Origin of the sequence: Bacillus sp. B2-WWTP-C-10-Post-4, assembly GCF_009183805.1 — a bacterium.
GTDB classification, from domain to species: domain Bacteria; phylum Bacillota; class Bacilli; order Bacillales; family Bacillaceae_G; genus Bacillus_A; species Bacillus_A cereus.
Genome location: NZ_WEII01000001.1, coordinates 115,344 through 172,832, shown reverse-complemented (window position 1 = coordinate 172,832; position 57,489 = coordinate 115,344). Strand labels below are relative to the sequence as shown.

Here is a 57,489-nt window from a genome sequence, read left to right as displayed (position 1 = left end):
GGACTCCCTTAAGAAATTAAGGGAGTTTTTATTATTTAAAATAAAAATAGTCTTGGAAATTATTTTTGTAAATAGATTAAGAAGAGGCTTATTTATTATGAAAAAGACGGTTTGTAGGCGGTGAAAGTGTGAAGAATCGTGATAATAATCGGAAGCAAAATTCGTTAAGCTCTAATTTTAGAATTCCACCCGAACTTATTGGGCCTACTTTCCCCCCTGTTCCAACTGGGTTTACAGGTATAGGGATTACTGGTCCAACCGGTCCACAAGGCCCAACAGGACCTCAAGGACCAAGAGGATTACAAGGTCCGATGGGGGAGATGGGCCCGACAGGACCTCAAGGTGTGCAAGGGATACAAGGATCAGTTGGGCCAATAGGTGCAACTGGACCAGAAGGACAGCAGGGCCCACAAGGATTGAGAGGACCACAAGGAGAAACTGGAGCGACAGGACCTCAAGGGGTGCAAGGGTTACAAGGTCCGATTGGTCCAACGGGAGCGACTGGGGCACAAGGTATACAAGGGATACAGGGATTACAGGGGCCAATTGGAGCGACGGGACCTGAGGGACCTCAAGGAATTCAAGGTGTCCAAGGGTTGCCGGGTGCAACTGGTCCACAAGGAATACAAGGAGCACAAGGGATACAAGGAACACAAGGACCGAGTGGAAATACAGGTGCAACCGGAGCAACTGGTCAGGGGATAACAGGCCCGACTGGAATAACAGGTCCAACTGGGATAACTGGACCATCTGGAGGACCTCCTGGTCCGACGGGGCCGACTGGTGCGACAGGTCCGGGCGGTGGACCGAGTGGAAGTACAGGTGCGACTGGAGCAACTGGGAATACTGGAGCTACAGGAAGTACAGGGGTAACAGGAGCAACGGGTCCAGAGGGCCCCCAAGGAGTGCAAGGTATACAAGGGGCGATTGGTCCAACCGGTCCGATGGGCGCACAAGGAGTGCAAGGAATACAAGGGATTCAAGGAGCAACAGGTGCACAAGGAGTGCAAGGCCCACAAGGGATTCAAGGGATACAAGGTCCGACGGGAGCAACAGGAGATACGGGGGCAACCGGAGCGACGGGAGAAGGAACTACCGGTCCAACAGGAGTAACCGGTCCAACAGGGGTGACTGGCCCGTCAGGAGGACCAGCAGGACCGACCGGCCCAACGGGGCCATCAGGTCCGGCAGGAGTGACAGGTCCATCAGGTGGACCACCTGGTCCGACAGGAGCAACAGGTGCGACAGGAGTAACAGGAGATACCGGGGCGACAGGCTCAACTGGAGTGACAGGAGCGACAGGAGCAACGGGAGCAACCGGAGTGACGGGTTTACAGGGCCCGCAAGGAATCCAAGGTGTTCAAGGAGAGATAGGTCCAACCGGTCCACAGGGTATTCAAGGTCCCCAAGGAATCCAAGGAGTAACGGGGGCAACCGGAGCACAAGGTCCCCAAGGAATTCAAGGCCCACAAGGCGACATAGGTCCAACCGGCCCGCAAGGAATTCAAGGTCCACAAGGTCCTCAAGGAATCCAAGGAGCGACAGGGGCAACAGGAGCACAAGGCCCACAAGGAATCCAAGGTCCACAAGGTGACATAGGTCCGACCGGCCCACAAGGCCCGCAAGGAATTCAAGGCCCGCAAGGAATTCAAGGTCCAACGGGAGCTACAGGAGCAACCGGAGCGACAGGTCTCCAAGGAATTCAAGGCCCACAAGGAATTCAAGGCCCGCAAGGAATCCAAGGTCCAACGGGGGCTACAGGAGCAACCGGTTCACAAGGCCCAACTGGAGATACAGGTCCAACCGGAGCTGGAGCCACTGGAGCGACCGGGGCGACTGGAGTTAGTACAACTGCAACATATGCATTTGCGAATAATACATCAGGAACCGCTATTTCTGTTTTATTAGGTGGCACGAATGTACCATTACCGAACAATCAAAATATTGGTCCAGGAATTACTGTTAGTGGAGGAAATACTGTATTTACAGTTGCGAATGCAGGGAATTATTATATAGCTTATACAATTAATCTAACGGCAGGATTACTTGTAAGTTCTCGTATAACTGTAAATGGCAGTCCGCTTGCGGGAACGATAAATGCTCCGACAGTTGCTACTGGTTCATTTAGTGCAACAATAATTGCTAACTTGCCTGCTGGAGCTGCTGTTAGCTTACAGTTATTTGGAGTAGTTGCAATAGCTACATTATCTACAGCAACGCCAGGGGCTACCCTGACTATTATTAGATTAAGTTAATAAGCAGAGAACCTTGAAGCTTTTATGTTTCAAGGTTTTTTTATCTTTGTATTTGTAAGTAAACCTCGTTAACCAGGGGGAGTGAATCCCCTCTAATTATTTAAAGTTTCACTTTATTCACTTGAGCAAAAACATCGCAGTTCGAAAATATATTATAATAGAATGAAAAGAAAGAAATTTGGCAGAAAGGGAGGGTGGCGATGCAGGAGATGGTTAAAGATTTTTTTGGACGCCCACTTCAAGATTTACGTATATCTGTCATTGATCGTTGCAATTTTAGATGTACATATTGTATGCCAGCGGAAATATTTGGGCCAGAATATGCTTTTTTGAAAGACGAGTTTTTACTAACTTTTGATGAAATTGAGCGTTTGGCAAAATTATTTGTTAGCATCGGTGTACGGAAAATTAGACTTACTGGCGGTGAGCCACTGCTTCGTAAAGATTTAACAAAACTTATTGCACGTCTTGTGAAAATTGATGGGCTAATAGATATAGGGTTAACGACAAATGCTATTCATTTAACGAAACAAGCGAAGGCATTAAAAGAAGCTGGATTACATAGAGTGAATGTTAGTTTAGATGCGATAGATGATGACATATTTAAGAATATTAATGGTCGAAATATTAATACGAAACCGGTAATTAAGGGAATTATAGCAGCTAAAGAGGCGGGCTTGGAAGTAAAGGTAAATATGGTTGTGAAAAAAGGGATGAACGATCATCAAGTACTACCGATGGCTGCGTATTTTAAAGAGCAAGGAATCACGCTTCGGTTTATTGAGTTTATGGATGTTGGTAGTACAAATGGGTGGAATTTTGATCAAGTCGTTACAAAACGAGAATTGATTGAGATGATTCATAAGGTGTATCCGCTTGAGCCAGCTGAAGCGCATTACTTTGGTGAAGTTGCGAAGCGATATCGGTACGTTGGAACAAATGTTGAAGTTGGTTTTATTACATCTGTTTCTGAGTCATTTTGTGTCTCTTGTACGAGGGCGAGAATTTCGGCAGATGGAAAGTTTTATACGTGCTTATTTGCGACAGAGGGTTTGGATGTAAGAGAACTTCTTAGAGGAAATCTTTCGGATGAGGAGTTATTAAGTGTTATACAAGATGTATGGATGAATAGAAAAGATAGGTATTCGGATGAACGAACAGAAGAAAGTGCAAAAAATCGTCCGAAAATCGAAATGTCTTATATAGGAGGATAAGAAAGGGGGCTATCGCATGCAGGAGCGATATTCAAGACAAATATTATTTTCTGGTGTTGGAGAAGAAGGGCAGAGAAAAATAAGAGAGAAGCATGTGCTTATTATTGGTGCTGGTGCTCTCGGTGCGGCAAATGCAGAAGCGATTGTTAGAGCGGGTGTTGGAAAAGTAACGATTGCTGATCGTGATTATGTAGAATGGAGTAATTTACAAAGACAACAACTATATACAGAAGAAGATGCAAAGCAGTATAAACCGAAGGCGGTAGCGGCAGCAGAGCATTTAAGAGCGATTAATTCTGAGGTGGAAATAACTCCGGTTGTGACAGATGTAACGGTGCAAGAAATGGAAGAATTAGTGAATGGTGTAGATTTAATATTAGATGCGACAGATAATTTTGAAACGCGTCTTCTCATTAATGATATTTCACAAAAGTATAATATTCCGTGGATATATGGTGGGTGCGTTGGAAGCTACGGAGTAACGTATACAATTTTACCAGGGAAAACACCGTGTTTTCGCTGTTTAATGGAGCATCCGGCGAGCGGAGCAACATGTGACACAGCTGGTATTATACAACCGGCAGTACAATTAGTAGTTGCGCATCAAACTACGGAAGCGCTGAAAATATTAGTAGAAGACTACGGAGCGCTTCGTGAAACGATGTTATCATTTGATCTTTGGAATAATCAACAGATGGCATTTAAAGTGAATAGGCAGAAAAAAGATACTTGTTTATCTTGCGGAAGGTTACGTACATATCCGAGTTTAACATTTGAAGCACAAACGAAAACAGAAGTGTTATGTGGGCGAAATACAGTGCAAATTCGTCCAGGTGTGCGGAAGAATTTTAATTTGGAAGAAATTAAAAAGCGCTTACAAAGAAGCGTAGAGATAAAGGCGACACCTTATTTATTGTCGTTTCCGGTAGAAGAATATCGTTTTGTTTTATTTACAGATGGCAGAGCTTTCATTCATGGGACGAATGATATAAATGTAGCGAAAAGTTTATATGCAAGATATATAGGTTGAACCTAAAGGGAATCCTTTAGGTTCAACGGAGAAAGGATTATGAATTTCTCGTATAATCTCCACTTTTTCCGCCTGTTTTTTCAAGTAAGTACGTTTCGCCGATAATCATACCTTTATCGACAGCTTTACACATATCATACACAGTAAGAGCGGTAGCCGAAGCAGCTGTTAAAGCTTCCATTTCAACACCGGTGCTACCTTCTGTTTTAACTTTTACTTCAATGAGTAAACGATATTGTTCTTCTGATTGTTTCCAATCGAAAGAAACGTCAACACCTTTTAATAGTAAAGGATGGCACATTGGGATAATATCAGAAGTTCGTTTCGCAGCCATAATGCCTGCGATTTGCGCAACTGCTAATACGTCACCTTTCCCAATTTCATTGTGAGAGATTTTATCGTAAATTTCTTTCGTAACGACAATGCTAGAGCACGCAATTGCTGTTCGAACGGTTGCTTTTTTGTCACTTATATCAACCATCTTCGCGCGTCCTTGGTCATTAAAGTGTGTAAATGAAGACATGGAATTCCTCCTTGAAGTAATTTCTATTGAATATATAAAGTTTAATCGAGATAAAAAAAATTGCAAATATGAGGTGAGAAACGATGGTAGAAAAACGAATTCCAATTCAAGTTGCTGAGGCAGTAGAACGGGTAATGAAATATGCAAAGCATGGTGAAGTAGAAGAAATTTCTATTACGGAAAGTTACGGGAGAATTCTCGGGGAAGATGTTGTCTCAGATCATGACGTTCCTCATTTTGATCGTTCCCCTTACGATGGTTTCGCCATTCGAGCAGAAGATACGAAAGAAGCAACTCAAGAGAATCCAGTTGAATTTGAAGTAATAGGAGAAATCGGGGCAGGTTCTGTTTTTACAGAAGAAGTAGGATCTTTTCAGGTGGTTCGTATTATGACAGGAGCAGCTATTCCACAAGATTGCAATGCAGTCGTAATGCTAGAGCTGACAGAAGGGTTTGAGAAGAACGGGAAAACATATATGAAGTTAAAACGCCCTTTTAATAACGGTGACAATGTGTCGTTTAAAGGAGAAGATATAAAACAAAATCAAGTTCTCGTTCAGAAAGGCGTTGCAATTAATCCAGGTGTTGCCGCCTTATTAGCAACGTTTGGATATAGCACTGTGAAAGTTGTAAAACAGCCTGTTGTCGGTATTGTAACGACAGGAAGTGAATTATTAGAAGTACATGAGCCGTTAGAACCGGGGAAAATTAGAAATAGTAACTCGTATATGATCGCAGCTCAAATTATGAAAGCTGGCGGGAAAGTTCGTTATTATGGTCAACTCGCGGATGAGTTAGATGCATGTTTTACAGCTGTTCAATCAGCGGTGGATGAGGTCGACATTTTAATTACAACAGGCGGTGTATCAGTAGGAGATTATGACTACTTACCAGCTATTTATGAAAGGTTACAGGCAAATGTACTCTTTAATAAGATAGCCATGAGGCCCGGAAGTGTAACGACAGTAGCTGAAGTTGATGGAAAGTTACTCTTTGGTTTATCAGGAAATCCGTCTGCTTGTTATGTAGGCTTTGAATTATTTGTGCATCCAATTATAAAAACGTATTTGTATGCGAAGGAACCTCACGTATATAGAGCGGATGCTATTTTACAAAAAGATTTTCCAAAGCCAAATCCATTTACTCGTTTCGTAAGAGCGAACGTAACAATTGTGGACGGGGCGTTACAAGCGATGCCAGTTGGTTTAGATAAATCGAGTGCGGTATCTTCACTTGCAGGTGCGAATGCTTTTATCGTGTTACCTGGAGGAACGAGAGGATTTGAGACCGGAATGAAAGTATCCGTATTATTGTTAGAGCACTCTGAGGGATGTGATTGGCCATGGGCAAAGCCCCTTCAATCTTACAAATAGTAGGATATCAAAATAGCGGGAAAACAACACTTGTTGTGAAAGTGGTGCATGCATTAGCTGAACGAAAAATGAAAGTTGCTACAATTAAACATCACGGGCACGGAGGCTTTCCAGAAGTAGCGCAAAAAGATAGCGAAAGACACCGTAAAGCTGGTGCTGTCGTAAGTAGTGTAGAAGGTGCTGGATTGCTTTCACTTTCTTCACTAAGAAAGAAATGGTCCTTGCAAGAAATTATTCGCTTATATGAGTTTTTTGAAGTGGATACAATTTTAATAGAAGGCTATAAAAAAGAGAATTACTCGAAAGTAGTGTTACTTCGTTCTGCGGAAGACATTGAGCTTTTACATAAAGTAGAAAATATAGTGGCGGTTATTACGTGGTATGATGTTCCGGCAAATATACGAGAAGAATATAAAGTATTTCATATAACAGAAGAAGAGTTGTACATAGACTGGTTTTTACAAACGGTTAGGAGTGCGAAATGATAAATACATATTATGAAGTAATTGATACAGAAATCTCAATTGAAGAAGTAACGAAGAAAGTAATTCGACGTGAATGCGGTGCTGTTACAACATTTATTGGAACGGTTAGAGAGTTTACGAAAGGGCGTCGTACATTATACTTAGAGTATGTTGCTTATAAGACGATGGCAGAAAAGATGCTAGAGAAAATTGGCTTGGAAGTGAAAGAGAAATGGCCAGGTACATATGTTGCGATTACACATCGCATCGGTACGTTGCAAATTTCTGATATAGCGGTTGTTGTTGCTGTTTCAACACCACACCGTAAAGCGGCTTATGAAGCGAACGAATATATTATGGAACGCATAAAACAAATTGTTCCGATTTGGAAAAAGGAGTTTTGGGAAGATGGTGACTCATGGATTGGTGATCAATTAGAAAAAACACCATATCCGGCGGGAGAGCCTGGGAAGGAGCTATAAGTATGATTAGAGTATTGTTATTTGCGCACTTGCAAGAAGAAGCAGGGACAAGTGAATTACAAATAGAGAAAGAAAATATTACGGTTGCACAGTTAAAAGATGTTGTTGCGAACGAATATAATGTACCAGTTTCAGAGCCAATTATGGTTGCGATTAATGAAGAATACGCAAATGAAGATGACAGGGTCCAATCTGGTGATGTTGTTGCACTAATTCCACCAGTGAGCGGTGGTTAATATTGGATTCATTAAAACGACTTTCCTACATAGGGAAAGTCGTTTTTTTATGGCAGTTTTGAGAACACTAATCTATAGAACAAGGAGGGAACTATGAAAAAAATATGTGTAGTTATCACAATGCTATGTGTGGCCTTTTTCTCTTCTCCAAGCGATTCTTTCGCGAAAGAATCAAGAGAACAGCTTTTAGAGAGTGCATTATCAAATAGGTACTATTCAGTTATTAGACAAGTGACAGAAGATCAATATGAATGTGCTTCAGTTATAGATATAAAGCGTCTCGGCAAGAAAGATGAATTTGTTCCTAGATACGAAGTGAAGCTACAATTTCTTACATTTCAAGGAGCGCATAATCCGCCGAACGATAAAGTTACGCTTACTTTGGAAGATCATTTAGATCACGTAAAGATAAAGAAAGTGGAGCGAGAAAAGAATGTTTCTGACGTTATTGCAGAAAAAGTTTGTGAACGGGAAAAAGAAAAAATAAAAGCTCACTCTAACGACTTAGAGTGATAATCTATGGCATTTAGTAAAGAAAGGTAATGAGTGATGGATATATTTTTAGCGATTTTACCAGCTATATTTTGGGGAAGTATTGTGCTATTTAACGTAAAACTGGGCGGGGGCCCGTATAGTCAAACGCTCGGAACAACGTTTGGAGCACTTATTTTCTCAATTGTTGTTTATATTTTTATGAAGCCAGTATTAACACCTACCGTTATCGGAGTTGGAGTTGTGTCAGGTTTATTTTGGGCGCTTGGTCAGGCAAATCAATTGAAAAGTATTGATTTAATGGGTGTTTCGAGGACGATGCCAATTTCAACAGGACTTCAATTAGTCGCGACGACTTTATTTGGCGTTATCGTATTTCATGAATGGTCCACGACAATATCGGTCGTCCTTGGGATTTTAGCGCTCGTTTGTATTATTATCGGTGTTATTTTAACATCGCTTCAAAGTGAAGAAGAAAAGAATGCAGAGCAAGCAGCAAACTTTAAAAGAGGTATCGTAATTTTATTAATTTCAACAGTCGGTTATTTAGTTTACGTAGTAGTAATTAGGTTATTTAACGTGGATGGCTGGTCGGCTTTGTTGCCACAAGCAGTTGGTATGGTGTTAGGTGGGATTTTGCTTACCTTTAAACATCATCCATTTAATAAATATGCAATTCGAAATATTATTCCAGGCTTAATTTGGGCAGCTGGAAATATGTTTTTATTCATTTCACAGCCGCGTGTTGGAGTCGCAACAAGTTTCTCGCTATCGCAAATGGGAATTATTATTTCCACGCTTGGTGGGATCCTTATATTAGGTGAAAAGAAAACGAAACGTCAATTAACGGGTATCGTTGTCGGTATCGTTTTTATTATCGCAGCCGGAATTATGTTAGGTATAGCCAAAAGTTAAAGGAGGTATGGAAATGTATAGTGATTTAGCAGGGAAAGTTGTCGTTATTACAGGATCAGCAACTGGTCTCGGAAGAGCGATGGGAGTAAGGTTTGCTAAGGAAAAAGCGAAAGTGGTTATTAATTATCGTTCACGAGAATCAGAAGCGAATGATGTGTTAGAAGAAATTAAAAAGGTAGGCGGCGAAGCGATTGCTGTAAAAGGTGATGTAACCGTCGAATCAGATGTTGTGAATCTTATTCAATCTGCTGTGAAAGAGTTTGGTACGCTTGACGTTATGATTAATAATGCAGGGATAGAAAACGCGGTACCGTCGCATGAAATGCCGCTTGAAGATTGGAATAGGGTAATTAATACAAATTTAACAGGTGCTTTTTTAGGAAGTCGTGAAGCGATTAAATATTTTGTAGAACATGATATTAAAGGGTCTGTCATTAATATGTCTAGTGTTCATGAGAAAATTCCGTGGCCACTATTTGTGCACTATGCAGCAAGTAAGGGTGGCATTAAACTGATGACAGAAACGTTAGCGCTAGAATATGCGCCAAAAGGTATTCGAGTAAATAATATAGGACCAGGTGCAATTAATACGCCAATCAATGCAGAAAAGTTTGCTGATCCTAAAAAACGTGCTGACGTAGAAAGTATGATACCTATGGGCTATATTGGAAAACCTGAAGAAATCGCAGCAGTAGCAACTTGGCTTGCTTCATCAGAGGCGAGTTACGTAACGGGAATTACGCTATTTGCAGATGGTGGAATGACGTTATATCCATCGTTTCAAGCTGGGCGTGGGTAATATAAAAGGACGAAGAGATAAAACTCTTCGTCCTTTTTTTACAAAAAAAATAGCGGCCAGCTATTTTAAATTTAGTGATTAATTGTATCTTGAAGAAATTCTGTTGCTTGATGTTCAGTAACATTTTGTACGAGCGCGACTTCGCTGATCATCATTTTTCGTGCATTATCTAGCATTTGTTTTTCGCTCGCATTTAATGTTCTCTCTTTATTACGGCGAAGTAAATCCCGAACCACTTCTGCGCTATCTTGTAAATTGCCATTTTTCATTTTTTCCATATTCATTGTATATCTTTGTTTCCATGAGAGTGATGGGTCTGACTCCCCGTTTTGAAATTCAAGAAGTATATCATCTAACGTACCTCGATCAACGATATAACGAATACCTGATTTTTTTAATTGATCCATCGGAAGCATTACTTGCATATCTTTACTAATGATGCGTATCACACAATATTGACGTGAAGTACCTAATATTTCTTTCTCTTCAATTGCTTCGATGATTCCTGCACCGTGCATTGGATAAACGATTTTATCACCAATTTGAAACAAATCATCCACCTCCATATGTGGTAACCACTTTTAATGATAGCATACGTATATAAAAATGTCAAATTTTATATAATAACATAACATTTATATTCGAGTCAATAAGGTGAAGTGCTTTTTTTATTTTTTTTTGAACATATTTATCCCGCATTAACGGGCAATAAGGCCCCCACTTCAAAATTCAGCGAAAGCAAAGAAGTTAGGTGGGTGGTCGGGCTGATTAAAGTTTCACTTTATAGTGATTTTTTTAGAAAAATAGTACAGGTGAGAAAGAGGGCATATCCACTTATTTTTAAGCATAAAATGTAAAAGCGCTAATACAATATACCTAAATCCGTTCTTTGCAAAGGAGGGAGAGAAGGTGGGGCGCACAATAAAAATTGATATTACAAATAAAGTTGTAGCTAAATTTAGACCAAATTATTTGGAATTATATACGAGTAAATTTATGATAGGTAAGTTTTATGTCTATACTGAAGATAAAAAATATGTGTTAGAAGACGGATATATATATGAGAATGGAAAGTTTTATCGCATCATAGATACGCACCGTGGCAATAATCAAGCGGCGGAGGGCTGCGATCTAGGATGGTGTTAACATGATTCGTGTGAAAGTTTTTGATGAAAGTCACGAAAAAGACTTAGAAGACGCTGTGAATGTGTTTTTGAAAAAGATTGATGATAGCAACTTTGTAGATATTAAGTATCAAGTTGGTGTTTCCATTAACGACGATGAAAACCAAATTTATTGTTTTTCAGCAATGATCGTTTATAAAGCATAAAAAAGAGCTGGCTCACCCAGCTCTTTTTTATGTTTTATGTTGGGACAACATGTGTCGGTAATACGTTCATAATAGATTGGGGTGTGCCTAATTTTTTTGTCGTTAAAAGAGGCTCCCCTGTTTCATGATTTTGCGCATCTTTACACATACCAAGGTGATAACGATCACCTAAAAATGGATCAATATAAAAGCCGTTTTTGAATACTTTATCATTCGGATGTTTTTCATGATGAATATCAGAGCAGTTAATGCAATAGAACATAGCTTTCATCCCCTTTTTATTTTTGTTTGAAAAAAGTGAGTCGGTAGTCATTTCGCTCCTGAGGAAATGTTGAGGAGAAGAGAAATAACTACCTACTCAAATGGTGGGCATATTCCTTCTGATTTGTCATATCTCGCGTATTGTCCCTTGAGGGAAGGAGGAGAGACGAAGTACGCATGATATAAGTAAGGCGCTTCTCTCAAGATGAATGATGGAGTTTCATGTTGAGAGAAGTTTTTATTTTGTATTGCCTTTGTGAGTATATTATGAGGAAATGCTAAGAGGGTGTTTGTCCTGTTGAAAAAATGTTGAGAATTTCTCAACAGTAAAAGAATTAGCGTTGACATGAAACTAAAAGGTGTTATATTATCGAAGTATAACCAAAAGGTGTTATGTTATAACGCCGAGTAAAGGAGAATGAAGATGGAACAACAAAATACATTAAATGATATTAAACAAACAATCGTTTTTAACGCGTCTATTCAAAAGGTATGGAGTGTAGTATCAACTGCAGAAGGGATTGCGTCATGGTTTATGCCAAATGATTTTGTATTAGAGGTAGGACATGAATTTCATGTGCAATCACCATTTGGGCCATCACCATGTAAAGTGTTAGAAATTGATGAGCCAAACCATTTATCTTTCTCATGGGATACAGATGGCTGGGTTGTTTCATTTGATTTGAAAGACTTAGGAGATAACAAAACAGAATTTACGTTAATTCACGGCGGCTGGAAACATCCTGATGAAATTCTTCCGAAAGCAAATGCGAAGAGCTCTATTATTCGCGATAGAATGAGCGGTGGTTGGGTAGCGATTGTAAATGAAAAACTGAAAAAGGTTGTCGAAGGCTAAGTGTCCTCGTCAGCAGCGAAATATGATGTATTTCAAGCAATTGCTGATCCAACCCGCCGAGAAGTAATACGGTTATTAAGTGACAAAGAGTTACCGATTTCCAAAATAACGGATCATTTTCCGATGAGTCGTACTGCGGTTGTAAAGCACCTTCATATTCTTTCGGAAGCGAATTTAGTAAGTGGAAGAAAGAGCGGAAGAGAGAAGATATATCGTTTGCATCCAGAACCATTAGAAGAATTACAACAATGGCTCTCATATTATGAACGTTTTTGGGATAATAAATTATCCATGCTGAAACATATTGTGGAGAATGAAGAATAAAAAAAGGATGACCAAAATGGTCATCCTTTTTATTGTTGCTCACTTGTTTGTGTAGCTGGCTTTAATAAAAGCCAACCGATAATTAATGTACATACTGCTAATACGAAAGTGCTCATATAAATAACGTGTACACTTGCAGCTAATGCGGATTGTGATTCAGTGGCTACACTTGCTGTAGTCCCGCCGTGTCCACCAGATACAAGATCAAGGTTTTTAATGCCGCGTGCATGAATCATCGTATTAAAGATTGTTCCAAAGATTGCAGCACCTAACGTTTGACTGAATGTATTAATAAATGTGTTTAAACCAACGGCTGTTCCGCGTGTATGAGCTGGTACGGCTGCTTGAATTGTTACCATGTAAATCGGTGTCACAAGCCCCATTCCTAAGCCGAATAATCCGACTGCTACATAAATAAGGAACGATGGTGAATTTGTTGATAGTGTAAATAATAAGAACGTAGCGACTGATAAAATGCTAGCTCCAAGTAAAATGATTTGTTTCGTTTTTAATTTGCCTACTAAGTTACCAGAGAAAATAGCGCCAAATGTCCACATAACAGGGATTGGCATTAAAATAAGTCCAGCTTCTGTAGCATTTTTCCCTAATACACCTTGGCTCCAAATTGGAAGGTACATTGTAATACTAATAATCATTGCGCCAGCAATAAGAGTTAATATATTTATCGTAGATAATGTACGGTTAGAGAAAAGTGCTAGCGGAATTAATGGTTCTGGAGATTTTTTCTCGATGAATAAGAAAATAATAAATGAAATAGCGGCAAAGATTAATAGGCCGATAATTGTCATGTCTCCCCAGTTTTGCTTACTGCTACCTGTTAATAATGCATATAGTAGAGCGATTGTACTTAATGAGAAGACTGTTGCACCAAGATAATCGATATGATGCTTAGCAGGTTTAATAGATTCTTTGTAGTAAATTGCAATCATTAAGCAAGCGATAATTCCGAATGGAACGTTTAGGAAGAAAATATAGCGCCAAGAAAGGGAATCAACTAAAAATCCACCTACTAACGGTCCGATAACACCGGATACACCCCAAACGGCACTCATCCAACCTTGTGCTTTCGCGCGGTCTTTCGCTTCGCTATATAAGTCTCCAATAATCGTCATTGTGATTGGCATAACAGCACCAGCACCGATACCTTGAAGCGCGCGGAAGAAGATTAATTGTTCCATCGATGTAACGATTCCGCAAAGTGCAGAACCGACTAAAAAGATTGTAGCTCCGATTAGTAAAACTTTTTTACGGCCAAATAAATCAGCGAGCTTTCCGTATATTGGAGTCGAAACAGCTGTTGCAAGCATATAAATTGCATATACCCAACTAACAAGTTCGACGCCTGACAAATCACTCGTTATACGAGGGATTGCTGTACTAACAATCGTTCCTTCTACCGCAGAAAGAAACGTCATTAACATTAAAGACATCATGACTTTTTTTCTCATTTGTTTTCCCCTTACCCTTTTTTAAATATTCAACAATATAAAATATAAAGGTACTAAGGTAAATAAAGCAACAAAAAAGCAATGGAAAGTTACATGGAGCAGATATTTGTCGCTTCTTGTCGGTAAGTCGATAAATTTGGGAAATCGCCGATATAAGTTGCAAAATCGCTGATAAATTTGGAAAATCGCCGATATAAGTTGCGGAATCGCTGATATATTTGTGGAATCGCTCATATAATTTCATGTACCTATAAAAAAAGAAACAGGAATCCCTGTTTCTTTTTTTAATACTGCATTTTCGCGTTTTCTCCAGCTGTCGTTCCGGCAATTCTACCAGTAACAAGGGCTGATGTAATATTATAGCCACCAGTATAACCATGAATATCAAGAACTTCTCCGCAGAAATATAAGCCGTTCGTAAATTTAGAAGACATTTCTTTCGGGTTAATTTCTTTCACGGATACACCGCCGCCAGTAACGAATGCTTTTTCAATTGACTGCGTACCATTTACATTCACAGTAAACTCTTTAAAGTCTTTCACAAGTGCACGAATCTTTTCGTGAGAAACTTGTCCAGCTTGTTCGCTGCCGTCAATTTCATTTTTTTCTAATAAGAATAGGAAGTAACGTTCAGGAACATAACCTTTTAAAACGTTTTTAATTCCTTTTTTCGGATCTTCTTTCATTTGTTTCAGCATGCGCTGAAATAGTTGCTCACTATTTTCCTCTGGCAATGCATCAATACTCATTTGTATTGTATTCGTTTTAAACTTTTTCAGTGCTTTCACGACGAATTGACTACAGCGAAGAGCAGCAGGACCAGATAGGCCAAAATGAGTGAAGAGCATGTCCATTTTGTGAGAAATGATAGCTTTTCCTTTCGGGTTTAATACGCTTAAGTTTATATCACGTAAAGCAAGACCTTGTAATGAGCGGTCACGTATAAACGGCTCGTTTGAAAGGATAGGTACTTCTGTTGGGAATAATTCTGTAATTGTATGACCCGCTTTTTCAGCCCAAGCATATCCGTCTCCAGTAGATCCGGTTTGAGGAACTGATTTTCCGCCAACAGCGATAACGACGTGATTTGTTTCTAACACTTCACCTGTTTGCAGTATAACTGCTTTCGTTTGACCATTTTCATATTCAATCGTTTCAACAGGCGTATTTGTACGAATTTTTACACCTAAGTCTTTTAATCGTGTTAAAAGTGCGTCTACAACAGATTGTGCTTTGTTTGACACAGGGAACATGCGACCGTGGTCTTCTTCTTTCAATTTAACACCAAGATTTTCGAAGAATGTAATAATATCTTCATTATTAAAAATAGAAAAAGCGCTGTATAAGAAGCGACCGTTTCCTGGTATATGTTTAACAATTTCATCAAGTGGTAGACGGTTTGTTACGTTACAGCGTCCGCCACCAGAAATTGCAAGTTTACGCCCAAGTTTATTTCCTTTATCAAGAAGTAAGACATTTGCGCCTTCTTCTGCAGCACCAATTGCAGCCATTAGCCCAGAAGGACCGCCGCCGATGACAATAACATCATAATGCATAATATATCGACCTCATTTTCTACATTTCCTGCCTAAAAGAATAGCATGTTTTCCCTTAAAAGAAAAATAGAGTGAAGTACTGCTTAATGAGAGAATTGTGGTACAATACAAAAGTTAGAGTTCAGCACTATCCTGCCATTTGTAGGCGATAAGACTAAAATCTCAAGATTTAGGAGAAGTAAATAGGGAGTCTGTTAGCCTGTAAATGCTCGAATGGTTCAACTAATAAGGAGTAGGAGAGAAGTCTCCAACTAATTATAGTTTCACTTTATGTAGATGTAGGAGGATTTTTGTATGTCCGATTCGAAATTTCTGCGCGGAACGCTTATTGTTACGCTAGGGACATTTTTAGTAAAGTTCTTAGGCATGATTTACGTCTTTCCGTTTCATGCATTAGTAGGAACAGAAGGCGGAACGCTCTATACATATGGATACATTCCATATACGATCTTTTTAAGTATCGCAACGGCAGGTGTGCCACTTGCTGTTTCAAAATTTGTTTCCAAATATAATGCGCTTGGCGATTATAAAACGAGCCGGAGAATGTTCCGCTCGGGAATGGTTATGATGATAGTAACAGGAGTTCTTTCGTTCCTAGTACTGTACATGACGGCGCCATTGTTTGCAGAAGCGATGCTTGGTAAACAAAGTATACACAATAATGTAGGAGAAGTTACGACGATTATTCGTCTTGTAAGTTTCGCACTTATTGTTGTACCAGCAGCGAGTTTAATTCGTGGTTATTTCCAAGGTCACCAGTCTATGGGACCAACTACCGTTTCACAAATTATTGAACAAATTATTCGTATCGTCTTTTTATTAGCAGGTAGTTTTATCGTTATTAAAGTACTTGGCGGTACAGTTGCAACAGCAGTTGGAGTAGCGACATTTGCTGCGTTCGTTTCAGCGGTTGGAGCACTCGGTGTGTTAATTTGGTACTGGTTAAAACGTAAAAAATATTTGGATCAATATCTAATTGAACAAACTGTACCAGAATCAACAGTAAGCACCGTTCAATTGTTTAAAGAGTTATTTGCATATGCGATTCCTTACGTTGTAATTGGGTTAACAATTCCTTTATATCAACAAATTGATACATTGACATTTAACTCAATTATGCAGGCGATTGGTCAAGGTGATATCGCAGAGCGAGCTCTCGGTATTTTCACAATGTGGACGCATAAGCTAATTATGATTCCTGTATCACTTGCAACAGCGTTTAGTTTAACGCTTGTACCAGCAATTACAAAATCATTTACTGAAAAACAATACCGTTATTTGAAATTACAAATTACACAAACATTCCAGGCGAATATGTTTTTAACATTGCCAGCAGTTGTCGGTATTTCTTCACTGGCATATCCAATTTATACTGCGTTTTACGATTCAGATCCACTAGGTGGACAAGTATTAATGTGGTATGCACCAGTTGCGTTGTTATTCGCTTTATTTACAGTAACAGCGGCAATCCTGCAAGGTATTAACCAGCAGAAGCATGCGATTATTGCGCTTATAATGGGCGTTATTTTGAAATTTGTATGTAACGTAATCTTTATTCGTTATTTCGGTACAGTAGGAGCAATTCTAGCAACAGCAGTTGGTTTCTTAGCTTCTGTTTGGTACACAAATCAACAAATTAAAAAATACGCACACTATTCATTCGGTGTTGTATATAAAAGAACATTCCAAATTGCAGTACTAACACTTATAATGGTCGTTGCTGTAAAACTATCACAATGGCTTCTATCCTTCATGATTTCGCCTGATGGCCGTATGGGTGCTCTTATAACAGTTGCAATTTGTGCAGGTATTGGCGGTCTTGTTTACGGATTGTTAGCAATCCGCACAGGAGTACTTGAAAGAGTATTTGGCGGAGAAGCATTAGATAAAATTCAACGTAAACTTGGTAGTAGATTTAAAATAAAGTTGAAATCAAGAGGGGCGTAATTACGTCCCCTTTTCTATGATAAATAAAGAAGGTGAAAAACGTGAGATTAGATAAATTATTAGCAAATATGGGATATGGAAGTAGAAAAGAAGTAAAGAAATTATTGAAAGACGGCGTTGTGAAAATTGATGGAACGCCAGTAAAAGATGCGAAAGTTCATGTAAATGTAGAAGAGCAAGAAGTTATGATTCACGGTGAAGTTGTGGAATACAAAGAATTTGTTTACTTAATGATGCATAAACCACAAGGTGTTATTTCAGCGACGGAAGATGATAATCATGAAACAGTAATAGATTTATTAGAATTAGAAGATGCAATCTTTGATCCGTTCCCAGTTGGACGACTTGATATCGATACGGAAGGTTTCTTATTGATAACAAATGATGGGAAGTTATCACATCAATTATTATCTCCGAAAAAGCATGTGCCGAAAAAATATTATGCACACGTTGCAGGAGTAGTAACAGAAGAGGATGTAAAAGAGTTTGCTAAAGGTGTTATTTTAGATGATGGCTATGAAACAAAGCCAGGTGCACTTACAATATTGAAAAGCGATGATATTTCTGAAATTGAGCTTGTGATTACGGAAGGGAAATTCCATCAAGTGAAACGTATGTTTGAAGCGGTAGGGAAAAAAGTAGTCTACCTAAAGAGAACAGAGATGGGTCCGTTAGTATTAGATGAAGAACTAGAACTTGGACAATACCGAGAGCTAACAGATGAAGAAGTAGAAATGTTAAAAACATATCAAGTAGATACTGAAAAGTAGTACCTTTATAGGCGCAGAAAAGACCCCTTTCTAATTATTAGAAAGGGGTATGTATTTATTTACATACAATTATTTTTCATTATGAGGTCATTCTCACTTTCTTTCCTGTTGTTGTCCACTTACCGCGGCAAGGGCTATACACGAGTTCATTAAACTGCAACACATTTAGATCACGTTGTATCGTTCGCGGTGTGATCCCGAACTCATCTACAAGGTCTTTCGTCGTTACCGTTCCGTTTTCATTGATGTACATATAAATTGATTTAATGCGTGTTAGCATACGAGTAGTTGTAGGTTTCAAGAGAAAACCACTCCTCTACTAGTTTTTTTGACCCCATTCAGGAAAGAAGGTCGTTACTACCATTGTACTCTACATGATAAAATTCATGCTTTAATCTACTTAAATTTTACAGAAATTTAACAAATATTCATATAGAAAAATATTGGTAGTTGACATTGTATATATGGTCAGTCAACTAACACATAAAATTCTACGTAAAACGCCAAATTCCTGCAAATTTTTTTGAAAAAATAAAAGAAAAACTAATAAGAAATATCTGAAATATTACAATTGTTCGGTATTTAGTTTTCGTGTATGGCATAAGAGATTTCGGTTTGTTATGATGAAAGAAACAATATAGTGAAGGATGGATGCGTGATGTCAGCAATTAATTGGACAGAAGAAGTTGCGAAACGAAAAGATGATTTAATTCGTGATACACAACAATTTTTACAAATTAAAAGTGTATGGGAAGAAGAATCGGCGAAAGAGGGCGCACCATTCGGTGAAGGTGTAGAAAAAGCTTTATCTTTCATGTTACATAAAGGAGAAACTGAAGGTTTTGCTTCTAAAAATTTAGAAGGATATGCAGGTCATCTTGAAATGGGACAAGGAGAAGAGTTAGTAGGCATTCTTTGTCACGTTGATGTTGTACCAGAAGGAGATGGCTGGACGACTCCTGCATATAGTGCGGATATTCGCGATGGAAAGATTTTTGCACGTGGTGCAATTGACGATAAAGGCCCAACGATGGCAGCATATTATGCGATGAAAATTGTGAAAGAATTAGGCTTACCTCTTTCCAAACGTGTTCGTATGATTATAGGAACAGATGAGGAAAGTAATTGGAAATGTGTAGATCACTACTTTAAAAATGAAGAAATGCCAACAATCGGTTTTGCACCAGATGCAGACTTTCCAATTATTAATGCAGAAAAAGGAATTTCTGATATACAAGTTGTGCAAAATGGTAGTAAAGAGAAAAAAGGTACATATGAACTTGTTTCATTTGATTCAGGGCGCCGTTTAAATATGGTTCCTGATTTTGCAGAAGCGGTTATTACAGGAGAAGATGTAAATGCACTTACAGTAGCATATGAAGAGTATTTACAAACTGCTAAAAAAATAGGGAAATCGACTATAGAAGGAAATGCAGTGACGTTGCAAATAGAAGGAATTTCAGCGCACGGATCTACTCCTGAAAAAGGAGAAAATGCAGGTTTATTATTAGCAAACTTCTTAACTACAGTTTCACTTGATGGAAAAGCAACTGCATTTGCGACATTTGCAACAGAAACATTTACTGGTGATATTTTTGGTGAAAAAGCTACTATTGCTTATAAAGATGAAATTAGCGGTCCGTTAACAGTGAATGTCGGTCGCATTTCTTATACGAAAGAAAACGGTGGTAACTTAGGGCTAAACGTACGTTACCCAGTTACAACTAACTTTGAAGAAACAATTGTGAAGTTGAAAGAATATGTTGATACGCATGGTTTTGAAGTGGCTGACTATTCTAATTCTCGCCCACATCACGTCGATAAAGATCACGTATTAATCCGTACGTTACAACGTGTGTATGAAGAACAAACAGGTGAAAAAGCAGAACTATTAGCAATCGGCGGCGGTACTTATGCTCGTTCATTAAAAGCTGGTGTGGCATTTGGCCCGCTATTCCCTGGAAAAGAAGAACTTGCACATCAAAAAGATGAGTATATCGAAATTGAAGACTTATTAAAAGCAACAGCAATTTACGCACAAGCAATTCATGAATTAGCGAAGTAATGGATATATAAATAATGTCCGCTCTCTATTTTGGAGAGCGGCTTCTTTTTACCTGAATGAGATAAGAAAGAAAAGCAACAATAGAAAGAAGGAGAAGATGTACATGGAACTGCATTATTTTGTCGCAATTACGTTACCGAATCATATAAAAGAAATGCTGTATAACTATAAAAAGGACATGCAAGAGGAATTACAATTTCGTTCATGGGTACATAAAGAAGACTATCATATTACCCTTTCATTTTTAGGGAGTGCAACGGAGGAACAATTAGAGGGAATAAAGAATGGATTACAAACAGTTGCAGAAACAAAAGAACTATCGTTCACGTTACAAGGTTTTTCAACGTTTGGTAGGGAAGATCAGCCCCGTATTTTTTGGGCGAAGGTAAGTGAGAATCACGATTTGTTTCAGTTGCAAAAGCAAGTACATGCCATTTGTGAAGAAAATGGATTTTCTCTAGAAATACGCCCGTATCACCCGCATATTACCGTTGCTCGTAAATGGATAGGAGAAGAAAAGTTTCGTTTAGAAAGTATAAAAGAAGTGCCTGAAATATCATTTCAAGCAGATACAATTACTTTATACGAATCCCACGTGAAAGAAACCCCGAAGTATAAATCGATTGCTGAAATAAAATTACAAAAATAGAATGTTGAAAACGTTTTTTATGCAGGTGAATATACTATAGAGAAGAATGGAGTTACTGTATAGAGTCTTGTTGATAAGAAAAGCCTTATCATTTGCAGATCATTTTATCTCGCCTAATTGGTGAAGGCTAATAATAAGTGAGGATGGAAAAATTTTCTCGCTCATTAAAGTTTCACTTTATTTTAACTTTGAGAATGATGGTGATTTTTTTATGTTGAAAGTAAAACGTCCATTTGATGCCTATTTAGATGAAATGAATAAAATTACAATTTTGCTCCCACATGCGTATGGAACAAGTCGGACATTTCGTTTGCAAGAAGGAAGTAATGTGAAAGATTTACCGATTACTCATACTATTGCGCTTCCAGATGCAACGAAGTATGAGTGCTTTATAGAAGAGCCGCTAGATGTGGGGAAGTATTATACAGTACGAGATGAACGGAATGAAGAAACTGATTTACAAATAGGTGCTGTTATTCGAACAAAAATTTTCGATGAAAAGTATTATTACGAAGGTACAGATTTAGGTGCTGTGTATCAAAAACAAGAAACGACATTTAAAGTATGGGCTCCAACTGCAAGGCTTGCGAAAGTAAGAATTTATAAGAGCGATAAAGAATATACCGATCATGAAATGTACAGGGGAGAAAACGGAGTTTGGATTCAAACATTACAAGGTGATTTAGACGGAGCACGCTATACATTTCTTGTTTGTATTAATTTAATATGGAACGAAGCGGTGGATCCTTACGCAAAGTCAGTGACTGTAAATGGAAAGTATGGCATTGTTATCGATTTAGAAAAGACGACTGTAACGAAACGAGAGCAATTACCACCATTACAAGCAATGACAGATGCCATATTGTATGAATTGCATATTCGTGATGCTACTATTCATCCGAACAGTGGAGTGGGTAAAAAAGGGACGTATAAAGGGCTAATGGAAGAAGGAACAACAGGACGAAATGGGACATTGACAGGTTTGTCTCATATAAAAGATTTAGGCGTTACGCATGTTGAATTATTGCCTTTATATTGTTTCGGTGGTGTGGATGAGGCGAATTCTTCTTCTGCCTATAATTGGGGGTACAATCCATTATATTACAATGCACCAACAGGATATTATGCTACAAACCCCTCTGATCCGTATAACAGGATAGTTGAGTGCAAACAACTAATTGAAACATTTCATGAACAAGGTATTAGGGTGATTATAGATGTTGTATATAATCATGTTTATGAAAGAGAGCTATCATCATTTGAGAAGCTTGTTCCAGGATATTATTTTCGTCATGGTGAAGATGGTATGCCTTCTAATGGGACGGGAGTCGGAAATGATATAGCGTCTGAACGGAAAATGATGAGGAAATTCATTGTAGAGTCTATTTTATATTGGCTTACTGAATACAATGTCGATGGATTCCGATTCGACTTAATGGGAATTTTAGATATTGATACAATGAATATGATAGAGAAAGAAGTGCGAAACATAAAACGAGATGCTTTGTTATTAGGAGAAGGATGGGATTTACAAACACCGCTTCCTCTTGAGGAAAAAGCAACGTTAAATAATGCGAAGAAAATGCCACATATCGCACAGTTTAATGATCAATTTCGTGATGGGATAAAAGGGAGTACATTTCATATAAATAAGCGTGGTTTTGCATTTGGTGGGCATGTAGACTGTAATCATTTGCAGTATATTGCAGCAGGAAGTCTTTTAAGTATGAAAGAAACAGGGTTGTTTTTAGAGCCGGCGCAAAGCATTAACTATGTAGAATGTCATGATAATATGACGATGTGGGATAAACTAGTGCGCAGTAATGAAGAATCAGAAACGATTTTGAAAAAACGTCACCTATTAGCGAGCGCAATGGTTATTCTTTCACAAGGCATTCCTTTCTTACACGCAGGGCAAGAGTTTTATCGTACGAAGAAAGGAAATGAAAATAGTTATAATGCAAATGATGAGATCAATCAATTAGATTGGGATCAAAAAGAGAAAGAGATAGAAACCGTTAACTATATAAAAGGTTTAATTGCGATTCGTAAAGAGCATGGGGCATTCCGATTACAAAATGCAGACCTTATAAAAAAACATATGACTTTTTTACAAACATCTACAGAAGTACTTGCATATCACCTAGAGCATGCAGAATCGTTTGGGCCGTGGAAAGAGATTATCGTCTTATTTAATAGCGGTTTAGAAGCTAAAACTGTGCAACTTCCGAAAGAAGCAACGTGGCATGTGTTAGTAAACGAAAACGAAGCGAAAATAGAGCCAATTTCTTCATTTAGAGGAAAGGAACTTAGGCTCGCTCCAATTAGCACGTATATATTGACGATAATGTGACAAATCGCTACTTGACGATGAGAATGTAATAAATGTAGAATTGACAAAGGTGACGATTTTGATAAGTTGTCATTCTATGACAGGTTTTGTAAAATAAAATAGAGGATTTTTGGCTTAGGCTAATTTTTCTTTTCATTTACAGTAAAATATATGAATCCACAACATGTGTAGAAATGTTGCGGTTTTTCTTTTCATAACTATAAAAGATAAGGATTTGTTAACGGGTAATGAATATGGAATGGTTGGAACAATTATTAGGAAAAGAGTGGAGTCTTGTACCGGCTGGTGGAGTAACGGGCGATGCATATATTGCGCAAAACGGACAACAGAAGTTATTTTTAAAGCGGAATACATCGCCCTTTTTAGCGGTATTGTCAGCAGAAGGAATTGTTCCAAAATTACTTTGGACAAGAAGGGTAACGAATGGTGATGTAATTTCTGCTCAAAAATGGCTTCCGGGACAGAAGCTAGAGCCAGAGGATATGAAACTAGAACGTGTTGCGAAACTTTTGAAGAAAATACACTCCTCTAAAGCGCTTGTACAGATGATTCAAAGACTTGGGAAGCAGCCGCTTCACGCACAAGAGTTATTACAACAACTGCAACTCGTTTTAAGAGGAGATATAAGGGATGATGAAACAATTCAGCAAGGCCTTCAATATTTAATGGATTCATTAAAAGCTATTGAATACAATGAATTCGTTGTATGCCATTGTGATGTAAACCATAACAACTGGCTATTGTCGGATGAAGATGAATTGTTTTTAATTGATTGGGATGGAGCTGTAATTGCTGACCCAGCTCTAGACCTCGGTATGTTATTATATTGGTACATTCCGCGCCAGGAGTGGAGTGAGTGGCTCGGTTATTATGATATTGAAATGGATGAATCGCTGCTTAGGCGTATGAGATGGTATGTGATAGCACAAACGATTTTGTCTATTCAATGGCATACAACAAAAAAACAGCAAGCAGAAGCTGAATATTGGCATCAATATTTACAGCAACTACTTGCTTCAGAATAATACTTAAGAAAAATTGTCCATTCCAGCAATCCACTGAGTGAGTTGTTCTTGATTATTGGAAATATGGTTGTCCAAATTAGAGGAAGATTTACCCGATTGACTATAAGAATATACATCGTTTAGCATTGTTTTAGCGTCACTACTTATATTATCGTTTGCGAGTAACGATTGAATGAGGCGCTCTAATTGCTCGCATTCTGAAACTGTCCCGCAGCAATCACTTTGGTGGTTGACTAAAATATCTTTCAGCACTTCTAATTGATGTTGTTGATTAATTGGCATGAACGGATCATCCTTTCGATTGTTTTTCTCTTCAAATGTAAGAGAAAAAGCTGTTTCGTCATGGAATGTTTAATGCTGTATGTAGTTTTTATCAAAATGGTACATCTTATACTTGAAAGAAACGGACCGAGTGCTCGTACGTACTTGGTTTTTTGTTTGGTAGATTGATTAAAAAAAGAAAGAAGGAATTATTCCTTTAAAATAGTTTTGTAAAGAGAGGGAGACATCTATGCGTTTAAGACATAAACCATATGCAATGGATCGAATTAACGAGTATTCACATATCGTAATCGGAAACCCAGAGGAGCGCGCTGGTAACTGGAAAGAAGTATTTGGAAATGAACAACCAATTCATATTGAAGTAGGTACAGGTCGTGGCCGCTTTATGTATGATATGGCAAAAGCGAATCCACATATTAATTATATTGGAATTGAAAAATTCACAAGTGTTGTTGTAGATGCACTTGATAAATTAATTGAAGAAGAAGTGCCAAACTTAAAGTTAATTAATAAAGATGCTGAAGATTTAACAGTTTTCTTTGCAAAAGGTGAGATTGATCGCGTTTATTTAAACTTCTCAGATCCATGGCCAAAGAAGCGTCATACGAAGCGTCGTTTAACGTATAAAACGTTTTTACGTAATTACGAAGAAGTGTTAGTAGAAGGTGGAGAAATTCATTTCAAAACAGATAACCAAGGTTTATTTGAATATTCTCTTATGAGTATGGCTGAGTATGGTATGTTACTAACTTACTTAAGCTTAGATCTTCATAACAGCGACTTTGAAGGTAACATCATGACTGAATACGAAGAGAAATTCTCTAGTAAAGGTCATCGTATTTACCGAGTTGAAGCAAAATATCGTACAGAGCCTATGCAGTAATGCATAGGTTTTTTATATCTAAAATAATCAGAATTTTATGTTAAGATTAATTGAAAGGGGGATGTGTAATGGAACAGTTACAAATTGGAGATATAAAAGTAACGTGGTTAAAAGGCGGAAATACACATTTAGATGGAGGGGCAATGTTTGGTGTTGTGCCGAAAGTACTTTGGTCACGTAAATATAAACATAATGACACAAATCATATTTACTTACGAACAGATCCGTTACTTTTACAAACGAAAGATGGAAATATGCTCATTGATTCAGGAATAGGAAACGGTAAATTGAATGAGAAGATGAAGCGGAATCAAGGTGTAACAGAAGAATCATCGGTTTATGAATCATTAGAAAAACTAGGATTAAAGCCAGAAGATATTCACTATGTTTTAATGACGCACCTTCATTTTGATCATGCATCTGGTTTAACAAAATGGGAAGGTGATCACCTTGTACCAGCGTTTCCGAACGCGAAAGTTTACGTAAGTGAAACAGAGTGGAATGAAATGAGGAACCCAAATATTAGATCCCGTAATACATATTGGAAGGAAAATTGGGAGCCGATTGTAGATCAAGTTGTTACGTTCCAGCAAGAAATAGAAATTACAGATGAAATAAAAATGGTGCATACAGGTGGTCATAGTGATGGACATGCAGTTATTGCTTTAGAAAGCCATGGGGAAACGATGCTTCATTTAGCAGACCTATTACCGACGCACGCACATCAAAATGTATTATGGGTAATGGCATACGACGATTATCCGATGACCTCGATTGAAAATAAACAAAAGTGGATGAAGTATGGTGCTGAAAAAGAGGCATGGTTTACGTTTTACCATGACGCATATTATCGCGCTGTGAAGTGGAATGAGGAAGGGCATATCGTAGAAAAAGTAGAACGGAAAACGAGTATAGAAGCATAAAAATAGGAGGTTGTTCCATCATATTTATTGGAGCAGCCTCTTTTTTATTGTCGGGTTTTGTCGGTAAGTCGATATATTTAAACAAACGCTGATATAATTGGGAAATCGCTGATATAAATTGAGTTGCGCCGATATAATTGGGAAATCGCTGATATAAATTGAGCTGCGCCGATATAATTGGGAAATCGCTGATATAAATTGAGTTGCGCCGATATAATTGGGAAATCGCTGATATAAATTGAGTTGCGCCGATATAATTGGGAAATCGCTGATATAAATTGAGCTGCGCCGATATATTCGGAAAATCGCTGATATAATTTTAATCAATACCCGCAATTTCAAAAAAATAAGAGGTTCACCTAATGGGAACCCTCCTTTTTATGCTGCTATAACCTCTAAAACAGTACCTGTTTTAGCATCAACTAAAAATTCAAATCGTTCTTGTATATCATTTAACATTGTCGTAAGACCGCCGCGATAAACTTCATATGCGACATCATATTTTTCAAATGTCTCTGGAACCATATGTACCCAAGAGCCAGTAATTTCACCTTTATGACTTAATGCTTGTTTCACCATTTTCAATGCTTTTTCTGAAGAAATATGGGATTGTTCTTGTACCTTGTTTGCAACGAGATAACCAGCTGCGAACCCAACGCCAAGACCTGCTACTAAACCTTTCCAGCTCATATATTCACCTCAATTCTATAAAATAAAAATAGTGTACCGATAATAATTATAAAGCAAATACAGCTAAAAAAGAAGAAACTAGAAACATTTCGAAAATTTCGTTACAATAAAAGAGGTATTCTACTAAGGTTTGAAAGAAGGGGACTTCGTGAATAAAGAGACATTACAATTATTTCGTACGTTAACAGAATTACAAGGCGCATCAGGTTTTGAACATGATGTACGCCGTTTTATGAAACAAGAATTAAGCAAATATGCGGATGAAATTGTACAAGACGGTTTAGGTAGCGTATTTGGTCTGAAAAAAGGGGACGAAACTGGCCCGCGTGTTCTTGTAGCAGGTCATATGGATGAAGTAGGTTTCATGATTACGCAAATTACGAAAAACGGAATGCTTCGTTTTCAAACGTTAGGCGGATGGTGGAGTCAAGTTCTATTAGCACAGCGTGTACAAGTTATGACGAAGAATGGTCCTGTTATTGGGGTTGTTGGTTCTATTCCTCCTCATTTATTAAGTGACGCGCAACGTGCAAAACCGATGGATATAAAAAATATGTTAATTGATATAGGTGCAGATAGTTATGAAGATGCGATTGAAATTGGTGTAAAACCAGGACAACAAATCGTGCCGATTTGCCCATTCACACCGATGGCAAATGAGAAGAAAATTATGGCGAAAGCTTGGGACAACCGTTACGGATGTGGTCTTGCAATCGAATTGTTAAAAGAATTAAAAGATGAAACATTACCAAATACATTATATTCTGGTGCTACTGTACAAGAAGAAGTAGGCCTCCGCGGAGCGCAAACAGCTGCAAATATGATTCAACCAGACATTTTCTATGCGCTTGATGCAAGTCCAGCAAACGATGCATCTGGTGACAAAACACAGTTCGGTCAATTAGGAAAAGGTGCTCTTCTTCGTATTTACGATCGCACGATGGTAACACATAGAGGAATACGCGAATTCATTTTAGATACAGCAGAAACAAACAACATTCCGTACCAATACTTTATTTCACAAGGTGGTACAGATGCGGGCCGTGTACATACAAGTAACTCTGGTATCCCATCAGCAGTAATTGGTGTTTGTGCACGCTACGTTCATACACATGCTTCAATTTTACATGTTGATGATTATGCAGCGGCGAAAGAATTAATTACGAAGCTTGTAAGAACAACAGATAAAACGACGTTAGAGACAATTAAGAATAACGCGTAGAAGAAAGGGCTAAAAGCTCTTTCTTTTTTTAGGTAGGAGAGATGACCCAGCGGTGTGTGGTGGCGGTCAGTGCCTAATGGATGCTCGAATGATGTGTGAAGACCGCGCGTAGGAAGAAAGAGGAAGCCTGTTTTTGTGTCTAGGACCAGTAATATTGTGGAAAGCCACCTTCTTTTATAGGTAGAAGGGATTCCCTGGTGGTATGTGATAGTGGTTGGTACTTAATTCGTGCCGAAGCGGATATTAGAATAGAATGAAGAATTTTTATAGAGGTGAACGAAATGAAAGTAGTAGTTGGATCAAAGAATAAAACGAAGGTTGGCGCTGTGGAGAAGGTTTGGAAAGATGCTGAAATTACATCTCTTTCTGTTCCGTCAGGAGTATCAGCTCAGCCTTTCTCAGATGAAGAGACGATGCAAGGAGCGATTAATAGAGCGAAGCGAGCGCTAGAGGAAGGAGAAGCTCCAATTGGTATTGGGCTAGAAGGCGGCGTAATGAAAACGGAGCACGGTTTATTTATGTGTAACTGGGGCGCGCTAGCAACAAGTGATGGGAAAGTATTTGTGGCCGGAGGAGCGCGTATTACATTACCAGACGATTTTTTAGCACCTCTTGAAGATGGTAAGGAATTAAGCGAAGTGATGGAAGAGTTTGTGCAGCGAAAAGATATTCGTAGTCACGAAGGTGCGATCGGTATTTTTACAGAGGATTATGTCGATCGTACGGAATTATTTGTACACGTTGTTAAGTTGTTAGTTGGGCAATATAAGTATGACAAAAAGCAAGCATAAACCTTGCACCATGCGCGATGTATGGTAGTATAAAAGAAAGATTATAACATGAAAAATGCACTCGTTAGAGGAGGAAATATAGATGAAGTCATTAGAAAGCATGGAGCAATTCCAACAGTTAAAAAATGAAGAGAATGTAGTCTTTATGTTCTCAGCAGAATGGTGCCCAGACTGCCGCTTTGTAGATCCATTTATGCCAGAAGTAGAAGAGAAATATAGTGATTTCTCATTTTACTATGTAGATCGCGATGAGTTTATTGATCTATGTGTAAAATTAGACGTATTTGGCATTCCGAGCTTTGTAGCGTACAATAAAGGTGAAGAAACTGGTCGCTATGTAAACAAAGATCGTAAAACACAAGAACAAATCGAAGAGTTCATTGAAGGTTTAAAATAAGGCAATTTGCCAATTGAATTGTAAAACAACCTCTACCTTCGCGGGGGAGGTTATTTTTTTGGAAGGGAGGAAAAAAGAGATGAAGATGACAAGTAAAAAGATGAAAGATGAGTTAATAAAGAAATTATCTCGCCCAGAATGGGACTTTCAGTATGATAGTGAGAAAGAAGTTTTACGTATTGAACAAAAAGACTCCAAAAAAGGTATTAACGTATCGCTTCCAGGAGTTGTGGCAAAATGGGAAGTGAACAAAGAAAAGGCAATTGAAGAAGTTGCTTATTACGTACAAGAAGCGCTAATTGCGATGCATAAAGAAGAAAATAGCGGAGCGAAAATTTTACCTGTTATTCGCTCTACTTCTTTCCCGAAACAAGCAGAAGAAGGAAATCCGTTTATTATGACGGATCATACGGCGGAAACACGTATTTACTATGCGTTAGATTCGAATAAAACGTATCGACTAATTGATGAGCGTCTATTACAAAAATTAGAACTTACAGAACAGCAAGTGCGTGAAATGGCATTATTCAACGCACGCTCATTAGGTTATGAATTTAAACAAGACACAGTAGCGGGTAATACATTCTACTTTTTAAACACAAATGATGGGTATGACGCGACTCGTATTTTAAACGAATCGTTACTACAATCGATGCGTGAAAAGATTTCTGGTGACATGGTTGTTGCTGTTCCTCACCAAGATGTATTAATTATTGCTGATATCGTCAACGAAATCGGTTATGATATTATTGCACAAATGACAATGAAATTTTTTGCCGAAGGGCATGTTCCGATTACATCACTTTCATTCGTATATGAAGATGGAGAATTTGAACCAATCTTTATTTTAGCGAAAAATCGGAAGAAGACAGATGGAAAAGAGAAAGGATGAACGAAGTGAACGTTTTTTACAACCTTGAAGGAATTGGTGACACTTTAATTGTTGCCTTACAAGATATTACTTTAGAGAACCGTACTTTTGATCGCAAAGGAGATGTTGCACGCGTATACGATCGTGAAAGCAACGAGACAGCAGGATTCAACATCTTTAATGCATCTTCTTACTTAGAAGTAAAAGAAACAGGCAACCTTACATTAACGAAAGAGCTTGTAGAGAAAATCAACAAAATTTTAGCGAAGAATGGCTTTGAAGAAACAGTAGAAGCAGATCTTTCTCCGAAATTTGTTGTAGGCTATGTAGCTGAAAAAGAAAAGCATCCAAATGCTGACAAGCTAAACATCTGTAAAGTAGAAATCGGTACAGAAACATTACAAATCGTATGTGGTGCACCAAACGTTGATGCAGGACAAAAAGTTGTCGTTGCAAAAATTGGTGCTGTAATGCCAAGCGGTATGTTAATCAAGCCAGCTGAGCTTCGAGGAGTTCCTTCTGCTGGAATGATTTGTTCAGCACGTGAATTAGAGCTTCCAGACGCTCCACAAGAGAAAGGTATTCTTGTATTAGAAGATAGCTTTGAAGTTGGACAAGAGTTCAAATTTTAATTGATATAAGAAAAGAGAGGTTGTCCTTTTGGACAGCCTCTCTTTTTTTACATTCATTGTTGGTAATTCGAAATTTCATGCTGAATCGTTGATATATTGAGAATAGTGATAGATATATTTAAAAAATCGTTGATATATTGAGAGTAGTGATAGATATATTCAAAAAATTGTTAATATGATAAGGATGTCACCTTTTTTCTTAAAATCTATATTGTATTTTATAAACAAACTAGTTAAAATTTAGAAAAGTAGAAGGGGATAGAAGTATGAAACAGCAACCAAAAATCGCAGAACTTCTAAAACGAATTGAAACTTCAAAACAGCAAGATGTTGAGCTAGGTACTTATGAAATATATTTGTTTAGTGAAAGTGAATTAGAAAAAGGACAAATCGGTTACCGATACGATAAACATAAAAATTCATTAATAAGTGAAGAACACGGAAAATGGAAAGAAGAATGGATTACAATTGGATATGAAACGGATATGGGCGATCCAGTTTTCGTAAATATAGATGATGACGCTTATCCGCTTTATACTGCAGAACGTGGTACAGAAAAATGGCAACCAGTTTATATTGGAAATATAGATGAGATTATAGGGCAATTATAAGAAAAACTTTGAATCCGGTGCAAAGTGATGGGAGAGAAGTATGAAGTATATAAAAATAATGAGCATGATTGCATTCATTGGAATATATATGGCCGGTTGTTCACAAGGGCAGCCGAAAAAAGAAACTACATCTTCTATACAAGAGAAAAACAAAGATACCAAAGAAGACGCACCGGTAGAAAAGCAGCAAGAACAAGAAAAGAACGAAGAATCGCAAGCAATTCAAACGAATGAGCAAGTAGAACATAAGCAAGAGGAAGTATCATCTGATGAAAAGAAAGAAGAAACTACGCCAGTGCAGCCGGCTGAGCAACCAGTGCAAAATAATGAACAAAAAGTAGAGAGTAATGAAAAACAAGGAAAGTTTCTCGTTGTTATTGATCCAGGGCATCAACAAAAAGCGAATTTAAATTTAGAGCCGATTGGGCCAGGGGCAGCGACGCAAAAATATAAAGTGACAGATGGTACAACTGGTGTTGTGACGAAAAAAAGAGAGGCTGTACTTGTATTAGAAATGGCTTTTTTATTAAAAGAAAAGCTTGAAGCAAAAGGGATACAAGTATTAATGACGAGAACATCACAAGACGTTGATATAAGTAATAAAGAAAGGGCGACATTCGCAAATAATCATAAGGCTAATTTATTTTTACGTCTTCATGCAGATGGTTCTGAAAATCCAAACCAAAGTGGATTCGCTGTATTGACGCCGGCAGAAGGAAGTCCGTATACGAAAGAGATTTATGCGGAAAGTCTTCAAATCTCTCAAATGATTGTAAATAAAATGAGGGAGAACCAGCAAGTAAAAGTAAATGGAATTAAATTTCGGGATGATCTTTCTGGATTTAATTGGGCAAAGGTTCCTGGTGTGTTATTAGAACTTGGGTTTATGTCAAACCATGAAGAAGATAAAAAATTATCTGACCCGCAATATGTAAATTCTTTATTGCAAAGTGTAACGGATAGCATAGATGCATATCAGAAGAGTAAAGCTTAAGCGCAGTCTTATATGAAAGGCTGCGTTTTTTCATATGAAACACTCGTAAATTAGAATATTGTGGATAAATATGACATGCTTAATTTTACCTGCACTTTTTGCCGAATGCTGATACAATAAAGGATGTTACTATTTAGTAGAAAGAGTGGTAAGCATGTTAGATTGGATGAAAAAGCTGTTTAACAAAGAGGAAGAACAAACAGCGATGAATAAAGAAGTACCAAAGCAAATTGAAAGTCAGCCGAAAATTCCTCGTGTAAACCACTACACTGAAGCAAGAGAAGCACAAATGGCAAGTAGGAATGCAGGTAAATGCCGTTTTCCTTTAGTACCGGATAATGGGTTCGATGAAGAGGATGAAAGCGAAGTAAATCGCTTCGAAGAACAACCTGTTCAAGGAGTAACATATGAAGAACCGACTGCCCAAAGAGGAATAAAGGTGGAAAGAAGCAGACGACCGTATGTGGAAAAGGTAGTTTCTACATATGAAGAGCCGGAAGTGCAATATGAACCGGTGCGGGAGTCTGTCGTTAAAAAGGCATCTGTACCTTCGCAAGAGAGTAACCGTAGACCATTTCGTCCAACAGAAATGATTTCGCCAATTTATGGATATAATCGTCCTTCAGTAGAGAAAAAGGAAGAAAAGCAGGAGGAAGTAAAGGAAAGAGAAGACCTTGAAATATCTGTAGAGGGTAAATCAGTCGTTGATGCATGGTTAGAGAAAAAAGGATATACATTATCTGATTTCTCAGAAGGACAAGCACCAACTTCTTCTAGTCATAGAGCTGCTAACCAGCAAGGGGAGCAACAATATGAAGAGAATAAAAAGGAAGAAAAGTCAGTAGTTGATCAATGGCTAGAGAAAAACGGTTATGAAATTGAACGCCAAGTGCCTTTAGTAGAAGAAAAAGAAGTGATTCAAGAAATGAGTACACCGCAGGAAGTTTCAGCGGATGAATTACTTCATAAAACAGTAGCTGAGCAGATGGAAAGTGCTAAGCTAGAAAAAGATGTAGTGGTGTTAAACGAAAACAATCTACAAGAAGAATTAGTAGCTTCTAAAGTAGAGCACGAGGATACAATATTATCAGAAGAAATTAAACGTAATACAGAAATAAAACAACCTACTATTGAAGTAGAAAAGCAAGCTCCAGAAGAATCAGTGATTGTCAAAGCAGAAGAAAAACTTGAAGAAACAATCATTGTGGAAATACCAGAAGAAGTGTCAAAAGTAGAAGTAATTGCAGAAACGGAAGAGTTTGAAGAAGTAGTTATGGAAACAGAGGCACCTGAAGAAGTGGAAGTAATTACAGAAACAGAAGAGTCAGAAGAAGCTGAAGTAATTGCGGAAGCAGAAGAGTCAGAAGAAGTGGAAGTAATTGCGGAAGCAGAAGAGTCAGAAGAAGTGGAAGTAATTGCAGAAGCGGAAGAGTCAGAAGAAGTAGAAGTAATTACAGAAACAGAAGAGCTAGAAGAAGTAGAAGTAATTGCGGAAACAGAAGAGCTAGAAGAAGTGGAAGTAATTACAGAAACAGAAGAGTCAGAAGAAGTGGAAGTAATTACAGAAACAGAAGAGTCAGAAGAAGTAGAAGTAATTGCGGAAGCAGAAGAGTCAGAAGAAGCTGAAGTAATTGCGGAAGTAGAAGAGTCAGAAGAAGTGGAAGTAATTGCGGAAGCAGAAGAGTCAGAAGAAGCTGAAGTAATTGCAGAAATAAACGCGCCTGTAGTAGAGACATTTGTAGCACTTGAGGAAATTCAGCAAGAAGATGAAGCAATTGAACAAAAGAGTGAATTCATACATGTTGCTGAGGCTGATGAACAAACGAAGAAAGATGTTCAAAGCTTTGCGGATGTTTTAATTGCAGAAGAACAACCAGTTGTAGAAGAAGCGCCAGTCGCAGAAGAGCAACAAGTTGTAGAAGAAGCACCGGTCGTAGAAGAGCAATCAGTTGTAGAAGAACAACCAGTTGCCGAGGAAACACTAGTCGCAGAAGAGCAACGAGTTGTAGAAGAAGCACCGGTCGTAGAAGAGCAATCAGTTGTAGAAGAACAACCAGTTGCCGAGGAAACACCAGTCGCAGAAGAACAACCGCTTGTACAAAAAGAAGAACCAAAACGTGAGAAAAAGCGTCATGTACCATTTAATGTTGTTATGTTGAAACAAGATAGAACACGATTAATGGAAAGACATGCAGCTAGAGCAAATGCAATGCAGCCTTCTGCTAATGTACGAGTAGAGAATAAGCCAGTGCAGCAAGAGGTAGCAGAACCACAAGTGGAAGAGCACTCAGTGCAGCAAGTAGTAGCAGAACCACAAGTGGAAGAGCACCTAGTGCAGCAAGTAGTAGCAGAACCACAAGTGGAAGAACGCCCAGTGCAGCAAGTAGTAGCAGAACCACAAGTGGAAGAACGCCCAGTGCAGCAAGTAGTAGCAGAACCACAAGTGGAAGAGCACCCAGTGCAGCAAGTAGTAGCAGAGCCACAAGTGGAAGAACAACCAATACAGCAAGTAGTGGTAGAGCAAGTACAAAAGCCAATTTCAAGTACGGAAGTACAAGAGAAAGCATATGTTGTAAATCAAAGAGAGAACGATATGCGAAATGTATTGCACACACCACCGACATACACTGTTCCGCCATTAGCGCTGTTGTCGATTCCACAGCAATCAGCGTTAGATAATACAGAATGGTTAGAGGAGCAGAAAGAATTATTAGATACAACGTTTAATAATTTTCACGTTGGAGCACATGTTATTAATGTATCGCAAGGTCCGGCAGTCACTCGTTTTGAGGTGCAGCCAGACCCAGGTGTGAAAGTAAATAAAATTACAAATTTAAGTGATGATATTAAGTTAAGCTTAGCTGCGAAAGATATTCGTATTGAAGCACCGATTCCAGGGAAGAGTGCGATTGGAATTGAAGTTCCAAATAAAGAAAGTAAGCCAGTATTTCTTCGCGAAATTTTAAGAAGTCCTGTATTCACAAAGAGTGAATCACCGCTTACTGTTGCGCTTGGACTTGATATTTCAGGGGATCCAATTGTAACGGATATTCGAAAAATGCCGCACGGACTTATTGCGGGTGCAACGGGTTCAGGTAAAAGTGTGTGTATTAACGCGATTTTAACGAGTATTTTATATAAAGCGAAACCACATGAAGTGAAGTTAATGTTAATTGATCCGAAGATGGTTGAGCTTGCACCATACAATTCTGTTCCACATCTTGTAGCACCTGTTATTACGGATGTAAAAGCAGCAACAGCTGCATTAAAATGGGCAGTTGAGGAAATGGAACGTCGTTATGAATTGTTTGCGCACGCAGGTGCTCGTGATTTAACTCGTTATAATACGATTGTAAGTGAGCGAGAAATTCCGGGAGAAACATTACCTTATATCGTTATTGTCATTGACGAGTTAGCCGACTTAATGATGGTAGCACCTGGTGATGTTGAAGAAGCGATTTGTCGTATTGCGCAAAAAGCACGTGCTTGTGGTATTCATTTATTAGTAGCGACGCAGCGTCCATCTGTAGATGTTATTACAGGTTTAATTAAGTCAAACATTCCAACGCGTATTGCGTTTACTGTATCATCTCAAGTTGATTCGCGTACGATTATCGATATTGGTGGCGCGGAGAAATTACTTGGCCGTGGTGATATGTTATTCTTAGGGAACGGTACATCTAAGCCTGTTCGTGTACAAGGTGTATATGTATCGGATGATGAGATTGAAAAGACAGTTGATCATGTGAAAAAGCAAATGAAGCCGAATTACTTATTTAAGCAAGAGGATTTATTAGCGAAAACAGAACAAGCTGAGTCGGAAGACGAATTGTTCTTCGAAGCATGTCAATTTGTTGTAGAACAAGGGGGAGCGTCCACATCTTCTGTACAGCGAAAATTCCGCATTGGTTATAATCGCGCAGCACGTCTCATTGAAGAGATGCAATCGCAAGGAATTATTTCTGAAGCAAGAGGAACGAAGCCAAGAGATGTCCTTATTTCTGAGGATGAATTCGCTGCTATGCAGGAAACAAATGTATAGTAAACGGTTATGCTGTATACTAAGAGAAAATGTTGGATAGTAAAGTAGGGAGTAAAGCGACATGAAAGAAATTGAATTAAAATTAAAAGGTGAAATAAATAGACTAACAAATAAAACATTTAAATTTGACGAACGTGTTGGAGAAGGGTGGTTCTCTGCCGTTTACTTTTTAAAGACTAGAGAAATCATCGAAGAATTTCGCCCGAAAAGTGTTGTAACGATGCAATTTTTCCAAAAGGAAAATGCAGTTCTTTGCGGAACGGATGAAGTAATTGCGTTGCTACAAACATTCGCTAAAAATCCTGAGGAACTTGAGATTAACTCTTTAAAAGATGGCGATAAAATTAGTCCATTTGAAACAGTGTTAACAATTCATGGTCCTTATGAAAATTTCGGATTTTTAGAAGGTGTCATTGATGGGATTTTAGCTCGTCGTACATCGGTTGCGACAAACGTATATAACGTTGTCCAAGCTGCGCGTAGCGTAGATAAAGAAAAACCAGTTATTTTCATGGGAGATCGTGACGATCATTATACACAACAAGCTGGTGACGGTTATGCAGCATACATCGGAGGTATGAGCGCACAAGCGACGCATGCGATGAATGAATGGTGGGGCAAAAGTGGTATGGGGACGATGCCTCACGCATTAATTCAAATGTTTAATGGTGATGTTGTAGAAGCGGCAAAAGCATATCATAAGAAATTCCCAGAAGATGAATTAGTTGTATTAATTGATTACAACAATGATGTCATTACAGATGCACTTCGCGTAGCGCGTGAATTTGGATCAACATTAAAAGGTGTACGTGTAGATACGTCCCGCACGATGATTGATCAATACTTCATTCGCCACCCAGAAGTACTTGGAACATTCGATCCACGTGGTGTAAACCCATCGCTTGTATTCGCACTTCGTAAAGCACTTGATGAAGAAGGATTCCAGCATGTAGACATCGTTGTAACTGGTGGATTTGATGAGAAGCGTATTCGTGAATTTGAAGCTCAAAACGTACCTGTTGACATATACGGGGTAGGAAGTAGCTTATTAAAAATGAATATTGGCTTTACTGGTGATAATGTAGAATTAAATGGGAAACCAGAAGCAAAAGCTGGTCGTAAATATCGTCCAAACCCACGTTTAGAGCGTGTTCAATTAGAAAAAAGAGAAGAGATGTAAAAGAGAGAAAAACTGATAGGTGATTGACCCTATCAGTTTTTCTGTTATCATAGTATAGCGGCTTCTTTTTTGCTATAATGGACTTGTTATAGATATATAAAGAAGTACGTACGAGTTTATCCTGATAAGTGAAGGGAAGAATAACTTCACTACATCAAAAATGTATGATGATTACCAAAATAAGAAAAGATTCATATACTGTCTTATAGATAGGCCGTTGTATTAGTTCGAAATGTTGGAGGTTCTTTAAGATGACAGTTTACCATTTTGTAGGAATTAAAGGAACAGGAATGAGTTCATTAGCGCAAATTCTTCATGATATGAAGCATACTGTTCAAGGGTCTGATTATGAAAAGCGTTTCTTTACACAAACAGCGTTGGAAAAGCGTAGTATCTCGATCCTTCCTTTTGATAAGAATAATGTAGAAGAAGGACAAGTGATTATTGCAGGAAATGCATTTCCTGATACGCATGAAGAAATCGTAGCAGCAAAAGAATTAAACATCCCAGTCCATCGTTACCATCATTTCTTAGGTGACCTGATGAGCCAATACACAAGTGTTGCTGTAACTGGTGCACACGGAAAAACATCAACAACAGGTTTGTTAGCCCATGTAATGCAAGGTGCACACCCAACATCTTACCTTATTGGAGATGGAACAGGGCATGGGGTAGAAAATAGTAAGTATTTTGTATTTGAAGCTTGTGAGTATCGTCGTCATTTCTTGTCTTATAATCCAGACTATGCAATTATGACGAATATTGATTTTGATCATCCAGATTATTTTGCAGACATCAATGATGTATTCAGTGCATTCCAAGAGATGGCATTGCAAGTGAAAAAAGGCATTATTGCATGTGGAGATGATGAAGAACTTCAAAAAATTCAAGCGAAAGTACCTGTTATTTTCTATGGATTTGGAGAAGATAATGATTTCCAAGCACGCAACATCCAAAAGAGAACAGATGGTACTATTTTTGATGTATTCGTTCGTAATACGTACTATGACACGTTCAAAATTACAGGATACGGCAATCACAGCGTATTAAATGCGTTAGCAGTAATCGCGCTTTGCCATTATGAAAACGTTGATGTAGAAGCAGTTAAGCATCAGCTAACAACTTTTGAAGGCGTAAAACGTCGCTTTAATGAAAAGCCGATGGGAGAGCAAGTGATTATCGATGACTACGCACACCATCCGACAGAAATTAATGCAACGATTGAAGCAGCTCGTCAAAAACATCCAGAGCGTGAAATTGTCGCTGTATTCCAGCCACACACATTCTCACGTACAGAAAAGTTCTTAGATGAGTTCGCAGAAAGCCTAAGCAAAGCTGATCAAGTATACTTATGTGATATTTTCGGATCAGCACGCGAAAACAAAGGTGAATTAACAATCGAAGATCTGCAAAAGCGTATTGACGGTGCAGAACTAATTACAGATACAACAACGGATGTATTAAAGAAACATAAAAACGGCGTTCTAATTTTCATGGGCGCAGGAGACATCCAAAAATTCGAAGCAGCTTACGTAAAAGAAGTTCAAGTTGCAGAGAAGTAATAGGAAAGACGCATAGCTTGGCTATGCGTCTTTTTTATGTTGTCGTGGTTATGCATTAATGTTGAAACGTCTATATATATGGAGTTGTGTTCGATATATTTCAAAAATCGTTGATATATTGGTACGCGTTTTGAAATATAAGTGTTAGAATAATAAGAAAACTAAAAAGGGGACTGAAAAATATGTTCACACTCCGAGTAGATGACGAAATCGAACTACAATTACTAGAAAAACATCATAAAGAGGAATTATATCAATTATTAGATCAAAACCGTAATCATTTACGAAAATGGCTCCCTTGGGTAGATGGGACGAAATCTGCTGATGCTTATGATGAGATTTTTCCGATGTGGTTAAAGAAGTTTGCAGAGGGAGACGGTTTTGAAAGTGGTATCCGTTACAAAGGAAAGCTCGTTGGGATGGTAGGCATTCATCCAGTGAGCTGGGGGAAGAAAGCGACGAGTCTTGGGTATTATCTTGCAGAAGATGCTGGCGGGAAAGGTATTATGACGCGTAGCGTAAAGGCTGTACTTCACTATGCATTTGAGAATTTAAAATTAAATAAAATGGAAATTCGGTGCGGTGTTGGAAATGCGAAGAGCCGCGCAATTCCAGAACGTTTAGGATTTAAGTTAGATGGTATTTTACGAGATGAAGAATGGCTATATGATCATTTTCATGATATCGCTGTATATAGTTTACTAGCTTCAGAATGGAAAGAGATTCGATGAACGAGAAGATTCGTATTGTTCCATATGAAAGTACGTTTCAAGAGGAAGTAGTAGATCTTATCGTTCATATTCAGCAAAAAGAATATAATGTTCCCATTACGAAAGAAGAGCAACCTGATTTACTTGAAATAGAAACATTCTATCAAAAGGATCACGGAAACTTTTGGGTAGCAATTTATGATGGGAAAGTAGTTGGAACAGTAGCTTTATTAGATATTGAGAATCTTCAAGTAGCGCTAAGAAAAATGTTCGTGAAGAAAGAGTTTCGCGGAAAAGAATGGAGCGCGTCACATATGTTGCTTCAAACAGCAATTTCATGGGCTGAGGATAAAAAATTGAAAGATATTTACTTAGGAACAACAGTAAAATTTTTAGCGGCACATCGTTTTTATGAAAAGAATGGTTTTGAAAGTGTGAGTATAGACGAGTTGCCGAAAAACTTTCCGGTGCTACAGGTAGATAAGAAATTTTATAGGTACATTGTGTAAAAGGTCATTTAGAAATGGCCTTTTTCTATGAAGTAAAATGGAAATAGTGGTATAATTTGGGTTAGGGGGTGTAGGTATGAACTTTCCAATTCAAAGAAGTAAGTCAGTAGTCATTTTTGTTTGTCTTACGTTAGCTTTTATGTTTATATATCCAATTGTCATGCTTTTCACTAATAAAGCGCATTGGATGTCAGCGTTGATTGGGATGGGTTTATGCTTCATTGTAAATGTACCACTCGTTTGGGAAGTATTTATTAAAAAACATAAAGTAGAAAATGGCGTATTAAAGTACGGTATTTTAAATGATGATATTGTATTAAAAGATGTGAGAATTATACGTCAGGTCGGAAAGTCTCTTGAAATTACGACGAATGCATATAAAGTACATATCGTTGCGATGCCGCAAAATATGGATGAATTCTTGGGGCTTATAGAGAAAGAAAATCCACATGTGAAAATAGAAATGGTAGGGAAGAAATAAAAACGCTCGGCGAAAATTCCGAGCGTTTTTATTATTATTTTAAGTTCTCTGGGTTTAAAGCTTCTAGTTCAGGTACAACGAAGCGTCCGTCTTTACGGATTAGTACGTCGTCGAAGTAAATTTCGCCGCCGCCGTATTCAGGGCGTTGGATGCATACTAAATCCCAGTGGATGTTCGAGTTGTTGCCGTTCCATGCATCGTCGTAAGCTTGTCCAGGAGTAAAGTGGAAGCTGCCATCGATTTTTTCATCGAATAGGATGTCTCCCATTGGATGTAAGATGTATGGGTTTACGCCAATTGCGAACTCACCAACGTAGCGTGCGCCTTCGTCTGTATCGAAGATTTTGTTAATGCGCTCTGTATCGTTTGCAGTTGCTTCAACGATTTGACCGTTCTCAAACTTAAGTTGTACATTTTCAAATGTATAACCGTTGTAAGGAGATGGTGTGTTGTAAGAAACTGTACCGTTAACAGAATCACGAACTGGTGCAGAGTATACTTCACCGTCTGGAATGTTTAAATGACCTGAGCATTTAATTGCTGGAATGTCTTTAATAGAGAATGTTAAGTCAGTTCCAGGACCAGTTAAACGAACTTTATCTGTTTTATTCATTAATGTAACAAGGCTATCCATTGCCTTATCCATTTTACCGTAGTCTAAGTTACATACTTCGAAGTAGAAGTCTTCGAAAGCTTCTGTACTCATTTTAGCAAGCTGTGCCATAGAAGCATTTGGGTAGCGAAGAACAACCCAACGTGTTTTTGGAACGCGAATGTCTCTATGAACTTTTTTACCAACTGTTTGGCCATGAACTTTCATACGCTCACTTGGAACGTCAGCTTGTTCATTAATATTATCGCCAGAGCGAAGGCCGATATAAGCGTCCATGTCTTTCATTACGCTTGCTTCATATGCAGCGATTTGTTCGAAATGTTCTTCAGTAGCACCCATTAATAAAGAGCGATCTACTTGATGATCTTTTAAAGAGACGAATGGGAAACCACCAGCTGCATATGCTTCTTTTACAAGTGCAGTTACAAGTTCTTTTTGTAAGCCAAAGTTTTCAATTAATACTTTTTCACCTTTTTGTAAGCGGATAGAGTAGTTAATTAAATTGTATGCTAACTTTTCAATACGTGGATCTTTCATATGTAAAGCCTCCCTACTAATTATGTATCCTCTCCTATTGTAACCTACTTAGTGGAATTTGTTGAATGATTTATGTTACAGTTAACGAATAAGTATGAAAATTCTAATGATGAGATAGGGATTAGAATGAAACGGAAAATGATTGTATAATAGGGGAAAGTATGAAAAAGATAAAGGAAGTGATGAAATGCAAGTTCTTTTATATGTAAGTGCGGCTATTATCGCGGTTGCTTTCGCAGTATTAGTAGTGTATGTATGCAGAACGTTGTTATCGGTTCAGAAGACGTTGGAAAACGTTGCAAGCACGTTAGAAGGTTTAGAAAAGCAAATGCAAGGAATTAGCGTAGAGACAGAGCAATTATTACATAAAACGAATGCGTTAGCTGATGATATTCAACAGAAGTCACAGTCATTAAATAAAGTGGTAGCGGGTGTAGATGGGATTGGAACGACAATCCAATCTTTAAATACGAAGCTTCGTAATGTATCGGACTCTGTAACGGACGAAATTGAAAATAACGCTGATAAAGTAGCGCAAGTTGTACAGTGGAGCAGTGCGGCGATTGAAGTATACAATCATTACCGTGCGTCGAGACAAGAGAAGAAGGTTGAAAAAGAAGAGCGTAAATTAGAAAGAATTGAGAAAAAAGCTGAAAAGAAAGAGAAACGCTCTAGATTTCGTATGAGAGGTGAATCGTGATGAATATGACAAAACTTGAAACAATTGAAGAGCTTGAAGTCTTAGTAGAAAAGAACGAGCCGTATGTTCTTTTTAAACATAGTACGACATGCCCAATTAGTCATGGTGCATACACAGAATTTCAAGCGTATTGCAGCGAAGAAAGAGAAGTGCCAGCGTATTACTTATACGTACAAGATGCGAGAGATGTGTCAAATCGTGTTGCAGAACAATACAGTATTAGACATGAATCACCGCAAGTGTTATACATAAAAGATGGGATGGTAGTATGGAATACATCTCATTGGAATATTAAAAAAGATGCTTTAGAAGAGAATATAAAGTAAAAAGAAGCAAGCTAAAGGTGCTTGCTTCTTTTTTTTGTTTTTGTTGAAATATATTTAGTGGTACACTATTAATAGTTCAAACTAAATAACTAGATTTTTGAAAGTAGGTTTTAAGTAATGAAGAAAATGGCATTATCCTTCGCAGTCGTAAGTTTATTACTGGGAGCTTGTAGTAACAATAGTAATACGCTTAGTAAGAAGGATGAAGTTATACAAAAAGATACAAAAGAAAAAAGTATGATTCCGAGAACTGCTGTTTCTAAAGATTATTATAGAACTGTTATTCCTTTAAAAGAACAAAAGGTTATTAATACAGCTAATATAAAAACAAATTCTAAATTAGATTTAGCAGAGTATGAAAATGGTTTAATAAATATTGCAACGCAGCAATTTGATACAGAGAGTCACGTACTGCAATTAAACCAGTATATTCCAGAGAAACTAATTGATGAACTAGTTGCGAAAGTAGAAGCGCCAGTTTTGACGAATATTATAGAACAAGACTATTTCGGAAAACAGAATTCAAATGAATTAAGTTTATCTGGTGTTATGATTGGCTTAGCTATGTCTTCAAGTGTATCGAATGAAGAGGCTATGTCTAAAGGGACTGAAGTTGCTAAACAACTTATTGAAGCTATTAACAAAAATGATAAGTATAACAAATCTCCAATTACGTTTGCTATCTTTAAGCAAGAAAGTACTAGTTCTTTAAAAAATGGTACGTATATTGCTAGTGCTACTGTTCAAAAGAATGATATGAACCTTGGAAATTGGAGTACAATTGATGAAAAGTCGTATTCATATCCTTCTGATGAATTTACACAAGCACATGGAGAAGATAATACAAAAATAAATAACTTTGCTAAGGAAATAAAAGGTTTTTCTAATGGAGATTTTATTCCAGTCAACGCTAAAGTTTCTTATAAGAAAGATCAAATGGATACATTAAATATGAATATTGTTATTAAATATAACGGTAAAACAGAATTAATGGCTCTTACCCAATTGGCTGCGCAAGGTATGTTAGACAAATTGCCTAAAGATGCGAAAGTACAATTACAGATCAAGTCCGAAAGTAAAATTGAGGCCGTTATTATAAAAGAGAAAAACAGTGATAAACCGTTTGTTTCCTTCTTGTAAAAAAAGACAGTATGTAAACTGTCTTTTTTTTATTTTAAATGAAAATATACAATGTTTTTTGATAGTAATTCATTGCTGTATATCGTGTGACAATCGTATATGTATCAGCTATAATAAGTTATCTTAAAAAAGTAACATATAGGAATTTGAAAGAGGTGGCTTTCTTATGGCATCACAACAATTAGGTCGTTTACGTTCTGAAATTGATCAACTTAATTTACAAATATTAGAGTTACTAAACGAAAGAGGTCGTCTCGTACAAGAAGTTGGTAATTTAAAAGAAGTACAAGGTGTGAAACGTTTTGATCCTGTACGTGAAAGAAATATGCTGGATTTAATTGCAGAGAATAATAATGGTCCATTTGAAACTTCGACTTTACAACATATTTTCAAACAAATTTTTCAAGCTGGTTTAGAATTACAAGAAGATGATCATCGTAAAGCATTACTTGTTTCTCGTAAGAAAAAAACAGAAGATACGATTGTTGAAATTAATGGTGAAAAAATTGGTGACGGAAATCAGCATTTTATTATGGGACCGTGTGCAGTGGAAAGTTATGAACAAGTACGTCAAGTTGCTGAAGCAATGAAAGAGCAAGGTCTGAAATTAATGCGTGGTGGTGCGTTCAAACCACGTACTTCACCGTATGATTTTCAAGGTCTTGGATTAGAGGGATTACAAATTTTGCGCCAGGTAGCAGATGAATATGATTTGGCTGTTATTAGTGAAATTTTAAATCCGAATGATATTGAGATGTCATTAGATTACGTTGATGTTATTCAAATTGGTGCTCGCAATATGCAAAACTTTGATTTGCTAAGGGCAGCTGGTGCTGTAAATAAACCAGTATTATTAAAACGTGGTCTATCAGCAACGATTGAAGAATTCATTAATGCGGCAGAATATATTATGGCAAAGGGAAATGGGAACATTATTTTATGTGAACGAGGTATTCGCACGTATGAAAGAGCGACGCGTAATACGCTTGATATTTCCGCTGTGCCGATTTTAAAGAAAGAAACACATTTACCTGTCGTTGTCGATGTAACGCATTCTACAGGGCGACGTGACCTTCTCTTACCAACTGCAAAAGCAGCGATGGCAATTGGTGCAGATGCAATTATGGCTGAAGTACATCCAGATCCAGCTGTAGCTTTATCAGATGCGGCGCAGCAAATGAATATACCGCAGTTCAATGATTTTATGAATGAATTAAAATCATTTGGAAGTAAATTATAAAAACTTTTAATGAGCTGTTCCAAAAAGGGATTTTGGAACAGCTTTCTCTTATTGTATAGCGACTGTCATTGTCGATTTTTGTTGGTAAGTTGATATATTTAAAAAATCACTGATATAATTAGAGTTGCGGTCGATATATTTGGAAAATCGCTGATATATTTCGAGTTATAGTCGATATATTCGAAAAATCGCCGATATAAATTTCATTTACTATCGTACTGCTTAAAATAAGATTTCTACTTAGGAAACATCTATTTTTTTACAAAAAATGCCCTTTTTTCATAAAAAATACGAAAATACGAGAAAAGAAGCGAATTTTTTCGAAACTTTTGCGGGAAAATATTGTATGAGCCTGCGTTTTTATCGTATCATTAGTAAAAGGAAGAACTCGGGACGATTGGTGGCATCTGCAAATAGAGTTGATGTCTTTTTTTCATTCAAGTAACCGATACATAAAAATAGATAACAAAAATAGAAGGAGTGTGCGATGAGATGAACGTAACAATCTATGATGTAGCGCGCGAAGCAAACGTTTCAATGGCTACCGTATCTCGTGTTGTGAACGGTAACCCAAATGTAAAGCCTACAACAAGAAAGAAAGTATTAGAAGCAATTGATCGTTTAGGATACCGCCCGAATGCGGTAGCACGTGGACTAGCAAGTAAGAAGACAACTACAGTAGGTGTTATTATTCCTGATATCTCAAATACGTTTTATGCAGAACTTGCACGTGGAATTGAAGATATCGCAACAATGTACAAATATAACATCATTTTAAGTAACTCTGATCAAAACAAAGAGAAAGAGTTCCATTTATTAAATACGATGCTTGGAAAACAAGTGGACGGAATTGTTTTCATGGGTGAAGATATTACAGACATTCACATTGAAGAATTTAAAAAATCTCCAGTACCAATTGTATTAGCAGCGTCATTTGATGAGCAAAATGAAACGCCATCAGTAAATATTGATTATACACAAGCAGCTTATGATGCAATGAAGCACTTTATCGAGCAAGGACATAAACGTATCGGTTTCGTCTCTGGTCCTTTCATTGATAAAGCGGGAAGCGCGAAGAAGTTACAAGGTTATAAAAAAGCTTTAGAAGAAGCAGGTATTTCATATGATGAAAATCTTGTAATCGATGGAGATTACACATATGACTCAGGTATTGAAGCATTCGAAAAGCTTTGGAGCAATGATGAAAAGCCAACAGCAATCTTCGTGTCTTCTGATGAAATGGCACTAGGTGTAATCCATGCAGCACAAGACGCTGGATTAAACGTACCAACTGACGTAGAAGTACTTGGTTTCGATAATACACGTCTTGCATTAATGGTTCGTCCGCAGCTTTCAACAGTTGTTCAACCGATGTATGATATCGGTGCAGTAGCAATGCGTTTATTAACAAAGTATATGAACAAAGAAAAAGTGGAAGATCACACTGTTATATTACCTCACCGTATCCAATTTAGAGATTCAACGAAGTAAGTATAAAAAAGCTCACAGCATTTGCTGTGAGCTTTTATTTGTATTCAGGATAGTATTTTTGTACTACTGTATCTGCCGTGTTATTTTTCTTAACGTGTAAAAATCTTGCGTACAATTCTTTTCCGGTTTCAAATGGTGTATCGTCTAATTCAAACACATGCAACACTTTTCGGAACTTCCACGTTATTTGCTCACCGTACATATTATCGTACGTATCTTCAGATTGCATAGCAATTTTTTTACCAAGTTCGTGAGCATCCTCTAAACTGTTTGCTTTAACAAGAATAATGCTTTCTTCAAAAAGTGTATTGTGATTCTCTTCATAATGCCTTCGCTATAGATGGGGCTATTCCTTGTTATATGTCACATAAGTGCAAATTTAACTATTATAGGGCAATGTCATGTATAATAGAAAGAAAAGGCTTGTGAGGGGGGAAAAGAGATGATCGTTCTTTGGATAATTACGCTTTGTATGACTGCTATTTTTGCATATATGACGTTAAAACAAAATGGTTTAAAGCGATTTGTTCCAGGAAGTATTCTTGCAGGAATTGCCCTTATCACGTATGTAATTTCTATTTTTATTGAAAGTGTATCAGTAGATATGAGCACAAGTTTAATGTTTATTGGTATTACACTATTTGCAGGTAGCATTATGGTACTTATGGTTGCTGGTATTATTTTATTTATTCATATGAATTCGGAAACGTTATAGCATATAGAAAAGGCATGTCCAGAGGGACATGCCTTTTTATCCGTTCAATTATGCTCTATCTTTAGAAGAGTTTTGCTGTTTTAGTAAGTCGCGAATTTCGCCAAGAAGAACTTCTTCTTTTGTTGGTTCTGGAATTTCTTCCTCTTTTTCTTCTTCTTCTTTTTTAGATGTTAGTTTGTTGAAAACTTTAACAAACATAAAGATAGAAGCTGCGATAATTAAGAAGTCAAAAATTGTTTGGATGAAGTTACCATACATAACAGCAGATTTACCGTATCCAAAGTGTAAATCTGTAAAGTCAACGCCACCTAATACCATACCAAGTAATGGTGTGATGATATCTTTTACTAAAGAACTAACGATTTTACCGAATGCAGCACCGATTACAACCCCGACAGCTAAATCAACGACATTCCCTTTGAAAGCGAATTTTTTAAACTCGTTCCACATGTGTTAATCCCATCCTTTCCACGATTCATTATGAAATTTATAATTCCTATCAACATATTCTATAGAAATTTATGAGAGAAATAAAGAGGGAATGGGAATGAAAGTAAATTCTGAAAAATGTATCCGTTTTAATTTTTGTTTACATCATCTAGTAAAGATTGCAACAGTTGCTGCGTTTTTAATCCTTCTAATCCATCTACAACGGGCTTTGTATCGCCTTGTACACACTCAATAAAATGATGAACAGCATCTTCAAAACCACGTTGTTTTAACGTCGTATCCCATGATAGGGAACCACTTTGTGAAACTGAGTTTTCCTGTTCAATTTCAAATGTATTCATATTTTTTACGCGAATGATTTTCCCTGGCGTTACAAGTTCAATTTGTTCTAAATTTGTACCGGCATGGCGATGCATTGCAGTAGAAAGTAATAGTCCACTTGGAGTTGTATATGTATGATGTCCGTAAAGAAGTTCATTCTTTTCATTGATTTGCATCATATTGTGAACGGCGTTAAGGTCATCATTAGCTAACCAGCGAGCGGTATCTACAATGTGTAAATAATCATCTAACATAGTGAAGTCGTACGTATATGGCCCGACTTTATTTGTACGATGCTTTTCAATTCGAATCCATGAAATATCATGAGCCTGTTCTTTGGCAGCGACATACATAGGAACGAATCTGCGATTAAATCCGACCATTAATTTTCGGTTATACTTCTCGCTCAACTCGACTAGTTGCTCAGCTTGTTCCACTGTAGCTGCTAGCGGTTTATCAACATAAACGTCGATCCCTTTTTTTAGAAGTTCAGAAACGATTTCATAATGCGATGCAGTTGAACTATGAACGAAGATTGCATCGCATTCCGAAGCTAACATTTCAATAGAATGAAAGTCTTGAATTCGGTATTGCTGGCAAACTTGTTTTCTTTTCTCTGCGTTAGGTGTAAACGCCCCTACAAAATTCCAATCAGTTTCTTTTGTAAGTGTTGGAAGATAGGCCTTTTGCGCAATACTTCCAAGTCCAATCATCCCAATTTTAGGTTTGTTCATTTTTATTCCCACCCTATTAATAGTAATGTAACGGCTTAAATGTAGCATAGGGTGGGGGAGGAAGGCAAAAATTAGCTTTTTACTTACGGCCTTCTAACAAAATCTTCTCTATCTCCTCAAAGTGATGAGCGCGAGCATGCTCTAGCGGAGTAACACCATCATTGTCTGGAATATTTACATCTGCACCGTGCTCAATAAGAAGGCGAATGACTTGTTGCTGTGTTTCGTTTCCGTTACTTAGTACGATGGCTTCCATTAAAGCTGTCCATCCCAAGTTATTTACATGATTTACATCAATATTTGTTTGAGTGAGTAGTTCTTTTATAACGTCAATATAGCCATGTTCTGAGGCTGGGATAAGAGCTGTTCCGCCGTAACGATTTGTAATCGTAGGATCTGCACCAGCATCAATTGTTAGTTTTAAAATGTCTAAGTAACCTTCCGCACCGGCGTATAGAAAGGGATTATTTTTCATGTCATCTTGGATATTTACGTCAGCACCAGCTTTGATAAGTGCCTTTGCGGTTTTTACATCATTTTTGTATGTAGCAATCATAAGCGGAGTACGTCCTTGACTATCCGTCGCATTTATATTTGCGCCTTGTTTTAGTAAAGATATAACAGTATTCGTTTCATTTTTTTCAGTAGCTGCTAGTAGTGCAGTCTCCATGTTTATCATCTCCTTTTTTACTTCTTGTTCTTGCGAGCATCCTTGTAAAAAAATTACGCAACATATCATACTGAATGTTTTTTTGAACATGGAATTTCAACCTCCTAATTTCAACTGTAAAATAGGAACATTAAATTTTTATAAACTGACGCTAAAATTACTATAAAATCGCTTGAGTAATTGAACATATATTTTTATGCTTATAAATAATAAGGTTTGATAAAGTGAGGATTTAAGATATGTCTATTAAAACAAGGTTTTTATTTTCTTATATTGCTGTTATCCTCGTTTCCATTACGCTTATATTAGTCGCGGGATTTTTAATCGTTTTTTCGATAACAGGTGACTTGGAAGCAGTGAAAAATTTCTATAAAAGTTCTTACATTCAAAAGCCGCTTACACCAGAAGAAGAGAATGCCTATCTTGAGTTGAAGTCAGCAGCCAAACAGCATCAATCTCAATTGTTAGATGAGTCGTTTGTCTCAGCAATAGAAAAAGAGGGTGTGAAAATAGTAGTAAGAAAAGGAGAAACACTTTCATATGCTTCAAACGTATTTGAAAGTGTATCTTTAAAAGAAGCCCTTCCGAAATTTGAATCAGCAAATATTAATAGTCGTGGTACAACGGAACTAGGCGATACATTTTATCGATATGTAAAGTTTGATTTTTATTTTCCTCAGGAAGAAGAGGGAAGTATATTTGTATTAAAAAAGCAAAGTTCATTTGTAGATCTTACACAAAAATTATTTCCAATCTTATTCGTATCGCTTTTACTACTAGCCATTTTACTCATTGGATTATTAAGTTACCTCGTTTCAAGAAGTGTAATAAAACCAATTTTTGTATTGAAAGGCGCAACGGAGAAAATTAAAGAAGGAAATTTAGATTTTCAAATACCAATTACATCACACGACGAAATAGGGCAATTAAATCAAGGGTTTGAGGAAATGAGGAAGAGATTAAAAGAATCGATAGAGATGCAAACACAGTATGAAGAAAATCGAAAAGAGCTTATTTCAAACATCTCTCATGACTTAAAAACACCGATTACATCAATTATAGGATATGTAGAAGGAATAAAGGACGGGGTAGCAAATACGCCAGAAAAAATGGATAAGTATTTAACAACTATCCATACGAAGGCAAAACATATGGACACACTCATTGATGAACTATTTTTATTTTCGAAGCTCGATTTGAATCGAGTTCCATTCCAGTTTGAAACAGTTGAATTGAATACGTTTATGCAAGAATTAATAGAAGAGATGCAGATGGATTTAAGTGAAGAAGGTATAGAAGTGCGCCTACAGTTACATGCATCACCACTATATGTAACGGCTGATTGCGAAAAGATCAATAGAGTTATATCAAATTTAATTCATAATAGTGTGAAATACATGGATAAAGAAGAGAAGAAAATTACTGTAACAGTATCGAGTGATAATAATAAAGTTATTGTGAAAGTGATGGACAACGGATCAGGTATAGAATCTGATACATTGCCGTATATCTTTGAACGTTTTTATCGTGCAGAACAATCGCGGAATTCTAGCACAGGTGGAAGTGGACTTGGTTTAGCAATAGCGAAGCAAATTGTTGAAGAACATGGCGGGGAAATTTGGGCGGAAAGCGAGCTTGGTAAAGGCACAAGCATTTTCTTCTCATTGGAAAAAGTAGAGGAATGTGGTGAGTAAATTGAAAAGAATTTTATTAATAGAAGATGAAGTAAGTATTGCAGAATTACAGCGAGATTATTTAGAAATTAATGATTTCCAAGTTGATGTAGAGCATTCAGGAGAAATAGGTTTACAAACAGCCTTGCAAGAAGACTATGATTTAATTATTTTAGATATTATGCTTCCGAAAATGAACGGATTCGAAATTTGTAAACAAATACGTGCTGTAAAAGATATTCCGATTCTACTTGTTTCAGCAAAAAAAGAAGATATAGATAAAATTCGCGGACTCGGATTAGGAGCGGATGATTATATAACGAAACCGTTTAGCCCGAGTGAATTAGTCGCAAGAGTAAAAGCACATATTGCCCGTTATGAAAGATTATTAGGAAATGTAAGTAAGCAACGTGATACGTTATATATTCACGGAATTTCTATCGATCAACGAGCGAGAAAAGTTTTTATAAACAATGAAGAAGTGGCGTTTACAACGAAGGAATTTGATTTATTAACATTCTTTGTCACACATCCAAACCAAGTATTAAATAAAGAACAGTTATTTGAACGCATTTGGGGATTAGATTCCGCTGGGGATTTAGCCACTGTTGTCGTCCACATTAGAAAGCTACGTGAAAAAATTGAAAGAGATCCTGCTCACCCGCAATATATTGAAACGGTATGGGGAGCTGGTTATCGTTTTAATGTGTAATATACCTGCCGAGTAATTGGCAGGTTTTTTTGTATGTTATTCAAATGGAAAGGAAGGAATAGGTAATTTATGTTAAAATGTAAAGAGAAACAAAACAGAGGAGAGCATGAGGGGCGTGCTATATTTTGGGAGATATATTAAAAGATAATAAATCAAACAAGGCTTTAAAGATTGGAACTAATATCGTACTTATCTTATTGATTATTGGTGCAATACAAATGTTTTATGATGAAGATTCTATGAATGATTATTTCGGTTGGGTCTTTTTTGAAATCTTTTGGGTAATTAAAAGCATTTCTAGCTCTAAGGTAAGTTTAAAAGATAGAGATAAAAAGTCGGTATTACTTGATGTGGGTTTAGTTGTTATTTCTTTTATTTTTTTAGTTGTTTTTAGTGTGAAATATTTCGTTTGAAAAAAGCTCATAGTCGTATAGAGGCTATGAGCTTTTTGTCAGTGTTTAGGTTTTCTTAATAATAATGGTACTAACGATTTATAAAATGTTTGAGTAGTAGAAGTAAACTGATCAGCTTCTTCTAAAAAAGGATAATGGTTGCTCTCCTCAAATGTCACAAAAGTAGAATCGCATATACCCTCATGTATCTCGATGGAATATTGAATAGGACACTGCACATCATATCTTCCGCATATAATAAGTGTCTTTGTTTGGATGAAAGGTAAATACTCTCTTAAATCAAATGAAGGATATTCATTGGCGAAAGCATTCATCCGGCTAATGGACATTGTTTTGTTGATTGGTTTACAAAAATAAGAGTTGTAGTTTTCTGGTTTAAACAATGATAATTTTGTTCTCTCAGTAGATAGTTCTTTTCGTTCTTCACTTGTAAGGTGAGGGCTTTTTAAGTTTTCGATGAGTTTTTGCATATAATGAAACTGTGGATGTGCTGGGTGATAAATGCAAAATGGTGTTTCGGTATAGTTACTTGCTGCAGCGCCTGCTACGACTAATGATTGTAAGGAATTTGGATATGTAATCGCATATAAAAGTCCAAGCATACCACCTGTTGAATGACCGGCGAAATGCCATGTTGGAAGTTGTAATGCTTCTCGTATGGCTTCTAAGTCGTGGATTGTTTCAATCATGCTTAATTCGTTTTCTAACTGGGCGGTTACAGAGCGACCAGTATCTCGTAAATTAATGAGAAATACACGATGCGTAGCAGTAAAAACATCCGCAAAGTAATCCCCAGTTTCATTAAATTGTGAATAGTGATGTGTAATACAAAGCGATTCGCCATTTCCTTTTGTAAAGAGTTCAAATGTACCGCGTTTCGTGTTGATTATTTGTTGTGTCCACATAATATCACGACCTTTTCTCATAAAAGTTGGGCCAGACTGTTATAAAATGAAAATATATCAGCGATTATTAGAATATATCGGCGCAACTCGGAATATATCAGCGATTATCAAAATATATCGGCGTAACTCGGAATATATCAGCGATTATTAAAATATATCGACTTACCGACAGAAAACGACAATAATAGCAAGCTTTAAATAAAAGGAGGCTATTCAAAAACGAGCCTCCTTTTCGTTTAGTATAAAGATTTTGTCATATTATTCCGAATAATTTCAAGGGATTTCGCTACAGTTAATGCGTTTTTTTCTTCAATTTCTGGTTTACGGGGGATAGGTTTATACATGTTGTCTGGATCTTCCCATGTGAGGGGAAGTTCTGTTTCTGCTTGTCCTTTCCAAGCTTCAATCCATTCTGGAGGGAGATAACCTGAGATGTTTTGGATGTTGTTCATTTCGAGCCAAATGAGTGCCCAAGCTCTTGGAACGACGCGCCAGTGATCGTAGCCACCGCCGCCGACAGCAATCCAGCGACCGTCGCAATATTCGTTAGCGATTTCGCGAGCGAGCTTCGGTATTTCGCGGTAAATATTCATCGTCGCACAAAGATGTGTAAGTGGGTCATAATAATGTGCGTCAGCACCATTTTGCGTTAAAATAATATCCGGTTTAAAGTACGCTGCAACTTCTTTTACAACAGTTCGATATGATTCTAAGAATGATTCATCTTCTGTAAAAGCATCGAGTGGAACGTTAAAAGAATAACTATAACCATTACCTTGTCCACGTTCGTTTACAGCGCCAGTTCCAGGGAATAAATAGCGACCAGTTTCATGCAGTGAAATGGTGCATACGTTAGGGTCATCATAAAACGACCACTGTACGCCATCACCGTGATGAGCATCTGTATCAATATATAAGACGCGTAAACCGTATTTCTTTTGAATATATTTCATTGCGATAGAACTGTCGTTATAAATACAAAAGCCAGATGCTTTGCCGCGAAAGCCGTGATGTAAGCCGCCGCCCAAATTAAGTGCGTGTTTTACTTTTCCGGAAAGAACAGCATCGACAGCTGTTAACGTACCACCAACGAGCAATGCACTTGCTTCGTGCATATTTGGGAACATTGGTGTATCTTCTGTTCCGAGTCCATATGTCATCGCAATTGATTTTTCTAACTTTCCTTCTCCAGCACGTTTTACCGCATTTATGTACTCCTCTGTATGAATGTAGGCAATCTCTTCATCTGTAGCCATCCGTGGTGAGATGATTTGAGAGGGAGAGATGAAACCGCCCTTTTGTAATAAATCATACGTAAGTGTGACGCGCAGTTGGTTAAAAGGATGATCAGGGCTAAATGAATAGCCCCGAAAGTCATCCGAATAAATAAACGCGCTACTCATGCCTGCATCCCCATGATGTTTGGCCATAATACGCGGTAACCTTCTGCTTCAAGTGCATCAATCACTTTTAGAGGATTCATCGTTTGAATGCGGAAAACGAGTACTTTATCATTCTCGTCTTTTGCTGGGTAGACGAGAACGCTCACGATATTTATTTGTAAATCACTAAAAATAGCAACGACTTTTCCAAGAATACCAGGTTCGTTTTTTACTTGAATTTCAATTTGCGAACTTGGTTGATGTGCTCCTGTTAATTTTACTAATGTGTGCAGTACTGTAGATTCAGAAATGATACCAACTAACTTCCCAGCCTTTGTAACAGGAAGACAGCCAATTTTATTTTCAAAAAATAAAGTAGCAATTTCCTCAACAAAATCGAGAGGATGACAAGTCATAACAGGATGTTTCATAATAAGTTCGAGCGGTTGCTGTAGCATATCGAGTGAAACTTGTTCATCTAGAATAGACGGACTTGCATCTCTTACATCCCGATCAGAAATAATGCCTACGACGTGATTATTTTGATCGACAATTGGAATGTGCCGAATGCCTTTCGTGCGTATCGTTCGGATTGCTGTTTCGATTGTATCGTTTGGATGTAATGTAACTACATTTTGATTCATAATTTCTTCTACAATCATTCCAGTTGCCCCCTTTATTAATACATAAAACGATTGTGAAAACGTAGACGATCAAAAGCTTGAATAGAATCCGTATCAACGCGTTTACCGATGCGGACCATTAAACAGTTGGCAGGATGTGAACAAATTTCAGGATCGTCTGTAGCCATCCATTGTAACCCGCCAGCATTCATCATCTTCTCCATTACTTTTCGGTATTCCCACACATTCAATCCTGTTTGTTTCAAATCCCAGTGCCAATAATATTCAGTCGTCAATATAATGTAATCTTCCATATAATCGTCCATCATAGAAACCTCTAGTAAGTTCTTTCCGACAGAACTCCCGCGGAAGGCTGGGACTACTTCAATTGCCCCAAGCTCAATTAAGTTTTCCATTTTTCCTTCTGACCATCGTTCAAGTGGATCAGGATACAAGTATGTAACATATCCAACAATTGTTTGGTCATGTCTAGCAATAATGAGACGAGCTTCTGGTAATTTAGAAATTTCGACAATTGCTTTATATTGTTGTTCGGCAGGACGAAACGCAATTAAGTCTGGATGAAACTCATACATTTCTAAGTTATGTGTAGAGACAGGACCTTCAATAATTAAAGTGCCTTTCGCTGTTTTTAAGTTTCTAGCATTATATATTTTTTTATGAATCAATGTATTGCTCACCACCTTGAGGGTTTGTGAATCTATTAATATCGTACTTTATAATATATGCGATGTGAATCGAAATTTGTCATTAAAAATTTGTCTAAAAATCAACAAATATACTGAAAATTTTAAATAATGTCATTATAATAGATAATAGAATACATAGGAGGGGGATGTAAAGTATGAAAGTAGAAACGCTTCCTGTCATTAAAGGAGAAAATAATTTGCCGAATTATGATGAGGCATACGCGAATTTTAACTGGGAAGAGGTTAATAAAAACTTTACTTGGAATGAAACAGGCCGAGTAAATATGGCGTATGAGGCAATTGATAAGCATGCGAAATCCGATCGAAAGAATAAAGTAGCTCTTTATTATCAAGATGGATCGCGAAAAGAGAAATATACATTTAAGGAAATGAAGGATTTTTCTAATAAAGCAGGAAACGTCCTTAAGAATTATGGCGATGTAGAAAAAGGCGATCGCGTTTTTATTTTTATGCCACGTTCTCCAGAGTTATATTTCGCACTTTTAGGTGCAGTGAAATTAGGAGCAATTGTTGGACCGCTATTTGAAGCATTTATGGAAGGCGCAGTTCGCGATCGCTTAGAAGATAGCGAAGCAAAGGTGTTAATTACAACGCCTGAATTGTTAGAGCGCGTACCATTAAATGATTTACCGGCTTTAAAAACAGTTTTCCTTGTTGGAGATAATGTAGAAGAAGGCGGTAAAACGGTAGCGTTCAATCCTTTATTTGAACAAGCTTCAAAAGAATTACATATTGAATGGTTAGGCCGTGAAGACGGCTTGATTCTACATTACACGTCTGGTTCTACTGGTAAGCCAAAAGGTGTGCTTCATGCGCAAAACGCAATGGTTCAGCACTATCAAACGGCGAAGTGGGTATTAGATTTAAAAGAAGACGATGTATATTGGTGTACTGCTGACCCGGGCTGGGTAACTGGAACAGCTTACGGTATTTTCGCACCGTGGT

General features: G+C 37.5%; 62 protein-coding genes and 1 pseudogene (2 of these 63 running past the window's edge). 46 read left to right on the top strand and 17 right to left on the bottom strand.

Annotation, left to right across the window (positions count from 1 at the left end):
• The 4 genes from GBN78_RS00925 to GBN78_RS00905 all read left to right on the top strand — a co-directional run.
• Positions 1–12, top strand: partial view of a hypothetical protein gene (locus GBN78_RS00925; RefSeq protein ID WP_001110848.1) — the 3' portion only. 312 nt of this gene lie to the left of the window's left edge; 12 of the gene's 324 nt are visible here — the last part of the coding sequence; the start codon falls outside the window, past its left edge; its stop codon occupies positions 10–12.
• A gap of 116 nt (positions 13–128) precedes the next feature.
• On the top strand, positions 129–2,255 hold the full coding sequence (locus tag GBN78_RS00920) for a BclA C-terminal domain-containing protein (RefSeq protein ID WP_152126876.1): 2,127 nt from the start codon (positions 129–131) through the stop codon (positions 2,253–2,255).
• A gap of 200 nt (positions 2,256–2,455) precedes the next feature.
• Entirely contained in the window at positions 2,456–3,469 is a 1,014-nt protein-coding gene (gene moaA / locus GBN78_RS00910; protein WP_001157117.1) for a GTP 3',8-cyclase MoaA, read from the top strand.
• Positions 3,470–3,485: 16 nt separating this feature from the next.
• Positions 3,486–4,499, top strand: coding sequence for a molybdopterin-synthase adenylyltransferase MoeB (locus GBN78_RS00905; protein WP_001158108.1), 1,014 nt, complete (start codon positions 3,486–3,488; stop codon positions 4,497–4,499).
• Positions 4,500–4,536: 37 nt separating this feature from the next.
• Here the strand turns inward: GBN78_RS00905 and moaC are convergent, their stop codons facing one another.
• Positions 4,537–5,022 carry a cyclic pyranopterin monophosphate synthase MoaC gene (gene moaC / locus GBN78_RS00900; RefSeq protein WP_000094146.1) on the bottom strand — a complete coding sequence of 162 codons (486 nt, stop codon included), beginning with the start codon at positions 5,020–5,022 and terminating at the stop codon, positions 4,537–4,539.
• Positions 5,023–5,105: 83 nt separating this feature from the next.
• Between moaC and moeA the strand changes: the two genes are divergently transcribed.
• The 7 genes from moeA (at position 5,106) to GBN78_RS00865 (ending at position 9,783) form a co-directional block, all read left to right on the top strand.
• Positions 5,106–6,395, top strand: a complete 1,290-nt coding sequence (gene moeA / locus GBN78_RS00895; protein ID WP_128267158.1) for a molybdopterin molybdotransferase MoeA — start codon at positions 5,106–5,108, stop codon at positions 6,393–6,395.
• Positions 6,365–6,880: a molybdopterin-guanine dinucleotide biosynthesis protein B gene (mobB, locus tag GBN78_RS00890; RefSeq protein WP_000513647.1), complete on the top strand. Its 516-nt coding sequence runs from the start codon at positions 6,365–6,367 to the stop codon at positions 6,878–6,880. The genes moeA and mobB overlap by 31 nt, the downstream gene beginning before the upstream one ends.
• Positions 6,877–7,341 carry a molybdopterin synthase catalytic subunit MoaE gene (gene moaE / locus GBN78_RS00885; protein ID WP_000611226.1) on the top strand — a complete coding sequence of 155 codons (465 nt, stop codon included), beginning with the start codon at positions 6,877–6,879 and terminating at the stop codon, positions 7,339–7,341. The genes mobB and moaE overlap by 4 nt, the downstream gene beginning before the upstream one ends.
• A gap of 2 nt (positions 7,342–7,343) precedes the next feature.
• On the top strand, positions 7,344–7,577 hold the full coding sequence (gene moaD, locus GBN78_RS00880; protein WP_000621778.1) for a molybdopterin converting factor subunit 1: 234 nt from the start codon (positions 7,344–7,346) through the stop codon (positions 7,575–7,577).
• A 93-nt stretch (positions 7,578–7,670) separates the two neighbouring features.
• Positions 7,671–8,090: a DUF3888 domain-containing protein gene (locus GBN78_RS00875; RefSeq protein ID WP_000717679.1), complete on the top strand. Its 420-nt coding sequence runs from the start codon at positions 7,671–7,673 to the stop codon at positions 8,088–8,090.
• A 36-nt stretch (positions 8,091–8,126) separates the two neighbouring features.
• Positions 8,127–8,984, top strand: a complete 858-nt coding sequence (gene glcU, locus GBN78_RS00870; RefSeq protein WP_000350861.1) for a glucose uptake protein GlcU — start codon at positions 8,127–8,129, stop codon at positions 8,982–8,984.
• A gap of 13 nt (positions 8,985–8,997) precedes the next feature.
• Positions 8,998–9,783 carry a glucose 1-dehydrogenase gene (locus tag GBN78_RS00865; protein ID WP_000286673.1) on the top strand — a complete coding sequence of 262 codons (786 nt, stop codon included), beginning with the start codon at positions 8,998–9,000 and terminating at the stop codon, positions 9,781–9,783.
• Positions 9,784–9,854: 71 nt separating this feature from the next.
• On the opposite strand, the gene GBN78_RS00860 is transcribed toward GBN78_RS00865, so the two are convergent.
• Positions 9,855–10,349, bottom strand: a complete 495-nt coding sequence (locus GBN78_RS00860; protein WP_000451444.1) for a CarD family transcriptional regulator — start codon at positions 10,347–10,349, stop codon at positions 9,855–9,857.
• 343 nt (positions 10,350–10,692) lie between these two features.
• Here GBN78_RS00860 and GBN78_RS00850 point away from each other — a divergent pair, with 343 nt between their 5' ends.
• Positions 10,693–10,929 (top strand): DUF2553 family protein, encoded by a 237-nt coding sequence (locus GBN78_RS00850; protein WP_000533804.1) that lies wholly within the window; start codon positions 10,693–10,695, stop codon positions 10,927–10,929.
• Between the two features lies 1 nt (position 10,930).
• Entirely contained in the window at positions 10,931–11,113 is a 183-nt protein-coding gene (locus tag GBN78_RS00845; RefSeq protein WP_000621751.1) for a sporulation protein Cse60, read from the top strand.
• A gap of 34 nt (positions 11,114–11,147) precedes the next feature.
• Here the strand turns inward: GBN78_RS00845 and GBN78_RS00840 are convergent, their stop codons facing one another.
• A complete protein-coding gene (locus GBN78_RS00840) occupies positions 11,148–11,375 on the bottom strand; it encodes a DUF3973 domain-containing protein (RefSeq protein WP_000498988.1) in 228 nt (75 codons plus the stop codon).
• Positions 11,376–11,798: 423 nt separating this feature from the next.
• On the opposite strand from GBN78_RS00840, the gene GBN78_RS00835 reads away from it, so the two are divergent.
• Both GBN78_RS00835 and GBN78_RS00830 read left to right on the top strand, forming a co-directional pair.
• Positions 11,799–12,230, top strand: coding sequence for an SRPBCC family protein (locus tag GBN78_RS00835; RefSeq protein WP_000437765.1), 432 nt, complete (start codon positions 11,799–11,801; stop codon positions 12,228–12,230).
• Positions 12,231–12,554, top strand: a complete 324-nt coding sequence (locus tag GBN78_RS00830; RefSeq protein ID WP_000098837.1) for an ArsR/SmtB family transcription factor — start codon at positions 12,231–12,233, stop codon at positions 12,552–12,554.
• A 29-nt stretch (positions 12,555–12,583) separates the two neighbouring features.
• Here GBN78_RS00830 and GBN78_RS00825 read toward each other — a convergent pair whose 3' ends face one another.
• Both GBN78_RS00825 and GBN78_RS00820 read right to left on the bottom strand, forming a co-directional pair.
• The gene (locus GBN78_RS00825; RefSeq protein WP_001228005.1) at positions 12,584–14,023 is read right to left on the bottom strand and encodes an MDR family MFS transporter; all 1,440 of its coding nucleotides are present in this window, start codon (positions 14,021–14,023) and stop codon (positions 12,584–12,586) included.
• A 284-nt stretch (positions 14,024–14,307) separates the two neighbouring features.
• Entirely contained in the window at positions 14,308–15,579 is a 1,272-nt protein-coding gene (locus GBN78_RS00820; protein WP_000558859.1) for a BaiN/RdsA family NAD(P)/FAD-dependent oxidoreductase, read from the bottom strand.
• 294 nt (positions 15,580–15,873) lie between these two features.
• Between GBN78_RS00820 and GBN78_RS00815 the strand changes: the two genes are divergently transcribed.
• Both GBN78_RS00815 and GBN78_RS00810 read left to right on the top strand, forming a co-directional pair.
• The gene (locus GBN78_RS00815) at positions 15,874–17,526 is read left to right on the top strand and encodes a putative polysaccharide biosynthesis protein (protein WP_001284030.1); all 1,653 of its coding nucleotides are present in this window, start codon (positions 15,874–15,876) and stop codon (positions 17,524–17,526) included.
• Between the two features lie 41 nt (positions 17,527–17,567).
• Positions 17,568–18,296, top strand: a complete 729-nt coding sequence (locus tag GBN78_RS00810; RefSeq protein WP_001234947.1) for a pseudouridine synthase — start codon at positions 17,568–17,570, stop codon at positions 18,294–18,296.
• 79 nt (positions 18,297–18,375) lie between these two features.
• Here the strand turns inward: GBN78_RS00810 and GBN78_RS00805 are convergent, their stop codons facing one another.
• Positions 18,376–18,597 carry a DeoR family transcriptional regulator gene (locus tag GBN78_RS00805; protein WP_000805512.1) on the bottom strand — a complete coding sequence of 74 codons (222 nt, stop codon included), beginning with the start codon at positions 18,595–18,597 and terminating at the stop codon, positions 18,376–18,378.
• 357 nt (positions 18,598–18,954) lie between these two features.
• Between GBN78_RS00805 and pepV the strand changes: the two genes are divergently transcribed.
• The 4 genes from pepV to GBN78_RS00785 all read left to right on the top strand — a co-directional run bounded on the left by pepV (position 18,955) and on the right by GBN78_RS00785 (position 24,388).
• Positions 18,955–20,361 (top strand): dipeptidase PepV, encoded by a 1,407-nt coding sequence (gene pepV / locus GBN78_RS00800; RefSeq protein WP_152126874.1) that lies wholly within the window; start codon positions 18,955–18,957, stop codon positions 20,359–20,361.
• 103 nt (positions 20,362–20,464) lie between these two features.
• Positions 20,465–21,010 (top strand): RNA 2',3'-cyclic phosphodiesterase, encoded by a 546-nt coding sequence (thpR, locus tag GBN78_RS00795; RefSeq protein WP_000418996.1) that lies wholly within the window; start codon positions 20,465–20,467, stop codon positions 21,008–21,010.
• Positions 21,011–21,221: 211 nt separating this feature from the next.
• Positions 21,222–23,363 (top strand): type I pullulanase, encoded by a 2,142-nt coding sequence (pulA, locus tag GBN78_RS00790; protein ID WP_047386996.1) that lies wholly within the window; start codon positions 21,222–21,224, stop codon positions 23,361–23,363.
• Positions 23,364–23,590: 227 nt separating this feature from the next.
• Entirely contained in the window at positions 23,591–24,388 is a 798-nt protein-coding gene (locus GBN78_RS00785) for a phosphotransferase family protein (protein ID WP_001986674.1), read from the top strand.
• A 3-nt stretch (positions 24,389–24,391) separates the two neighbouring features.
• On the opposite strand, the gene GBN78_RS00780 is transcribed toward GBN78_RS00785, so the two are convergent.
• The gene (locus tag GBN78_RS00780; RefSeq protein WP_001122235.1) at positions 24,392–24,670 is read right to left on the bottom strand and encodes a YtzH-like family protein; all 279 of its coding nucleotides are present in this window, start codon (positions 24,668–24,670) and stop codon (positions 24,392–24,394) included.
• 229 nt (positions 24,671–24,899) lie between these two features.
• Between GBN78_RS00780 and trmB the strand changes: the two genes are divergently transcribed.
• Both trmB and GBN78_RS00770 read left to right on the top strand, forming a co-directional pair.
• Positions 24,900–25,553, top strand: coding sequence for a tRNA (guanosine(46)-N7)-methyltransferase TrmB (gene trmB, locus GBN78_RS00775; RefSeq protein ID WP_001239383.1), 654 nt, complete (start codon positions 24,900–24,902; stop codon positions 25,551–25,553).
• A gap of 68 nt (positions 25,554–25,621) precedes the next feature.
• Positions 25,622–26,476, top strand: a complete 855-nt coding sequence (locus tag GBN78_RS00770) for a YtnP family quorum-quenching lactonase (RefSeq protein WP_000436862.1) — start codon at positions 25,622–25,624, stop codon at positions 26,474–26,476.
• A 378-nt stretch (positions 26,477–26,854) separates the two neighbouring features.
• Here the strand turns inward: GBN78_RS00770 and GBN78_RS00765 are convergent, their stop codons facing one another.
• On the bottom strand, positions 26,855–27,166 hold the full coding sequence (locus GBN78_RS00765) for a PepSY domain-containing protein (RefSeq protein WP_000118543.1): 312 nt from the start codon (positions 27,164–27,166) through the stop codon (positions 26,855–26,857).
• 148 nt (positions 27,167–27,314) lie between these two features.
• Between GBN78_RS00765 and GBN78_RS00760 the strand changes: the two genes are divergently transcribed.
• From GBN78_RS00760 to GBN78_RS00700, 13 genes are all read left to right on the top strand, one after another.
• A complete protein-coding gene (locus GBN78_RS00760) occupies positions 27,315–28,388 on the top strand; it encodes a M42 family metallopeptidase (RefSeq protein WP_001031507.1) in 1,074 nt (357 codons plus the stop codon).
• Between the two features lie 281 nt (positions 28,389–28,669).
• Positions 28,670–29,179: a DUF84 family protein gene (locus GBN78_RS00755; RefSeq protein ID WP_047386993.1), complete on the top strand. Its 510-nt coding sequence runs from the start codon at positions 28,670–28,672 to the stop codon at positions 29,177–29,179.
• An 82-nt stretch (positions 29,180–29,261) separates the two neighbouring features.
• Positions 29,262–29,576: a thioredoxin family protein gene (locus GBN78_RS00750; protein WP_000838193.1), complete on the top strand. Its 315-nt coding sequence runs from the start codon at positions 29,262–29,264 to the stop codon at positions 29,574–29,576.
• Positions 29,577–29,655: 79 nt separating this feature from the next.
• Entirely contained in the window at positions 29,656–30,468 is an 813-nt protein-coding gene (locus tag GBN78_RS00745; protein ID WP_000784588.1) for a DUF1444 domain-containing protein, read from the top strand.
• Complete coding sequence (gene ytpR / locus GBN78_RS00740) at positions 30,465–31,079, top strand: YtpR family tRNA-binding protein (protein WP_152126872.1); 615 nt, start codon at positions 30,465–30,467, stop codon at positions 31,077–31,079. Before GBN78_RS00745 ends, ytpR begins: the two co-directional genes overlap by 4 nt.
• 266 nt (positions 31,080–31,345) lie before the next feature.
• Complete coding sequence (locus GBN78_RS00735) at positions 31,346–31,690, top strand: hypothetical protein (protein ID WP_000813343.1); 345 nt, start codon at positions 31,346–31,348, stop codon at positions 31,688–31,690.
• A gap of 40 nt (positions 31,691–31,730) precedes the next feature.
• Complete coding sequence (locus GBN78_RS00730) at positions 31,731–32,684, top strand: N-acetylmuramoyl-L-alanine amidase (RefSeq protein ID WP_000874056.1); 954 nt, start codon at positions 31,731–31,733, stop codon at positions 32,682–32,684.
• Between the two features lie 154 nt (positions 32,685–32,838).
• Positions 32,839–36,726, top strand: a complete 3,888-nt coding sequence (locus GBN78_RS00725; RefSeq protein ID WP_128267152.1) for a DNA translocase FtsK — start codon at positions 32,839–32,841, stop codon at positions 36,724–36,726.
• 61 nt (positions 36,727–36,787) lie between these two features.
• On the top strand, positions 36,788–37,906 hold the full coding sequence (locus GBN78_RS00720) for a nicotinate phosphoribosyltransferase (protein ID WP_000658370.1): 1,119 nt from the start codon (positions 36,788–36,790) through the stop codon (positions 37,904–37,906).
• 251 nt (positions 37,907–38,157) lie between these two features.
• Entirely contained in the window at positions 38,158–39,468 is a 1,311-nt protein-coding gene (gene murC, locus GBN78_RS00715; RefSeq protein ID WP_000219468.1) for a UDP-N-acetylmuramate--L-alanine ligase, read from the top strand.
• 182 nt (positions 39,469–39,650) lie between these two features.
• Positions 39,651–40,199 (top strand): GNAT family N-acetyltransferase, encoded by a 549-nt coding sequence (locus GBN78_RS00710; protein WP_025966470.1) that lies wholly within the window; start codon positions 39,651–39,653, stop codon positions 40,197–40,199.
• Positions 40,196–40,687 (top strand): GNAT family N-acetyltransferase, encoded by a 492-nt coding sequence (locus GBN78_RS00705; protein ID WP_025966469.1) that lies wholly within the window; start codon positions 40,196–40,198, stop codon positions 40,685–40,687. Before GBN78_RS00710 ends, GBN78_RS00705 begins: the two co-directional genes overlap by 4 nt.
• 76 nt (positions 40,688–40,763) lie before the next feature.
• Entirely contained in the window at positions 40,764–41,168 is a 405-nt protein-coding gene (locus GBN78_RS00700) for a PH domain-containing protein (RefSeq protein WP_001010627.1), read from the top strand.
• Between the two features lie 34 nt (positions 41,169–41,202).
• On the opposite strand, the gene GBN78_RS00695 is transcribed toward GBN78_RS00700, so the two are convergent.
• Entirely contained in the window at positions 41,203–42,318 is a 1,116-nt protein-coding gene (locus tag GBN78_RS00695; protein WP_000654731.1) for an aminopeptidase, read from the bottom strand.
• Positions 42,319–42,505: 187 nt separating this feature from the next.
• Here GBN78_RS00695 and GBN78_RS00690 point away from each other — a divergent pair, with 187 nt between their 5' ends.
• The 5 genes from GBN78_RS00690 to ccpA all read left to right on the top strand — a co-directional run bounded on the left by GBN78_RS00690 (position 42,506) and on the right by ccpA (position 47,215).
• Positions 42,506–43,018, top strand: coding sequence for a DUF948 domain-containing protein (locus tag GBN78_RS00690; RefSeq protein WP_001197720.1), 513 nt, complete (start codon positions 42,506–42,508; stop codon positions 43,016–43,018).
• Positions 43,018–43,344 (top strand): bacillithiol system redox-active protein YtxJ, encoded by a 327-nt coding sequence (gene ytxJ, locus GBN78_RS00685; protein ID WP_001057469.1) that lies wholly within the window; start codon positions 43,018–43,020, stop codon positions 43,342–43,344. Before GBN78_RS00690 ends, ytxJ begins: the two co-directional genes overlap by 1 nt.
• A gap of 117 nt (positions 43,345–43,461) precedes the next feature.
• Positions 43,462–44,484 (top strand): CamS family sex pheromone protein, encoded by a 1,023-nt coding sequence (locus tag GBN78_RS00680; RefSeq protein ID WP_128267151.1) that lies wholly within the window; start codon positions 43,462–43,464, stop codon positions 44,482–44,484.
• Positions 44,485–44,650: 166 nt separating this feature from the next.
• A complete protein-coding gene (locus tag GBN78_RS00675) occupies positions 44,651–45,724 on the top strand; it encodes a bifunctional 3-deoxy-7-phosphoheptulonate synthase/chorismate mutase (RefSeq protein WP_000168204.1) in 1,074 nt (357 codons plus the stop codon).
• Between the two features lie 492 nt (positions 45,725–46,216).
• Positions 46,217–47,215 (top strand): catabolite control protein A, encoded by a 999-nt coding sequence (gene ccpA / locus GBN78_RS00670; protein ID WP_001103297.1) that lies wholly within the window; start codon positions 46,217–46,219, stop codon positions 47,213–47,215.
• 34 nt (positions 47,216–47,249) lie between these two features.
• Here ccpA and GBN78_RS00665 read toward each other — a convergent pair.
• A pseudogene (locus GBN78_RS00665) lies at positions 47,250–47,543 on the bottom strand (DUF4288 domain-containing protein); the annotation flags it as partial.
• Between the two features lie 114 nt (positions 47,544–47,657).
• Between GBN78_RS00665 and GBN78_RS00660 the strand changes: the two are divergent.
• Positions 47,658–47,930 carry a DUF3917 domain-containing protein gene (locus tag GBN78_RS00660; RefSeq protein ID WP_000636589.1) on the top strand — a complete coding sequence of 91 codons (273 nt, stop codon included), beginning with the start codon at positions 47,658–47,660 and terminating at the stop codon, positions 47,928–47,930.
• 48 nt (positions 47,931–47,978) lie between these two features.
• Here the strand turns inward: GBN78_RS00660 and mscL are convergent, their stop codons facing one another.
• The 3 genes from mscL to GBN78_RS00645 form a co-directional block, all read right to left on the bottom strand.
• A complete protein-coding gene (gene mscL, locus GBN78_RS00655; protein WP_000267010.1) occupies positions 47,979–48,380 on the bottom strand; it encodes a large conductance mechanosensitive channel protein MscL in 402 nt (133 codons plus the stop codon).
• A 128-nt stretch (positions 48,381–48,508) separates the two neighbouring features.
• Positions 48,509–49,435: a Gfo/Idh/MocA family protein gene (locus tag GBN78_RS00650; protein WP_128267150.1), complete on the bottom strand. Its 927-nt coding sequence runs from the start codon at positions 49,433–49,435 to the stop codon at positions 48,509–48,511.
• 79 nt (positions 49,436–49,514) lie between these two features.
• Positions 49,515–50,195, bottom strand: a complete 681-nt coding sequence (locus GBN78_RS00645; RefSeq protein WP_000475112.1) for an ankyrin repeat domain-containing protein — start codon at positions 50,193–50,195, stop codon at positions 49,515–49,517.
• Positions 50,196–50,344: 149 nt separating this feature from the next.
• Here GBN78_RS00645 and GBN78_RS00640 point away from each other — a divergent pair, with 149 nt between their 5' ends.
• The 3 genes from GBN78_RS00640 to GBN78_RS00630 all read left to right on the top strand — a co-directional run bounded on the left by GBN78_RS00640 (position 50,345) and on the right by GBN78_RS00630 (position 52,903).
• Positions 50,345–51,799, top strand: coding sequence for a sensor histidine kinase (locus tag GBN78_RS00640; protein ID WP_098871831.1), 1,455 nt, complete (start codon positions 50,345–50,347; stop codon positions 51,797–51,799).
• Position 51,800: 1 nt separating this feature from the next.
• Positions 51,801–52,490: a response regulator transcription factor gene (locus tag GBN78_RS00635; RefSeq protein WP_001986686.1), complete on the top strand. Its 690-nt coding sequence runs from the start codon at positions 51,801–51,803 to the stop codon at positions 52,488–52,490.
• A 122-nt stretch (positions 52,491–52,612) separates the two neighbouring features.
• Positions 52,613–52,903: a hypothetical protein gene (locus tag GBN78_RS00630; protein ID WP_152126870.1), complete on the top strand. Its 291-nt coding sequence runs from the start codon at positions 52,613–52,615 to the stop codon at positions 52,901–52,903.
• A 38-nt stretch (positions 52,904–52,941) separates the two neighbouring features.
• Here the strand turns inward: GBN78_RS00630 and GBN78_RS00625 are convergent, their stop codons facing one another.
• The 4 genes from GBN78_RS00625 to acuA all read right to left on the bottom strand — a co-directional run bounded on the left by GBN78_RS00625 (position 52,942) and on the right by acuA (position 56,502).
• Positions 52,942–53,829 carry an alpha/beta fold hydrolase gene (locus GBN78_RS00625; RefSeq protein WP_100070346.1) on the bottom strand — a complete coding sequence of 296 codons (888 nt, stop codon included), beginning with the start codon at positions 53,827–53,829 and terminating at the stop codon, positions 52,942–52,944.
• 215 nt (positions 53,830–54,044) lie between these two features.
• On the bottom strand, positions 54,045–55,211 hold the full coding sequence (gene acuC, locus GBN78_RS00620) for an acetoin utilization protein AcuC (protein ID WP_000092810.1): 1,167 nt from the start codon (positions 55,209–55,211) through the stop codon (positions 54,045–54,047).
• Positions 55,208–55,852 (bottom strand): acetoin utilization AcuB family protein, encoded by a 645-nt coding sequence (locus GBN78_RS00615; protein ID WP_000634583.1) that lies wholly within the window; start codon positions 55,850–55,852, stop codon positions 55,208–55,210. Before GBN78_RS00615 ends, acuC begins: the two co-directional genes overlap by 4 nt.
• 17 nt (positions 55,853–55,869) lie before the next feature.
• Positions 55,870–56,502, bottom strand: a complete 633-nt coding sequence (gene acuA / locus GBN78_RS00610) for an acetoin utilization protein acetyltransferase AcuA (protein WP_000581388.1) — start codon at positions 56,500–56,502, stop codon at positions 55,870–55,872.
• Positions 56,503–56,678: 176 nt separating this feature from the next.
• Here acuA and acsA point away from each other — a divergent pair, with 176 nt between their 5' ends.
• Positions 56,679–57,489 carry the start of an acetate--CoA ligase gene (gene acsA, locus GBN78_RS00605; RefSeq protein WP_000862049.1) on the top strand. It continues 908 nt past the right edge of the window, so only the first 811 of its 1,719 coding nucleotides appear in the window; its start codon is at positions 56,679–56,681; the stop codon falls past the right edge of the window.

Excerpts from the sequence above, each read along its gene's own strand:
- moaA (WP_001157117.1), top strand. The coding sequence starts at position 2,456 with ATGCAGGAGATGGTTAAAGATTTTTTTGGACGCCCACTTCAAGATTTA.
- GBN78_RS00905 (WP_001158108.1), top strand. The coding sequence starts at position 3,486 with ATGCAGGAGCGATATTCAAGACAAATATTATTTTCTGGTGTTGGAGAA.
- moaC (WP_000094146.1), bottom strand. The coding sequence starts at position 5,022 with ATGTCTTCATTTACACACTTTAATGACCAAGGACGCGCGAAGATGGTT.
- moeA (WP_128267158.1), top strand. The coding sequence starts at position 5,106 with ATGGTAGAAAAACGAATTCCAATTCAAGTTGCTGAGGCAGTAGAACGG.
- mobB (WP_000513647.1), top strand. The coding sequence starts at position 6,365 with ATGGGCAAAGCCCCTTCAATCTTACAAATAGTAGGATATCAAAATAGC.
- moaE (WP_000611226.1), top strand. The coding sequence starts at position 6,877 with ATGATAAATACATATTATGAAGTAATTGATACAGAAATCTCAATTGAA.
- moaD (WP_000621778.1), top strand. The coding sequence starts at position 7,344 with ATGATTAGAGTATTGTTATTTGCGCACTTGCAAGAAGAAGCAGGGACA.
- GBN78_RS00875 (WP_000717679.1), top strand. The coding sequence starts at position 7,671 with ATGAAAAAAATATGTGTAGTTATCACAATGCTATGTGTGGCCTTTTTC.
- glcU (WP_000350861.1), top strand. The coding sequence starts at position 8,127 with ATGGATATATTTTTAGCGATTTTACCAGCTATATTTTGGGGAAGTATT.
- GBN78_RS00865 (WP_000286673.1), top strand. The coding sequence starts at position 8,998 with ATGTATAGTGATTTAGCAGGGAAAGTTGTCGTTATTACAGGATCAGCA.
- GBN78_RS00860 (WP_000451444.1), bottom strand. The coding sequence starts at position 10,349 with ATGGAGGTGGATGATTTGTTTCAAATTGGTGATAAAATCGTTTATCCA.
- GBN78_RS00845 (WP_000621751.1), top strand. The coding sequence starts at position 10,931 with ATGATTCGTGTGAAAGTTTTTGATGAAAGTCACGAAAAAGACTTAGAA.
- GBN78_RS00840 (WP_000498988.1), bottom strand. The coding sequence starts at position 11,375 with ATGTTCTATTGCATTAACTGCTCTGATATTCATCATGAAAAACATCCG.
- GBN78_RS00835 (WP_000437765.1), top strand. The coding sequence starts at position 11,799 with ATGGAACAACAAAATACATTAAATGATATTAAACAAACAATCGTTTTT.
- GBN78_RS00825 (WP_001228005.1), bottom strand. The coding sequence starts at position 14,023 with ATGAGAAAAAAAGTCATGATGTCTTTAATGTTAATGACGTTTCTTTCT.
- GBN78_RS00820 (WP_000558859.1), bottom strand. The coding sequence starts at position 15,579 with ATGCATTATGATGTTATTGTCATCGGCGGCGGTCCTTCTGGGCTAATG.
- GBN78_RS00815 (WP_001284030.1), top strand. The coding sequence starts at position 15,874 with ATGTCCGATTCGAAATTTCTGCGCGGAACGCTTATTGTTACGCTAGGG.
- pepV (WP_152126874.1), top strand. The coding sequence starts at position 18,955 with ATGTCAGCAATTAATTGGACAGAAGAAGTTGCGAAACGAAAAGATGAT.
- thpR (WP_000418996.1), top strand. The coding sequence starts at position 20,465 with ATGGAACTGCATTATTTTGTCGCAATTACGTTACCGAATCATATAAAA.
- pulA (WP_047386996.1), top strand. The coding sequence starts at position 21,222 with ATGTTGAAAGTAAAACGTCCATTTGATGCCTATTTAGATGAAATGAAT.
- GBN78_RS00785 (WP_001986674.1), top strand. The coding sequence starts at position 23,591 with ATGAATATGGAATGGTTGGAACAATTATTAGGAAAAGAGTGGAGTCTT.
- GBN78_RS00780 (WP_001122235.1), bottom strand. The coding sequence starts at position 24,670 with ATGCCAATTAATCAACAACATCAATTAGAAGTGCTGAAAGATATTTTA.
- trmB (WP_001239383.1), top strand. The coding sequence starts at position 24,900 with ATGCGTTTAAGACATAAACCATATGCAATGGATCGAATTAACGAGTAT.
- GBN78_RS00770 (WP_000436862.1), top strand. The coding sequence starts at position 25,622 with ATGGAACAGTTACAAATTGGAGATATAAAAGTAACGTGGTTAAAAGGC.
- GBN78_RS00765 (WP_000118543.1), bottom strand. The coding sequence starts at position 27,166 with ATGAGCTGGAAAGGTTTAGTAGCAGGTCTTGGCGTTGGGTTCGCAGCT.
- GBN78_RS00755 (WP_047386993.1), top strand. The coding sequence starts at position 28,670 with ATGAAAGTAGTAGTTGGATCAAAGAATAAAACGAAGGTTGGCGCTGTG.
- GBN78_RS00750 (WP_000838193.1), top strand. The coding sequence starts at position 29,262 with ATGAAGTCATTAGAAAGCATGGAGCAATTCCAACAGTTAAAAAATGAA.
- GBN78_RS00745 (WP_000784588.1), top strand. The coding sequence starts at position 29,656 with ATGAAGATGACAAGTAAAAAGATGAAAGATGAGTTAATAAAGAAATTA.
- ytpR (WP_152126872.1), top strand. The coding sequence starts at position 30,465 with ATGAACGAAGTGAACGTTTTTTACAACCTTGAAGGAATTGGTGACACT.
- GBN78_RS00735 (WP_000813343.1), top strand. The coding sequence starts at position 31,346 with ATGAAACAGCAACCAAAAATCGCAGAACTTCTAAAACGAATTGAAACT.
- GBN78_RS00730 (WP_000874056.1), top strand. The coding sequence starts at position 31,731 with ATGAAGTATATAAAAATAATGAGCATGATTGCATTCATTGGAATATAT.
- GBN78_RS00725 (WP_128267152.1), top strand. The coding sequence starts at position 32,839 with ATGTTAGATTGGATGAAAAAGCTGTTTAACAAAGAGGAAGAACAAACA.
- GBN78_RS00720 (WP_000658370.1), top strand. The coding sequence starts at position 36,788 with ATGAAAGAAATTGAATTAAAATTAAAAGGTGAAATAAATAGACTAACA.
- murC (WP_000219468.1), top strand. The coding sequence starts at position 38,158 with ATGACAGTTTACCATTTTGTAGGAATTAAAGGAACAGGAATGAGTTCA.
- GBN78_RS00710 (WP_025966470.1), top strand. The coding sequence starts at position 39,651 with ATGTTCACACTCCGAGTAGATGACGAAATCGAACTACAATTACTAGAA.
- GBN78_RS00705 (WP_025966469.1), top strand. The coding sequence starts at position 40,196 with ATGAACGAGAAGATTCGTATTGTTCCATATGAAAGTACGTTTCAAGAG.
- GBN78_RS00700 (WP_001010627.1), top strand. The coding sequence starts at position 40,764 with ATGAACTTTCCAATTCAAAGAAGTAAGTCAGTAGTCATTTTTGTTTGT.
- GBN78_RS00695 (WP_000654731.1), bottom strand. The coding sequence starts at position 42,318 with ATGAAAGATCCACGTATTGAAAAGTTAGCATACAATTTAATTAACTAC.
- GBN78_RS00690 (WP_001197720.1), top strand. The coding sequence starts at position 42,506 with ATGCAAGTTCTTTTATATGTAAGTGCGGCTATTATCGCGGTTGCTTTC.
- ytxJ (WP_001057469.1), top strand. The coding sequence starts at position 43,018 with ATGAATATGACAAAACTTGAAACAATTGAAGAGCTTGAAGTCTTAGTA.
- GBN78_RS00680 (WP_128267151.1), top strand. The coding sequence starts at position 43,462 with ATGAAGAAAATGGCATTATCCTTCGCAGTCGTAAGTTTATTACTGGGA.
- GBN78_RS00675 (WP_000168204.1), top strand. The coding sequence starts at position 44,651 with ATGGCATCACAACAATTAGGTCGTTTACGTTCTGAAATTGATCAACTT.
- ccpA (WP_001103297.1), top strand. The coding sequence starts at position 46,217 with ATGAACGTAACAATCTATGATGTAGCGCGCGAAGCAAACGTTTCAATG.
- GBN78_RS00660 (WP_000636589.1), top strand. The coding sequence starts at position 47,658 with ATGATCGTTCTTTGGATAATTACGCTTTGTATGACTGCTATTTTTGCA.
- mscL (WP_000267010.1), bottom strand. The coding sequence starts at position 48,380 with ATGTGGAACGAGTTTAAAAAATTCGCTTTCAAAGGGAATGTCGTTGAT.
- GBN78_RS00650 (WP_128267150.1), bottom strand. The coding sequence starts at position 49,435 with ATGAACAAACCTAAAATTGGGATGATTGGACTTGGAAGTATTGCGCAA.
- GBN78_RS00645 (WP_000475112.1), bottom strand. The coding sequence starts at position 50,195 with ATGTTCAAAAAAACATTCAGTATGATATGTTGCGTAATTTTTTTACAA.
- GBN78_RS00640 (WP_098871831.1), top strand. The coding sequence starts at position 50,345 with ATGTCTATTAAAACAAGGTTTTTATTTTCTTATATTGCTGTTATCCTC.
- GBN78_RS00625 (WP_100070346.1), bottom strand. The coding sequence starts at position 53,829 with ATGAGAAAAGGTCGTGATATTATGTGGACACAACAAATAATCAACACG.
- acuC (WP_000092810.1), bottom strand. The coding sequence starts at position 55,211 with ATGAGTAGCGCGTTTATTTATTCGGATGACTTTCGGGGCTATTCATTT.
- GBN78_RS00615 (WP_000634583.1), bottom strand. The coding sequence starts at position 55,852 with ATGATTGTAGAAGAAATTATGAATCAAAATGTAGTTACATTACATCCA.